Raw genomic sequence first — 57671 nt, 5'->3', positions numbered from 1 at the left:
TTGATATCCGCTCTTTCATAAATACCATGTTCTAATTCTATTTCTTCAAAACCATATTTTTTATACAAATGAATAGCGGGTATTAAGCGTCTATTTGAATATAAAATTAGTTTGGATATGTTATTTTCCTTGGCATAAGTCAAACAATATTCGATAAGTTTTTTTCCAATACCCAATCCTTGAATTTTCTCTGTAATTGCCATTTTACTTAATTCGAAACAATCGTTAGTAACCTTTAATAAAGAAATAGTTCCTATAATTTGATTCTTGTATTTGGCATAAAATATAAAGCCTCCTTTATCAATTATTTCAGCTTTTGGGTTTGATAACACAATTTCATCATTGGGTTCTACTTTAAAATATTTATTCAGCCATTCTAAATTAAGGGTTTTGATAGCGTCTTTTTCTTCTATAGTAAAAGGGATAATTTCTAAATTATTTTCAGAATTCATAATAGAATTTACTAATTTAAAGTTAGAGAGCGTTTTCCATCTTCAAGTATAGAAATCGATATCGTAGAGTGTGCTTCAGGAATTAAATTTGGAATCTTTTCTGCCCATTCGATAAAGCACCAATTTCCAGAATACAGATAATCATCAATTCCCATATCTAAAGCTTCTGTTTCTTGATTGAGTCTGTAAAAATCAAAATGATAAACTAATTGATTATTAGTAGCTTCATATTCATTAACTAAAGAAAAGGTTGGACTACTAGTTGCAGATTTAACACCTAGAACTTTACATAATTGTTTGATCAAAGTTGTTTTTCCAACGCCCATTTCTCCATGAAAAAGGATTACTTTATTGGGATTAGCACTAATTATTTTTTGAGCAACCACTTCTAGTTGATCTATTAAAAATTCAATTTCCATAGTTGTATTATTTCAATATTTCCTGTTGCAAAAATAAAATTAAATCTCCTAAAATCTTTATCAACCTAATGAAAATTCAATTTAGGAGATTTACTATTTCTATTTATTTTGGACTAAAAATCAAGCAAGGAATAATCATTTCCTCTAATGAAATTCCTCCGTGTTGGTAGGTGTTTTTATAATAACTTACATAATGATTGTAATTATTAACATACGCTAAAAACAAATCATTTTTTGCAAAAATATAGGAACTGCTCATATTTATGGCTGGCAAACCAATGTTTTTTGGTTCTTTTACGGCATAAACATCTTTATATTCATAAGTAAGACTTCGACCGGTTTTATAACGCAGGTTTAAACTGGTATTTTTATCTCCTATTACTTTTGATGGATTCTTTACATTTATAGTACCGTGATCTGTTGTTAAAATTAATTTAAATCCTAATTTTTGAGCTTGTTGAATGATTTCTAACAAAGGCGAATTCTTAAACCAGCTTAACGTTAGAGAGCGATAGGCCTTATCATCAGAAGCTAATTCTTTGACCACATCCATTTCGGTTTTAGCATGAGAAAGCATATCGACAAAATTATAAACAACGGTAACAAGATCATTGTTTTTTAAAGCTTTAAAACCTTCTACAAGTTTTTTACCACCGGCAAGATTGGTTATCTTAAAATAATCTTCCTTGATATTTAATCCTAATCGTTTTAATTGTGCTGATAAAAATTCTGCTTCATATAAGTTTTTTCCACCTTCTTCTGGATCATTTTTCCAATATTGAGGAAACTGTTTCTCCATATCTATCGGCAATAGTCCAGAGAAAATAGCATTTCTAGCATATTGTGTAGCGGTTGGTAAAATAGAGTAGTAGGGAACTTCTTTTTCGAGTTTGTAATAATTAGCAACTACGCTTTCAAAAGTCTTCCATTGATCGTATCTTAAATTATCAATTACGACAAATAAAATAGGTTTGTCTTTTTTCTTAAGTTCAGGAACAACCAATTCTTTAAATAAAGTATGCGATTGAATGGGTTTATCTGCTTTTGGAGCAAACCAATCTTCATAATTGCGTTCGATAAATTTACCAAATTGCGAATTGGCTTCTGCTTTTTGTGATTCTAGAATTTCAATCATGCCATGATCGTCTATGTTCTCTAATTCCAACTCCCAAAAAATCAATTTTTTGTACATTTCAACCCAATCTTCATAGGAGTTGACTTGCGCCATTTCCATGGTGATTTTTCTAAATTCTTTCTGGTAATCTAAAGTTGTTTTTTGAGAAATCAATTTCGAGTGGTCTAAGTTTTTCTTTAAACTCAGCAAAATCTGATTTGGATTTACGGGTTTGATTAGATAATCAGCAATTTTAGAACCTATGGCTTCTTCCATAATATATTCTTCCTCACTTTTGGTAATCATTATCATTGGTATAGAAGATTTTTTCTCCTTCATCTCTGATAGGGTTTCTAAACCGCTCATTCCAGGCATATTTTCATCAAGAAAAACAACATCGAAGTTGTCTTCTTCAAAAATTGTAATCGCATCAAGACCGTTATTACAAGTAGTTACTTCGTAATTTTTCTTTTCTAGAAATAATATATGTGGTTTTAAAAGGTCGATTTCATCATCTACCCAAAGTATTTTTATTTTATCCATAAGTTGTCTAACAAGTGTTGTAATGACTAAATCAAAGTGCCAAATTACATTTTTTTGTAGCTTCTATCTGCTAATATTATTATAATTTTTTGAGGATTTCTAATTGTTCACCATCATTTAGGAACCACTTTTAATTTTGTAAAATTTGATTTCATACACTTCGGTACTTGCAGTTTTATTATCTCAAATAACTAATCTTGTTTTTTTAAAAAACTGCAACATAAAAAAAACCACTACTTTTGAAAGTAGTGGTTTCTAATTTTTGAATCAATAATATTAAAAAGTAGTTTATTGCCAACCACCACCAAGAGCTCTATACAGTTGAATTATGGCTTTATATTGTTGGTATTTATTGTCTATCAAACTCAATTCAGCATTCAGCGCATTGTCTTTTACAGTCAATACTTCTAAATAATTGGCTAAGCCATAAGTTAACAATTCATCAGAAAAACCAGTGGCTTTGTTTAATGCCTCCACTTGCTTTTCTCTAACGGTCAATTTATAAGTCTCATTATTATATTGTGCTAACGCATCCGAAACTTCTTTTCCAGCTGTTAACAACGATTGTTCAAATTGAATATAAGCTTTTTCCTGATTGGCTTTAGCAATTTCGAACTTAGTTTTAATTTGTCTCTGGTTAAAAATTGGTTGAGTCAAACCCGTAATTACATTCGCAAAAAGTGAATTGGCACTAAACCATTCTTTCAAATCTATACTTTGCAATCCACCTGAAGCAGTCACTTTTAACGTTGGATAAAAATTACTTTTAGCAATATTAGTTTGCTCAAAATTAGAAATCAAATTGTACTCTGCAGCGATAACATCCGGCCTATTTCTTAATAAAGTTGCTGGAACTCCTAGCGTAATAGTTGGTTGCATTAATTGATTTTCAAAAGTGCTTCTTTCAATTTTAGATCCACTTTCGCCTAAAAGAATGCTCATGCTATTTTCTAAAATAATAATACTGTTTTTTAAATCAGCGATAATAATTTCAGTGGCATATTTCTGCGCTTCTGTTTGTTTTACGCCAACTTCAGTCACATTACCAGCATCCTTTAATGCAACAATAGCTTCGATACTTTGGTTTCTATTAATCAAAGTTTTCTCTGCTAATTCGATTTGAGCATCAACAGAAAGCAATTGGTAATAAGTAGCGGCAATGTTAGCTATTAATTGCGTTTTTACAGCTTGTTTTACCGCAGTTGTTTGAAGAAAACTTGCATTTGCAGCACGTTTGTTACTTCTTATTTTACCCCAAATATCTGCTTCCCAAGAAAGATTTCCTGTTAATTGATATTGTTCCGTGCTTCGGTTCTGCAATAAAGCACCAAACTGACTGTTTTTGGAAAGTTCTTGATGTGTCCAATCAGCTCCTGCGGAAAGAGTAGGGAAGTATCCTGCTTTTCCTTGTTTCATAGTAGCTTCGGCAGCTACAATGTTTTGAATTGCGATTTTGACATCTAAGTTATTAACTAATCCTTTTTGTATATATCCTTGCAAAAGCGGATCCGTAAACACTTTATCCCAAGCCACATTGGCAAAGGATAAAGTATCATTAGAAACGACTTCGTTACGGTATAAATTTTCTGTTTTTAATTCTGGACGCTTGTAGTCTTTGGCAACAAAACACGATTGCATTATTGTTGCTGCGAGAACAACAAGTCCTATTTTATGGAACTTATTTTTCATTTTCTTCGTTTAAAAGTATAGTATCAGATTCGGTAGTCACAACAGGTTTTCCTGAAATTTTTTCTTGTAAGCTTTGGAATATGATGAACAAAATAGGAACTACAAATACTCCTAAAATGGTTCCAACTAACATTCCACCTACAGCTCCCATACCAATCGAACGGTTACCCACGGCACCAACTCCAGAAGCAAAAGCCAAAGGCAATAATCCGAAGATAAAAGCTAGAGAAGTCATTAAAATAGGACGTAAACGTGCTTTTGCACCTTCGATGGCAGCTTGCGCTAAATCCATTCCGTGTCGGCGTCTTTGTATGGCAAATTCGACTATCAAAATGGCATTTTTCGCTAATAGTCCTATCAGCATTATCAGTGCAACTTGGAAATAAATGTTGTTTTCCAATCCTGCAAATTTCACAAAAGCAATCGCTCCAGCAATACCAACAGGTAATGAAAGTAGTACAGATAGTGGAACTAAATAACTTTCGTACTGTGCACTTAATAAGAAATAAACAAATATCAAACTTAGTAAGAACACGCCAATTGCTTGATTTCCTGCTAGAATTTCTTCACGAGTCATTCCTGAAAATTCGTAGCTATACGTTTTAGGTAAATGCTGCGCCGCAACTTCTTGAATTGCTTTGATCGCATCACCAGAACTATAGCCCGGTTTTGCTTTTCCGTTTACATTTACTGCTTTTAACATATTGAAACGGGCCACTGCTTCAGGACCATAAATTCTTTTTAAATTTATAAACTGACTGATCGCCACTTGTTGACCTGCAGCATTCTTTACATAAATGTTGTTTATCGAAGCTTCGTTAGCTCTATCAGACGGTTTAGCCTGAATCATCACGCGGTATTGCTTACCAAATTTATTAAAATCTGTAGTGTACAATCCTCCATAATAGCCTTGCATCGTGTTGAAAATATCAGAAACTGATACTCCAGCATCTTTCGCTCTTTCGACATTAATATCCATTTGGAATTGTGGAAACGATGCATTAAAATTGGTTTGAGCATATTGAATTTCAGGTCTTTTTATTAATTCGCCTAAAAACTCATTGCTCACTTTGCTTACGGTAGCCCATTCATCATCGCCTTTATCTTGAATTTTTAATTCGAAACCATCGGCTGAACCAAAACCTTGCACACTTGGAGGCGTGAAAAATAAAGCTCTTGCATCTTTAAAATGGGCTGTTTTTCCAAATAACTCTTTTACCACAGCATCAACGGATTGATTAGCTTCTTTACGGTGTTTCCAATCTTTTAATTTAATGATTGTAAAAGCATAAGAACCTCCATTTACACTGTTCAGTAAACTGAAACCTACAACACTCATTCTAGATTCAACAATATCCATTGAACCTATAATAGTATCCAATTCTTTAACTGCTTTTTCAGTTTTTTCTAATGTTGTTCCTGGAGGCAATGTTAAATCGGCCATGATTATTCCACGGTCTTCATTAGGAATAAATCCAGAAGGTGTCGTTTGGAATAAAAGGAATGTAATTCCTGAGAAAACAACTAAACCAATAACGGTAATCCATTTTTTTCTTGCCAAAAACCCTAATGATTTCACATATTTGTTATTCATTCTATCAAAACTAGAATTGAAAGCAATGAAAAAACGATCTTTAAAATTGGCATCGTGATGATCCGAATCTTTGTGAGGTTTTAAGAATAAAGCACATAATGCAGGACTTAAAGTCAAAGCATTAACTGCTGAAATCAAAATTGCAATTGCCAAAGTAATCGCAAACTGTTGGTAAAACACACCTGATGGACCACTCAAGAAAGACACAGGAATAAATACTGCTGCCATTACCATTGTGATCGAAATAATAGCTCCTGTAATTTCGCTCATTGCTGAGATAGTTGCTTCTTTTCCTGATTTTGCTCCTTCATCCAGTTTAGCATGCACTGCCTCGACGACGACAATGGCATCATCGACGACAATTCCAATGGCTAGAATCATAGCAAATAAAGTCAACATATTGATCGAGAATCCAAATATTTGGAGGAAGAAAAAAGTACCCACGATAGCTACAGGAACTGCAATTGCAGGAATTAAAGTCGAACGAAAATCTTGCAAGAAGATATATACCACAATAAATACCAATATAAAAGCTTCGAGCAAAGTGGTTAATACTTTGTCAATTGAAGCATCAAGAAATGTTTTTGTGTTTAATGGAATCACGTAATCAACTCCTTTTGGGAAGTCTGGTTTTGTATCTTCTAAGATTTTCATTACTTCGGTAATAATATCTTGCGCATTAGAACCAGAAGTTTGGAAAACCCCTACAGCAACCCCTTGTTTACCCATTGCAATATTCTTAGTTCCATAATTGAAACCTCCTAATTCAACAGTGGCAACATCTTTTAAGTGCAAGAAATTTCCATTTCCTGTAGAACGAATAACAATATTTTCGTAATCTGCAATTTCAGAAAGTCTTCCTTTATATTTAATTACATATTCATAAACACCTTCGGCATTTTCACCAAATTTCCCTGGTGCAGCTTCAACATTTTGTTCTTGCAATGCGGCTTGAATTTCTTTTGGAGAAACATTATACGCAGCCATTTTTGCAGGATCAATCCAGATTCTCATCGAATAATCTTTGGATCCAAAAACGTTTACTTGACCAACACCTTTTACACGTTGTAATTTTGGAACTAAATTAATTTTAGCATAATTCTGAATATACGTTTCATCAAAATTTTTGTTTTTTGAATATAAAGCAAAGAACATCAAAGCACTCGTTTGACTTTTTAGCGTTGTAACTCCAGTTTGAACAACCGCTTGAGGCAGTTTACTAGTAGCACGCGATACTCTATTTTGAACGTTTACCGCCGCAATATCTGGATCTACACCTAATTCGAAATATACAGAGATTTTAGCAGAACCATCATTGGCAGCAGAGGAAGTCATATAAGTCATTCCTTCTACACCGTTGATTTCTTCTTCTAAAGGAATAACAACACTATTTAATACGGTTTCTGCATTGGCACCGGTATAATTGGCATTAACCTGAACGGTTGGCGGTGCAATTTCAGGGTATTGTTCGACTGGTAATGCCATCAATCCTAAAACCCCTAAAATGGTTATTAAGATAGAGATTACAGTCGATAGGACAGGTCTTTCTATAAAAGTTTTTAACATTTTAAATATTATTTTTTAGCTGCAGCAGCATTTGTTTTTACTATTTCTTTATCCGTTGGAGCTACAGTTTCTGAATTCGTTTTATCAATTTGTTGTGGAATAATTTCTGTATCATTTTTCAATTTTGAGGCACCTTCAACAACTATTACGTCACCTTCAGAAAGTCCATCGGTAACAATAAAGTTCAAGTCTGAGGTTCCGTTTGTTGTAATAATTTTTGATTGTACTTTATTTCCTTGACCTACAACAAAAATCATTTGTTTTCCTTGTACTTCAAAAACAGCATTTTGGGGTACTACTACAACATCTTTCTGGATTATTGGCAAACGAATGATTCCACTATTTCCACTTCTTAAAAGACCTTCAGGATTTTTGAATTCAGCTCTAAATTGAGTGGTTCCCGTTGTTGGGTTTACTAAGCCGTTCATAGTGACAACTTTACCTTTTTGGTCGTATTCTGAATTGTCCACTAATAGTAAAGAAACTTCTGGAACTGATTTTAGTTTTTCAGCAGTTGTGGCCCCTTTAAAAGTTTTATTGAAGAAAAGTAATTGCTTTTCATTCATTGAAAAGTAAGCACGTATCATTTTGGTATCAGACACTGTAGTTAATGGCATTTCACTAGTTGAATTCACCAAACTTCCTTCACGGAAAGGCAAACTACCAATTACTCCATTCACAGGAGAAACGATTGTTCCAAAACCAATATTTGAAGCAATACTACCATAAGTACTTTTTGCTTGAGCCAATTTTGCTTTAGCCGTTTCCAATTGAACATTACTGATAATTTTGCGATCTACTAGAGGTTTTAGTCTATCAACTTCAACCTGAGCGGCTTGTACCATTGCTTTAGCGGCAGAAGCATCTTGGTTTAACGTTTGTGTTTCTAGTTTGAAGAGTAGTTGTCCTTTTCGTACTACTTGTCCTTCATCAACATATATTTTTTGAATAAATCCAGTTACTTTAGGACGGATTTCTACGTTTTGTTGGCCTTCAAGATTTGCGGTATATTCTTGGTAAACAACAGCATCTTGCTTTGTAATTGTTTGAACTGGAAAAGGCGCAGCTGTTGGAGCTGGCATTTGCTGCTCTTCTTTTTTACCGCAAGAGGCTAAAATTAGTACTATAAATAGAGTAAATATTGAATTTTTTTTCATTTTTATTCTTGAGTTTGGGATTTATATTTAGTGATTATTCTTTTCTATTATTTTAAATTTTTCAATGGTTTTTATCAAAAGTTCTTCTACCTCACAAACGTGTGTTTTGTAAGCTTTGATGTCTTCCATATTGTATTGTTCTTCTGAACACGAAATGGTTTGCTCACGATAATGAATGAGTCGATCTAAAATGGTCTTTTCAAAATCTACTAATTTGATGTAATTTGCTAATCTTTCACTGAAGGGTGAAGGCTTAAAATATTTTTTTCGATCACCTGAAACTGTGTAGTAGGTAATTTTTCCCATTTTTGATAGCAAATTCAAATTTGTAGAAACAGAACTTTTACTAGCTTTCATTTTTGCCACTATTTCCTCAAATGTTAAACCTGTTTTACATCCATCAATTATTAATAATCCTAGAATTCTAGAACCTAGAGGTGGTAAATTATATAATAATTCAAAATGATTTCCGAACATTTCGATCAGTTCTTCACGTTCTTTTTGTATTGTTTCCATAATTTTTTTTTGCAAAAGTAGAGTTAGTTCGTATATTTGCGAACTAAACGAACTTAAATTTGTGTTAATTTTTTAACATTTTATTTTTGTTCTATAGATTGAGTTGAAATTAAAAATTATAAAACTGCTCTAATCAAGTGAGTATGGTTTAAAATACATTTGTAATTTTAAACTCAAAATAGGGTTCATTTGGATTTCTTATTTAAGATCTAAATTTCCGTATATTTGTTGACCTAAAAAATAACTTATAGTGAGTCAAATCAATAAGCTTAAAATATTTAATGATCCTATTTATGGTTTTATTACCATTCCCAATGCTTTAATTTACGATTTAATTCAGCATCCTTATTTTCAGCGTTTGCGTCGTATATCACAAATGGGATTGTCATACTTAGTCTATCCAGGAGCTAATCATACTCGTTTTCATCACGCTTTAGGCTGTATGCATTTGATGCAAAAATCGGTTGATGTACTTCGATTTAAAGGAGTTGTTATTTCAAATGAAGAGGAAAACGCTTTATACATTGCTATTTTACTGCACGACATTGGTCACGGACCTTTTTCTCATGCTATGGAAAAAAGTATTGTAGAAGAGGTACATCATGAAGAAATATCATTGTTATTTATGAACCAATTAAACGTTGAGTTTAATGGTAAGCTAGATTTGGCTATTCAAGTATTTAAAGGAGAGTATGATCGTAAATTTATGCTTCAGTTGATTTCGAGTCAACTCGACATGGATCGAATGGATTATTTGAAACGCGATAGCTATTATTCGGGTGTTGCGGAAGGAAATGTGAATTCAGAACGATTAATTCAGATGATGAATGTTGTTGATGACTATTTAGTTATCGAAGAAAAGGGAATCTATTCGGTAGAGAAGTTTTTAATGTCACGACGTTTAATGTATTGGCAAGCGTATTTGCATAAAACGAGTTTAGTGGCCGAATTAATTTTGATGAGAATACTAAAGCGAGCCAAAGAATTAACATTAAAAGGAGTTCCATTACCCTGCAGCGAACCTCTATTATTTTTTATGCAAAATAAAGTTACAATAGAAACTTTTGATGCTGAAAAATTAGATTTATTTGCTCAATTAGACGATTTTGATATTATTGGAGCTTTAAAATCTTGGCAAAAAAATGATGATTTTATTTTAGCCACCTTGAGTAAAATGATTGTTAATAGAGATTTATTAAAAATTAAATTAACAAGTGAAAAAGTAGCAATTGAAGATTTACAGCCATTGAAAGAGCGTTTTGCGTTACAGAATAATATTTCTGTCGCAGATGCTAATTATTTTATCTTTAAAGGAAAAATAAAAAATCAAGCTTACAGTAAAGAAGCAGATCCGATACGTATTTTGAAAAAAGATAATACTGTTGAGGATGTAATTGAATCTTCCGATCAGCTGAATTTAAAATCATTATCTAAATCGGTGACCAAATATTACATCTGTTTTCCAAAACAACTGTTATAAAAACACCATTTAAAATCTATTTTTTATATTTTTGTCGCAATGAAATTTACAGCAGAACAAATAGCAGGGATTTTAGAAGGAGAAGTTATTGGGAATCCAATGGCCGAAGTTTTTAGATTGTCAAAAATCGAAGATGGAGCAGAGGGATCACTGACTTTTTTGTCAAATCCTAAATATCTTCATTATATATACTCTACAAAAGCCTCAGTAACAATTGTTAATGATAGCTTTGTTCCAGAGGCAAATTTAGATACAACATTGATAAAAGTACCAGATGCGTATGCTGCTTTTTCTAAATTATTAGAATTTTATAATGAAGTAAAGCAAAATAAAAACGGTATAGAACAACATTCCTTTCTTTCTTCGAGTGTAATACATGGAGAAAACCTATATTTGGGCAGTTTTAGTTATGTAGGAGAAAATGTTATTATAGGTACCAACGTAAAAATATATCCCAATTGTTTTATAGGCGATAATGTTGTTATAGGCGATAATGTAAAATTATTTGCTGGCGCAAAAATTTATTCTGAAACTAATATAGGTAACAATTGTACAATTCATTCCGGAGCTATTATAGGTTCGGATGGTTTTGGTTTTGCACCAAATCCTGATGGAACTTATACCACGATTCCTCAAATAGGAAATGTAATAATAGAAGATAATGTAGATATTGGTTCTTGTACGACGATTGACAGAGCGACAATGGGATCTACTATCATTAGAAAAGGAGTAAAATTGGATAATCAAATTCAAATTGCTCATAATGTAGAAATAGGGGAGAATACTGTAATTGCTGCACAAACTGGTGTTGCAGGTTCTACTAAAATTGGAAAGAACGGAATGATTGGTGGGCAAGTTGGAATTTCAGGACATTTACACATTGGTGATAATGTTAGAATTCAGGCCCAATCTGGTGTTGGAAGAAACATAAAAGACAACGAAATTTTGCAAGGAAGCCCTGCATTTGGATACAATGATTTTAGTAAATCGTATGTTCATTTTAAGAACTTACCTAAAATTGTTGCAGAAATAAAAGAATTAAAGAAACAAATATTAAACCAAAAAAATGGAAACAATGGTTAAACAGAAGACCATCAAAACAGAAATCTCATTAACAGGAGTTGGACTGCATACCGGTAAAGAAGTAAAAATGACTTTTAAACCTGCTCCCGTGAATAATGGTTTTACTTTTGTTCGAGTAGATCTGGAAGGACATCCTATTATTGAGGCAGATGCAAATTATGTTGTAAACACTGAAAGAGGGACAAATTTAGAAAAACGTGGAGTGAAAATTCAAACTCCAGAACATGTTTTGGCAGCTTTAGTTGGTTGCGATTTAGACAATGTTATTATCGAATTGAATGCTTCAGAACTTCCTATTATGGATGGTTCTTCAAAATATTTTGTAGAAGCTATAGAAACTGCTGGAGTAGAAGAGCAAAATTCAAAAAGAAATGTATACGTAGTAAAAGAAGTTATTTCTTTTACAGATGAAGAATCTGGAAGTGAGATTTTGGTTATGCCAAGTGATCATTATTGCGTAACAGCTATGGTAGATTTTGGGACTAAAATTTTAGGTACTCAAAATGCAAACATGAAAAGCATTGCAGATTTCAAAACAGAAATTTCTCAATCAAGAACCTTTAGTTTTCTACATGAATTAGAATCTTTATTAGAAAAAGGGCTTATTAAAGGTGGGGATTTAAATAATGCCATTGTTTATGTTGACAAGGATATTTCTGCTTCAACTATGGAAAACTTGAAAGTTGCTTTTGGAAAAGAGGAATTGACAGTTAAGCCTAATGGAATTTTAGACAACCTTACTTTGCACTATCCAAATGAGGCAGCAAGACATAAATTACTAGATGTAGTTGGAGATTTAGCTCTAATTGGTACAAAAATTCAAGGTAAAGTTATTGCCAATAAGCCAGGACATTTTGTAAACACACAGTTTGCTAAAAAAATGGCTAAAATCATAAAAATCGAACAAAGAAATTATGTTCCTGTTTATGATTTAAATTTAGAACCATTGATGGACATTCATAAAATTATGGCTGTTCTTCCTCACAGACCTCCATTTTTATTAATTGATAGAATTATAGAAATGTCTGAAAGTCATGTTGTAGGTATGAAAAATGTTACGATGAATGAAAATTTCTTTGTTGGTCATTTTCCAGAGGCTCCAGTGATGCCAGGTGTTTTAATTGTTGAAGCTATGGCTCAAACAGGAGGAATTCTAGTTTTAAGTACGGTTCCAGATCCTGAAAATTATTTAACATATTTCATGAAAATTGATAATGTTAAATTCAAACAAAAAGTATTACCTGGTGATACTTTGATATTTAAGTGCGATTTGATAACACCGATTCGAAGAGGAATTTGCCACATGCAAGCAAATGCTTATGCCAATGGTAAATTAGTTGCTGAAGCAGAATTAATGGCACAAATTGCTAAAAAACAATAGATTTGGAGAAAATTACTTTTAATTTTATTAAAAATGAAAGGTAGCTTTAACCTAGTAAAAAATTAAAAAATAGCTGATGAATCAACCACTAGCCTATGTTCATCCAGGCGCAAAAATAGCCAAAAATGTAGTTATTGAGCCGTTTACAACCATTCATAATAATGTAGTTATTGGAGATGGAACTTGGATCGGATCAAATGTTACTATAATGGAAGGAGCGAGAATTGGAAAAAATTGCAATATATTCCCAGGTGCGGTTATTTCAGCAGTTCCTCAGGATTTAAAATTTGGAGGCGAGGATTCCTTAGCAATTATTGGTGATAATTGCACTATTAGAGAATGTGTAACCATCAATAGAGGAACAATTGCATCGGGTCAAACTACAATAGGTGATAATTGTCTTATAATGGCAACAGCTCATATTGCTCATGACTGTCATATTGGTCACAATGTTATAATTGTAAACGGAGTACTTTTAGGAGGACATGTAACCGTAGGGAATCACGCTATTATTGGTGGATTATCTGCAGTGCATCAGTTTATTAGCATAGGTGATCATGCCATGATTTCTGGAGGATCACTTTTAAGAAAAGATGTGCCACCTTACACTAAAGCCGCAAAAGAACCTTTGTCTTACGTAGGTATTAATTCAGTAGGATTAAGAAGACGTGGTTTTTCTTCTGAGAAAATTAGAGAAATTCAAGGTATATACAGGATTTTATATCAAAAAAATTACAATACCACTCAAGCTTTAGGAATTATCGAAGCGGAGATGGAAGCAACACCAGAAAGAGATGAAATTATTGATTTCATTAGAAATTCATCTCGAGGCGTGATGAAAGGGTATTCTGGAAATTACTAAAAAAACTCTTGACTATTAGCAATTTGGTAATAGTCGGAAAAATAAATAAAATATAAATCGCTAATAGCTAAAAGTAAAATATAAATGGCATCTACATCAGATATTAAAAACGGATTGTGCATTAAATTCAATAATGACATCTATAAAATAGTTGAATTTCTTCATGTAAAACCAGGTAAAGGACCTGCTTTTGTTAGAACAAAACTAAGAAGTTTAACTAACGGAAGAGTATTAGATAATACTTTTTCTGCTGGACATAAAATTGATGAAGTACGAGTTGAAAATCATAAATTTCAGTTTTTATATCCAGAAGGTGATGAATTTCATTTCATGAATACTGAAACTTTTGAGCAAATTACATTAAATAAAAATATTTTAGATTCTCCAGGTTTATTAAAAGAAGGAGAAAATGTAATGATTAGCATTAATACGGAAACTGATTTACCGCTTTCAGTAGATATGCCAGCTTCTGTTATACTTGAAGTTACGTATGCTGAGCCTGGAATTAAAGGAAATACAGCAACAAACGCTACTAAATCAGCAACTGTTGAAACAGGAGCGCTAGTAAATGTTCCTTTGTTTATCAATGAAGGGGATAAAATTAAAATAGACACTACTTCTGGTTCTTACATGGAACGCGTAAAAGAGTAAGTAATTTGATAATAGAAAATGTGAAAATTAGATAAATTTCACATTTTCTATTTTTTTTTTAATTTTCTAATAAAAATTATGAAATTTCCAAAAGTTTACTCTTTAGAAGAAATAGCTACTATTATCGGTTGTGAATATGTTGGTGATACCAATTTCCCTGTAACTGGAATGAACGAAATTCATGTAGTTGGCAGCGGTGATATAGTATTTGTAGATCATCCAAAATATTATGATAAGGCTTTAAATTCGGCTGCTACAATTATTTTAATTAATAAAAATGTTGACTGCCCTGAAGGGAAAGCGTTATTAATTTCAGAAGATCCGTTCAGAGATTTTAATAAATTGACAAATTATTTCAAGCCTTTTCAGTTTTCAAATGTCTCAATAGCTACTTCTGCAACTGTAGGAGAAGGAACTATTATTCAGCCAAATACGTTTGTAGGTAATCATGTAGTTATTGGTAAAAACTGTTTAATCCATTCTAATGTTTCTATTTATGACCATACTGTAATTGGTGATAATGTAATCATTCATGCAGGAACAGTTTTAGGTGCAGATGCTTTTTATTATAAAAAAAGAGCCGAAGGATTTGATCAGTTGCTTTCTGGAGGAAGAGTTGTAATTCAAGATAATGTAGGTATTGGAGCTCTTTGCACCATTGATAAAGGAGTAACAGGAGATACAACTATTGGTGAAGGAACAAAAATTGACAATCAAGTGCATGTAGGACATGATACTGTGATAGGAAAAAAATGTTTAATAGCTTCTCAAACCGGAATTGCAGGCTGTGTTATTATTGAAGATGAAGTGACAATTTGGGGACAAGTAGGAACCACTAGCGGAATTACGATAGGAGCAAAGGCTGTTATCATGGGACAAACTGGAGTAACTAAATCAGTTGAAGGTGGAAAATCTTATTTTGGTACTCCAATAGAAGAGTCAAGAGAGAAATTGAAACAGTTGGCTAATATTAAAAAAATTCCAGAAATTTTAAAAAAAATAAAGTAATATGTCTTCAAAAGAAATTGTTGAGAAATTTTACAAATCGGATGCTTTAATTGATAGTGAAGTTATAAAAGATTTTTTACATCCCGATATTATAGTCGAGTGGAACAGTAGCAAAGGTTTTATTGAGCTAAATTATGAAGCATTATTAAATTTATCTAACGATTTAAGTAAAGCTTACGTTCGATCTAAGGTTCGCATCAATCAGATTATTGCCGAAAATGATTTGGTTTCAGTGCGTTATTCTCATTTTGTAAAAACAATTGAGAACCCTAGAGAAGAAATGTTACTGGCACATTTTATTGTGATTTGGCAAATTAAAGACAATAAATTATATCGAGGGTATCAAATGAGCCAATTATCCTAATTTAGTGGTAAAAAACTGAATATGGGATACCCGTTTAGTGCTTACAATTTTATACTTTTGCATAACCATTTTAAAAACTACATAAAATAATATATCATGAGTGTTTTAGTTAATAAAGATTCCAAAATAATTGTTCAAGGTTTTACAGGAAGTGAAGGGACTTTCCATGCTTCTCAAATGATTGAGTACGGAACTAATGTTGTTGGTGGTGTAACTCCAGGAAAAGGAGGAACATCTCATTTAGACAGACCTGTTTTTAATACTGTAAAAGATGCTGTTGAACAAGCAGGAGCTGACACAACTATCATTTTCGTTCCACCAGCTTTTGCAGCTGATGCGATTATGGAAGCTGCAGATGCAGGTATTAAAGTAATTATTGCAATTACAGAAGGAATTCCTGTTGCTGACATGATAAAAGCAAACAGTTACGTTAAAGAAAGAAATGCAAGATTAATAGGTCCAAACTGTCCAGGAATTATTACTCCAGGTGAAGCTAAAGTTGGTATTATGCCAGGTTTTGTTTTCAAAAAAGGAACTATTGGTATTGTTTCTAAATCAGGAACTTTAACTTACGAAGCGGCTGACCAAGTAGTAAAACAAGGTTTAGGAATCACAACTGCTATCGGAATTGGTGGAGATCCAATCATTGGAACTACAACAAAAGAAGCAGTAGAATTATTGATGAATGACCCAGAAACAGAATGTATCGTAATGATCGGTGAAATCGGTGGACAATTAGAAGCGGATGCTGCTCATTGGATTAAAGCTGACGGAAACCGTAAACCAGTTGTAGGTTTCATCGCAGGAGTAACTGCTCCAGCAGGACGTACAATGGGACATGCAGGTGCAATTGTTGGTGGATCTGATGATACGGCTGAAGCTAAAAAACAAATTATGAGAGAATGTGGTATTCACGTAGTAGATTCTCCAGCTGAAATTGGTAAAAAAGTAAAAGAAGTTTTAGGATAATCTTTTATATTTATAAAAAAAAATTAAAAGCCTCACATTTTGTGGGGCTTTTTTATTATTGAATGGAATTAAAGAATACCTTTGCACTTTATTAAAAATAGTGTTTAATAGATTTATTTTTGATAAATAAAAAATGTAAACGAATGGTTTAGATAACTTTTCCGATTTTTGTGAGTTTTATCTAGGAAGACCATTTCAAATAAAAATATAATATATGTACAAGGAGTTAGAAAAATTCAAAGTTACCAATCAGTTTTCATTTACAGCAGAAGATAGTTTAGCAGAAGTTTGCAATGCATCTGAAGGATCTGGTGTGTTTTTGGTTTATGCAGTTGGTGAAGTAAAAGAGTTAATTATGGTTGGTTCTACTGGAACTGTTCAAAATGACGGAACTTTGAAAATTAAAAATGGTGGTTTGAATGACAAAATAGTCGAAGGACACCAATTCGCTAAAACAGGAAGAAAATATTCTTGGCCAGCACAAATGAAAAAAGAAGATATTAGCACACTTGAAGTAGTTTGGTATGAGACTTTTAATGATAATTCTAAAGTAATTCCAACATTTGTAGAAGCACAAGTTTTACAAAATTTCTTAGATGAAAATGGAAAATTGCCAAAATGGAATGTAGCTTTTTAAGTTATTTCTATACTAATACAATTGAAAGACTTTACTTCGGTAAGGTCTTTTTTTTTGTTTTAAATTCATAAATAGTATTTTTTATTTGTTTATATAAAAAAATAAGTACTATTTTTGCTCCCGTTATCACGAATCTCTTAATAGAGATAGCAACCTGCAACAACGAGCAAGGTGCTAAAACGATAAGCCAAATCCTTTGGAAAAAATGTTGTTTTTTTATTCCTGTTTTGCTTTTTTGTTTTTCGTCATAGCCCTTTAATTTAAAAAATGATTATGACTAAACAAGGTGAAAATAATGGTAATCCATTCGCATTAATTCCTTTATTTATTTTTATTGCTACTTTTTTAGGAGTTGGTATTTGGCTAGATGATTTTTATGCTTTCCCGTCTCCAATTGCTGTTTTAATTGGAATAATTGCGGCTTTCCTACTTTTTAAATCTTCTACAGAAGATAAAGTGAATACGCTAATTGCTGGTTGTGGTGAAAGTAAAATAATGACGATGTGTCTTATTTATTTACTTGCTGGTGCTTTTGCTGTAGTGAGTAAAGCTACTGGTGGAGTAGATGCTGTTGTAAATTTGGGAATAAACAATATTGATGTTGCTTATTTTCCTTTAGGTATTTTTTTGATTGCCGCATTTTTATCTACTGCAACTGGTACGTCTGTTGGGGCAATTGTTGCAATTGGTCCTATAGCAGTGAGTTTAGCGGATAAAAGTGGTGCTTCATTACCTTTGATTTCGGGTGCATTATTGGGTGGTTCTATGTTAGGAGACAATCTCTCTATGATTTCGGATACTACTATTGCGGCAACACAATCTTTAGGTTGTAAACTCAAAGACAAGTTTAAAATTAATTTATTTATTGCTTTTCCAGCTGCTATAATTACAATTGCAGTATTTTTCTATTTGGGTTTAAACTCAGAAATTGTTTCTGTTGCCATCCCTAAAACTGATTTTAATTGGATTGCTATCATACCCTATATACTCGTTATTGTATTAGCAGTTTCTGGAATTAATGTATTTTCTACCTTAATTATAGGAACATTGTTAGCGGGAATTATAGGTTATTTTGGTGGTAATTTTACGCTTATGGTTTTTACCCAAAAAATATATGAAGGTTTTACCAGTATGACAGAAATATTCTTACTTTCTATGCTTTCAGGTGGTTTAGCTGCGATGGTTGATAAAGCGGGCGGAATTGATTACGTTTTATATCAAGTTAAAAAGCGAATAAAGAGTAAGAAATCGGCGCAGACAGGAATTGGTGTTTTAGTTGGATTAACCAATTTAGCAATCGCTAATAACACCGTTTCTATTGTGATTACAGGAAGTATTGCAAAAGAAATTAATGATGAATACAATTTGAGTGCAAAGAAAACCGCGACCATACTTGATATTTTTTCTTGTGTTATTCAAGGAATATTACCTTATGGAGCTCAAGTACTTTTGATATTAAGCTTTGCAGATGGAAAGCTGAACTTTTTAGATTTGATTAGTAATGCTTGGTATCACTTGTTCTTATTTGTTTTTACATTAATAGCTATTTATGCTAATTTTTGGGATAAATGGGTGAATCGAATTATTAAAATTTAAAAGCTAGTATTTTTATTAATGTATATGGTTTTGTATTTTTTTTAAAAAAGTAAATATTCTATATTTGACAGATATAAGATAGCCCTGATAGAAGTGGAAATCCTTTTATTTTTTGTTTAAAAAAATAAAAGATTGTAGCGGATAGCAGGAATAGCTTAAAATAAAAATTAAAATAAGTTTTGAATATGAAATTACTAGAAGGAAAAGTAGCTATAATTACAGGCGCAAGTCGTGGAATAGGTAAAGGAATTGCAGAAGTTTTTGCAAAACACGGAGCAAATATTGCTTTTACTTACAGTTCATCTGTAGAATCAGCTATGGCATTAGAAAATGAATTGAATGCACTTGGAATTAAAGCGAAAGGGTATCAATCTAACGCAGCTGATTTTAATGAAGCGCAAACGCTTGTTGATGCGGTTAATGCTGAGTTTGGAACAGTAGATATTTTGATTAACAACGCCGGAATTACCAAAGATAATTTGTTAATGCGTATGTCTGAACAAGATTTTGACCAAGTAATGGATGTAAACTTGAAATCAGTTTTCAACATGACAAAAGCAATTCAGAAAACTTTTCTTAAAAAACGTGCGGGATCTATCATTAATATGAGTTCTGTAGTTGGAGTAAAAGGAAATGCCGGACAAACAAATTATGCTGCTTCTAAAGCGGGAGTTATTGGTTTTTCTAAATCGGTAGCGTTAGAATTAGGATCGCGCAACATTCGTTGTAATGTAATTGCACCAGGTTTTATTGAAACTGAAATGACTGCAAAATTAAACGAAGATGTAGTAAAAGGTTGGAGAGATGGAATTCCGTTAAAACGTGGCGGAACAACTGAAGATGTAGCTAATGCTTGTCTGTTCTTCGCTTCAGACATGAGCGGTTACGTAACGGGTCAAGTTATGAACGTTTGTGGAGGAATGCTTACTTAATAAAAAGTGATTCATTTTTAGTTTTTTGTAATCAAAACTGAAAACGAATTTCTATATACTATAAAATATGACAACAACTGCAATACTATTATTACTGGTTTCTTTATTAATAGCTAGCGGTTTATCCTATTTTCAATATATCTACAAAGCCAAAAACAAATCTAAAGTCAATTTGTTTTTGGCTTTTTTACGTTTTTTAACCATTTTTTCTATTTTTTTATTGCTTATTAATCCAATAATAACCAAAAATAGATTAGATATTGTAAAAACACCTTTACCTGTCGTGATTGATAATTCTAGTTCCATTTCATTTTTGAATGTGAATAAAGAAGTTGAACAATTATATAAAAAAATCATTTCGAATAAGGATATTCAAGAAAAATTTGAGGTTCAATCCTATCAGTTTTCAGAAGATTTTGAGCCATCAGATAAATTTACTTTTAAAGGAACGCAGACAAACATTGATGTTGTTGCCAAAAACCTTAAAAGCATTTATAAAAACACCAATTATCCGACGATTTTAATCAGTGATGGAAATCAAACTTCAGGTAATGATTATGTGTATAGTTTTGGTACTGAAAATAAAGTGTACCCAATAATTGTAGGTGATACAACGACATTTTTAGATATTAAAATCAATCAATTAAATGTTAATAAATATGCCTTTCATAAAAATAAATTTCCTGTTGAAGCATTTTTAAGTTATTCAGGAACAAAAAACATTACTGCTGATTTTGTAATTTCACAAGGAAACTTAATACTCAGTAAGCAGCGAATTTCATTTACAACTTATAAAAAAACGGCTACTGTTAGTGTTCTTTTACCGGCTGACAAAATAGGAATTCAAGTTTTTAAAGCTACTATTACATCTTTAGAAAAAGAAAAAAATACGTATAATAACACCAAAAATTTTGCGGTTGAAGTTATTGACCAAAAAACGAATATCGCAATTGTTTCAGCAATTAGTCATCCAGATTTAGGAGCATTAAAAAGAGCAATCGAAACTAATGCACAACGTAAAGTAACAATACTTAAACCTAACGATATTAAATCATTACAAGATTATAATGTTTTAATTTTATACCAACCCAATACAGAATTTAAAGCCTTATTTGAGAATAACAAAGTAGCTGGAATAAATACCTTTATTATTACTGGAAATAGTACGGATTTTAATTTTCTGAATCAGCAACAAAACAATCTAAACTTTAAAATGAGTGGCCAAAAAGAGGATTATTTATCGGTCTTTAACCCACAGTTTAATTTATTTGCAATTGATAATATTGGATTTGAAAATTTACCTCCTTTGCAAAATGCTTTTGGATCCGTTACCGTAAACGGATCATTATCTGTTCTTCTTTCGTCTAAAATTAGAACTATTGATACGAATAGTCCTTTATTAGCTTTTGCTGAAAACCAGAGCAAGAGAAGCGCTTATCTTCTTGGCGAAAACAGCTGGAAATGGCGTTTGCAATCCCACATCAACAATCAATCATTCGAAAAATATGATGTTTTTATTGATAAAATAATACAGTTTTTAGCAACAAGTACGGGCAAAAAATCATTAGTTGTTGAACATGAGCGATTTTATAATTTTGGCGAAGCTATTGAAATTACAGCTCAGTATTTTAATAAAAATTATGAGTTTGACGAAAAAGCTCGATTGACCATTGCGGTTACTAATACAAAAACCAAACAAACCAAAAGCTTTGATTTACTAAAAAGTAATAATTATTACAAAGTGAATCTTGACGGTCTTAAAGCGGGTAACTATAGTTTTAATGTAAAAGAATTGAATTCTAATAGTACTTATTCTAGTAATTTTGAAATTCTTGATTTTGATATCGAAAAGCAATTTGTAAATCCCGATATTGAAAAAATGTCGCAACTAGCGCTACAAACCCAAGCAAATGAATACTATCCAGATCAAGTAGATACTTTAATAAAAGTGCTTTTAGAGAATAAAGAATATAAAGCCATCCAAAAAAATAATAGTACAAAAACGCAATTGATTGACTGGGTTTGGCTGTTAATTTTCATATTGATTCTATTGATCACAGAATGGTTTACTCGTAAATATAATGGTTTACTTTGATAAAACTAAAGTAGTAGATTATGGATTTTAGACTAAAAGTTTTTTATATCGTTGCGAGTCGTTTGAGTTTTACAAAAGCGGCAACCGAATTATTTATAACTCAACCTGCAGTTTCTAAACACATACAGGAATTAGAAGAACAATATAAAATTAAACTTTTTGAAAGAAATGGTTCTAAAATTTCATTAACAAGTGCTGGCGAAGTATTGCTAAACCACACCAAGAATATTTTTGAAATTTATCGAGAAATAGATTTTGATATGAGTTCGCTTATTAATGAACGTAATGGATTATTGCGAATAGGAGCAAGTACTACAATTTCACAATATATTATACCGCCACTTTTAGCCCGTTTCCATCAAAAAATGGAAAATATTAAAGTCAATTTACGCAATGGAAATACGGAACAAATAGAAAGCGCTTTATTAAAAAAAGAAATTGAAATAGGCATTGTTGAAGGACAATCTAAAAATAAGTCTATAAAATATACGCAGTTTTTAAAAGACGAATTAGTCTTAGTTTGCAAAAGTTCTCATTCTCTTATAAAAAAAGACGAATTGATTCAAGAAGATCTTAAGAAAATGAATTTTCTAATTCGGGAGCAAGGTTCTGGAACACTTGAAGTTATTGAATATGCTTTGAAAACCATACAACTTAAATTTTCTGATTTGAATGTTGAAATGCAATTGGGAAGTACTGAAAGTATAAAGTCCTATTTATTGAACTCTGATTGTGTTGCTTTTTTATCCATTCACGCTATTGAAAAAGAGTTAAAAAATAACGAACTGACCATTTTAGATGTAAAAAATCTAAGTATAGAACGCTATTTTTATATCATTACTCTTCAAGGAAAAAATGATTCTCTTTCTGATTTATTTATAAAAATAATTTCCAGTTACTATAACCTGGAGTTATACTAGATTGTTATTTGTGATTATTGAATGTTGTTTAAACTTCTGACCTTTGTAGCGTAATAATTAAAAAACTTCATTGTGAAAAATCATAATATAATACCTAAAAAAGATACTACTGCTTTTCTAAAAGTTAGCCCAATTTTTCAAAAAATAATTTTCGGACTATTAACTCTTTTATGTCTTTCCGGTTTTATTTCTCCACCCGTTGCTCTATTGATGGGATTAGTTGTAGCCAATCTTTCAGGACATCCTTTTTTAGAATTAAATCATAAAGCGACCAGTATTTTATTGCAAGTTTCAGTTGTAGGACTTGGTTTCGGAATGAATGTTAATAGTGCTTTATCGGCTGGTAAAGAAGGATTTATTTTTACAGTTGCATCAATATTTTGTACTTTAATTTTAGGTTTCTTTATCGGAAAATGGTTGAATATCGAAAAGAAAACCTCTCACCTAATTTCTTGTGGAACTGCTATTTGTGGTGGAAGTGCCATTGCTGCGATTGCTCCCGTAATTAAGTCGGATGAGAAACAAACTTCCGTTGCATTAGGAGTAATTTTTATACTGAATTCAATTGCTTTGTTTTTATTTCCAGCAATTGGACATTGGTTAGATCTTAGCCAACAAGAGTTTGGTTTGTGGTGTGCCATAGCCATTCACGACACTAGTTCAGTTGTAGGAGCGGCAAATAAATACGGAGCAGAAGCCTTGCAAATTGCAACTACGGTAAAATTAGCTAGAGCATTATGGATTATTCCTGTTGCTTTATTAACATCGGTTTTATTCAAAAATAAATCGAGTAAAATAAAAATCCCGTATTTTATTGGACTGTTTATTGTTGCAATGCTATTGAATACTTATGTACCGCAAACAGCTCTTGTAGCACCTTATTTAGTAAATATTGCTAAAATTGGATTAACAATAACTTTGTTTTTAATTGGAGCAGGTCTTAACTTTAGTGTTCTAAAATCGGTTGGTGTAAAACCATTAATTCAGGGTGTTTTGTTGTGGATTTTTATTGCAACTGCTGCTTTAGTTTCAATTATGTATTTCAGTTAATTTTATGTCGCAATGTTTTACGTTTAATAACATGAAACTGCATTCTGATATAATCATATAAAAGAGCTATCAAAAGGAATACAACAGCTATGAGAAGTGTTTTTAATTGCAATACATTATATAAAAAACCACCAGAAACGCATCCAATAAAAAAACAAATAATTATAGATAATCTAAGAAAAATACTTGTTTTTAGTTTTTTATTTTCTTCTGGCTTTTTATAAAAAAATAATTGAGATAATTCTATTCCAAGATCAGTAAAAAGTCCTGTAAGGTGAGTAGTTCTAACGGTAGATTGCGAAATTTTTGTAACCATAGCATTTTGAATTCCCATAGCAAATAGCATCAAAAAGGCTATCCATTTTCCTTCATTATTTGATAATTGAGATTGCGATCCAAAAAATGCGATACTTAATAAAATGATCATTTCGAGAGAAATTGGAATTACATGTGACAAATGAGAATTTTTCTTAGCGATTAATTCAGATAAAAAGTTAGAAGTAAAGGCTCCAAATAAAAAAAATAAAGTGAGTACCAAAAATGTAAATGCAGCATTATAATCCTGCTTCATTATTTCTTCTGCAAAGTAGGCAAAATGACCAGTAACATTGGTAGTTAAAGTGTGTATTGATAAAACCCCGGTAATATTTACAAGACCAGCGACAAAGGATAATAATACGGCTAAACGAAGATTATGAATAAAAGTTCTGTTTTTTCCTTGATGTCGAAACATATTTGTGGTTTTCCTTTAGTATTAACAGAATCTTAAATGGCAATTTTATAAAATAACAATTTAAAGAAATACATTTGTAATTCTAAAAACTAAATTTAATGAAAAATTTTAAAATTAAGCCTACGCTTATCACTTTATCTACTCTTGTAGTTGCTTTTTTAGTAATTTCATGGGGAGTTATCGGTCACGAACGAATTAATAGAGCCGCAGTTTTAGCGCTTCCTGCTCCATTGCAGACTTTTTTCTATAATCATATCGATTATATCACTCAAGAATCTACTGTTCCAGATTTGAGAAGAAATGTTTTAAATGATAAAATGGAACCTTCTCGTCATTATTTTGATATGGAAAATTTTGGTGATGTTGCTACTTTTCCAAAGACCATGGAAGAAGCTAAGAAGAAATATGATGATAAATTTTTAGACAAAAATGGTATATTACCTTGGCATATTCAAGATATGATGACCAAATTAACTAAGGCTTTCAAAGATAAAAGAAAGAACGAAATTTTGTTTATTGCTGCTGATTTGGGTCATTATATTGCAGATGCACACATGCCTTTGCACACTTCTGACAATCATGACGGACAAAATACAAATCAAAAAGGAATACACTCTTTGTGGGAAAGTCGTTTACCAGAATTATTTGTAAAAGATTATAAATTAAATGTTCCACAAGGAAAATATCTTGAAAACGTAGATGTTGCAATTTGGGAATTAATGGCCGATACACATAGTTTGGTTGAGCCTCTTTTAGCAGCCGATAAAAAACTAAGAACAGCTACTCCCGAAAATAAAATGTATGTTACGGATTCCGATGGAGCAGTTGTAAAAAACAAATACGGAGGTATGTTGTATTCGGATGAATATGCAGGGAGATTTCATCAAGAATTAAACGGAATGGTAGAAAATCAAATGAAAAAAGCAATTACAGTAACTGCTAGTTTTTGGTACACTGCTTGGGTAAATGCTGGAAAACCAGATTTGAGTAAACTAGACACAAAAGAGCTTACTAAACGCAATCATAAATTCTTGAAAAAAGATTTAAAAACTTTCGAACAAGGTAAACTTTTTGGTTTAGTCTACGATAAAGAATAAAATAAGCATATTACATAAAAAAAACGGCTGAGAATCAAATCTCAGCCGTTTTTTTTGCTTAAAAATTTTCTGGAACTGATCTTGTTTTTTGCTAAAAAACTCTAAAAGAAAGCATTATTCCGTGCCGTTTAATTGAGTACAAGTATATATTTATCTACTAATTTATTGGTGTGAATTTGTCCAATTTGTGTTTATGTTTTTAGAAATTCAAACCAATAATAATATAAAGTTATATCAGATTGAATATAAAACAAAACGGGTGACAATATTATCTCACCCGTTTTTTATGCTAATTAATTTTTTGATATTTCTTATTTTTTAAAATATCCGAAGCAGTTTGATAATAGGAAATGGTTTCATTTACTAAATCTGTTCTTTCTGTTTTCATTGGTACCTGATCATAGAAAATCTGGAACTCTGGCGCTACTTTTTGATTTGGTTTTAAAGTCAATTGAAACTGTTTGACTGTTTGTTTTGGCGAAATAATTGTCAGAACATTATCTTTAATTAATCCCAGATCTTGATAGGTAGCAATCAACGCTCTTGGCTTATAATCTGATTTTAAAACATCTTGTCCGTAAAACTTACTTTGATAATTAAAATTTAATAATCCTAAAACCGTTGGCATTATATCAATTTGTGACATTATATTATTGTAATGTTGAGGCTCTACAAAGCCAGGACTATAAATCATCGCTGGAATTCTATATTTGTCAGCAGGAAGTTCTGTTTTACCTGCACTAGAGGCACAGTGATCCGCAACAATAACAAATACCGTATTGTTGAACCATGGTTGTTTCTTGGCCATTTCAAAGAATTTCTTCATCGCATAATCCGTATATTTTACACCTCCATCACGCGATTTTGCATCTCCAGGAATATCAATTTTCCCATTAGGATACGTAAACGGTCTGTGATTACTTACGGTCATGATATGATTAAAAAAGGGTTTTCCAGATTTTGCTTCTTTGTCCATAATTTTAATGGCTTTGTTGTACATGTCTTCGTCGCAAACTCCCCAAATATTGGCAAAGGTAATCTCGCTAGGTGCAAATGTTTTTTTATCTACAATATCGTATCCATTTCCTCCAAAAAAGTCTTCCATATTGTCAAAAAAGGCATCACCACCATACATATATTTCACATCATAGCCTTTTTCTTTAAAAATTGCTCCAGTGGAGAATTTATCTTTATTGTCTTTTCTTTTTACTACACTTTCACCAGCAGTTGGAGGAAAACATAAAGTAACGGCTTCTAGACCACGAACAGTTCTATTTCCTACCGCATAAAGGTTAGAAAAAACTAAACTTTTTGTTGCCAAACTATCTAAGAAAGGAGTTATATTTTGTTCATTACCATACATTTTCATAAATTCAGCACTATAACTTTCAATAGTTATTAGCACTACATTTTTGCGATTTTCAGCTGCTTCACCTTTTATTTCTCTTAAAGTGGTCTCGCCGGAAATTGCTGGTAATTGTTGTTTTAATTCGGCATAAGCTTCACTATTTGGAACTGTTTTATAAAATTTAAAATAATCCAATTCGCTGTTCATGAAAGCCAAATAGAATTTGTAAATTCCGTTAGCTTGTAATTCATTTGCAAAAATATTCTGTGCATTTTCTCTACTCGCTAATGCCGGAATGGCAAACAAAGACAAGGCAAAAAGCACCATATAAATTCCGGATATTTTTAATTTTTCTATAAAAGTTGGAATACTTTCGATATATACTTTTGATTTTTTTACAATAAAATAAGTAACTAAACCTGCAATGATAAACAATCCTGAAAATATTGGAATTACAGGATACGATTCCATAATATTACCAATAACTTCGTTGGTATAAATCAAGTAGTTTACCGCTATAAAATTGTATTTGACACCAAATTCATTCCAAAAGAAATACTCGCTAATTGCATTTTGTAGAATTAAAACCACATAAAGGAAAATTACAAAAGAGAACAACCAAAAACGTATTTGATTTCTGTATTTTGGTAAAAAAAGAAGTAATCCAAATAGGAAGGTTTTTAAACCTACAAAGATTAGCCCAATTTTTGGTAAAGCGCCACCATACTCATTTAGTACTGATTTTCCAGAAAGAATATAAAGGAATAATGCTATAAATAATCCGAAAATAATATATCCATACGGTTTGTAATATTTACTATTGGATATAAAAATAAGATAGAGCCACAAAAAGCCACTAATTAATACAAAAATGAAAAAATCGGATAAAAAACCAAATAGAAAAACTGAAAACGTATCAATAAACGTAAAGCTGGTTTGAGTTATAGGATGAAAAAAAAGAATTATTCTTGAAATAAAGCTAACTACAACATAAAAGAGTAGCAAATAATAAAACGGAGAAACTTTTTTAGATAAATTCATATAATTGTATTTTGGGCAAAAGTATAACTAATTTTTAAACATATTTTTTTAGGACTCAATTTATCTATTAATAAAAATTAATATTCGCTTAAGATAGAATTGGATTGACTTTAACTTAGAATAAAATGAATAATTTTATTCCATACTAAAAAACAAATGCGATGAAAAAAATAATAATTTTATTGTTACTTTTCACAGGAACAATAGAATACTCTCAAAATTGGAATTCTAGTTTTGTTGAAGCTCAGAAAAAAGCAGTGACTGAAAATAGAAATATTTTGCTTGTTTTCTCTGGCTCTGATTGGTGTGCACCTTGCATAAAATTAGACAAAACCATTTGGAAATCAGAAGAATTTAAAAAGGAAGCAACTGAAAACTGGATCTTGTACAAAGCTGATTTCCCAAAGAAAAAAGCTAATTTATTGTCATTAGAATTAACTGCTGAGAATAAAAAAATAGCAGAACGATATAACAAAGAAGGAAATTTCCCGCTTGTTTTACTTTTAGATCCTTCCGGAAAAGTATTGGGAATTACGGGCTATAAAAATGTTACACCTCAAGAGTATATTCAAATCCTTCACTCTTTCGAAAAAAAATGAAAAATATAGTTTTCTTCGGTTTATTCTTGTTCTCCTTATCGGCTTTTTCGCAAATAGCCCATAAGCGAAAATTATGGATGTTAGGAAGCCCATTTGAGGTTACTGCTGTTGCAAAAGATACTCTTGCTGCTAACCTATATATTGATATGGCTGTGGCCGAAACAAAACGAATAGAAAATTTAATTTCAGATTGGATTCCGACAACGCCAATTTCAGAAGTAAACAGAAATGCTGGAATAAAACCAGTCAAAGTAAATTCTGAAGTTTTTGATTTGGTAGCAAGAGCTCTTAAAATTTCAGAAATTACAGATGGTGCTTTTGATATATCCTACGCATCAATGGATAAAATATGGAAGTTTGACGGAACCATGAAAAACATGCCAACTAAAGAAGCCATAAAAAAGTCTGTTGAAAAAATTGGATACAGAAATGTAATTCTAGATAAAAAAGAGCAAACGATCTTCCTTAAAATAGCTGGAATGAAATTAGGTTTAGGCGGAATAGGTCAGGGATATATCGCTGATAAAGTCAAAGACTTATTATTTTCTAAGGGGTGTACTTCTGGAATTATAAATGTTTCTGGAGATATTAATGCTTGGGGAAAACAACCCGATGGTAAATTATGGACCATTGGAATTGTAAATCCTTTAAATAAAAATAAAATTTTTGCTACTTTTCCTTTACAGGACAGCGCCGTAGAAACTTCGGGTAGTTATGAAAAGTATGTCATTTTTGATGGCATTCGGTATTCACATATTATAGATCCTAGAACTGGTTATCCTGCAAAAGGAGTGGTTAGCGTTTCTGTTTTTGCTAAGCAAACCGAAATTGCTGATGCTTTGGCTACAGGCATATTTGTAATGGGTGTAGATGTAGGTCTGGATTTAGTAAATCAAATTAAAGGGATAGAATGTATTATTGTTGATGATCAGGGCAAAATTCATGCTTCGAAAGGAATTGATGTTCAAAAATATAATTAAATAAAATTATTTAAAATGATAAAGAAAATAACCTTTGGAGTTTTTGCACTTTTTCTTTTACAAGCTTGCAGCACTGTAAAAGAGTACGAAAAAGAAAAAATAAATGATCCTGATATGAAACTCACTGCCCGAACGGCAGAACGATATGAAACTTCTTTTCAGGTTTATCGAGAAGGAGCGGCTGGTGCCAACGGAGGAAAATCAGGCGGTGGTTGCGGTTGCAACTAAATTTTAACCATTAATTCGGATTATTAATTTCAATTCTTTAGAATATGAAAATAAAAATAGTAGCTCTTTTTATCCTATTGTCGGGAACAGTTTTTTCGCAAGAAAAAACCACTTCGACTACTTTTAAAAAGAGAGTTTTAGAAAGTACTGAAGTAGATTTTTTAGCTAGTTATTACAATCAAGACGGATCAAGATCAGCTGTATCTGGCGGATTAGGATCTGAAAAATTGACCGATATTGCTTCTAATATAGTTATCGCAATGCCCTTAAATGATGATGATATTTTAACGATTGATTTGGGATTGTCTGCTTATACATCGGCTTCCTCAAGTAATATAAATCCTTATGATTCGGGAGCTAAACCTACACCTTGGCAAGCTTCATCGGGAGCATCAAAAAGTGACCAATTAGTATCTGCGGTTGCCAGTTACAGCCATAGTAATGATTCACGAAATTTTATCTGGAATGCAGACGCATCATTTTCAAATGAATATGATTATACTTCGGTGGGTTTTGGAGGTGGAATTGCAAGACTTTTTAATGAAAAAAATACCGAATTAAGCTTAAAAGTTAATGCCTATTTAGACCAATGGAGACCAATCTATCCAAAAGAGTTAGAAGAATATTCAAAATACGGTTCTAACTTTACCAATCAAGGTTATCTAGGCGGAATAACTGTTTTAGACCAAAACGGACAAGCAACTAATGGTTATTCTCCATCAGCATTCAAAACGATAAGTGCTGTCAGTAGAAATTCGTTTTCTGCTTCTTTTGGATTTTCTCAAGTTGTGACCAAGAAATTACAATTTTCAGTATTCTTTGATGTTTTACAGCAACAGGGATTATTATCAACACCGTATCATCGTATGTACTTTGCGGATAAAGCCAATTTTTATATAGGACAAGCACAATCTATTAGTAATTATGAAAATGCAAGCAATACTGGAGTATATAAATTAGCTGATGACATCGAAAGATTACCAGATTCTCGTTTTAAACTTCCCATTGGTGCTCGATTGAATTATTACATCAATGAACGCTTTATTGTAAGAACCTATTACCGTTTTTATTCTGACAATTGGAACATTCAATCGCATACAGCTAGTATTGAACTTCCTGTAAAATTGTCTGATAAATTTACAATTTTCCCAATGTATCGTTATTACAAACAAACCGCATCAAAATATTATGCTCCGTACGAAACCCATTTATCTACCGAAACTTTTTATACATCAGATGCTGATTTAGCAGCTTTTTTTGCGAATCAATATGGTTTTGGGGTTAATTATACTGATATTTTTACTGCTGCAAAATTATGGCGATTTGGTCTAAAGAATATTGATTTTAGGTTTAACCATTATCAACGAAGTGATAAACTAAATGCTAATATTGCTACAGTTGCTTTCAAGTTTATAATGCAATAAAGCTTAGATTTACAAAAAAACTTACACTATGCACCTATTAATAGTAGAAGATGAAGCCGGTATTGTTCAATTCCTTAAACAAGGATTAGAAGAAGAAGGGTATCAAGTTACTAGCGTTTCAGATGGTTTAAAAGGTTTTGAAATTACTCAAAAAGTACATTTCGATTTAATTTTATTAGACTGGATGCTGCCAAAAATGACTGGTTTAGAATTGTGTAAAGCGATTCGATTAAAAAATGAAAAAACTCCAATTTTATTCTTGACAGCTAAAGATACCGTTCAGGAAACCATTGAAGGACTTAAAGCGGGTGCTAATGACTATATCAAGAAACCGTTTAGTTTTGATGAGTTGCTAGAACGAATCAAAATTCATTTTAGAAATCAAAAAGAAGATGAAATTCTAAAACTTGGAACGATAGAGATTGACAATGCTAAACATCGAGTGTCAGTTAATCAAAATGAAGTTGCCTTGACACAACGCGAATTTGAGTTACTCTCTTATTTGGTTAAAAATAAAGGTAAAGTATGTACCAGAGCGCAAATCATCGAGGATGTTTGGGATATTCATTTTGAATACGACACCGGCGTTATTGACGTTTTCATGAATGGAATACGCAAAAAATTAAATTTAAAAATAGAAGAAGACTACATCAAAACTGTTCGTGGCGTAGGCTATATTGCTAATGACTAAATAAAATGCAGCAACTTTCCTTTAAAAATAGAATCGCCTCTCATTACATAATTACTACAGCACTATTGATTTTTGTAGTTTTTTTTGTGATCTATTCGATTGTTAAATTAAGTGTTTACAATCATCTTAACACTGATATTTCAAAAGAAGTCAAGAATCATTTGAATGAAATTGAAGTCAAAAACAATACGTTTTATCTCATGCACATGCAGGAATGGGAGGAAAGGGAACACAATACGGTTGATGTAAACCCCGTTTTTATTCAGTTTTTGGATAAAAATGGAGCTATTATTGAAAAGTCTCCTAACTTAAAAAATGAGTTTCTGTTTTTTGATAAGAAAAGGAACGATAATGAGTTATTTGACACCAAAATTTTAGGCAATAAAATTCGCCAAATTCAAGTTCCAATTTATGATGGCGCTAATATTGTGGGTTATGTAATGATCGCTATGTCATTAGAAGGAGCTTTGATGGTTTTGCAAAATTTAGCAGAAATCTTAAGTATTGCGTATCCTTTAATTTTGATTTTGCTTTTCTTTATTGCTCGTTTTATTGCGGGAAGAAGTATTAAACCCATTAACTCTATTATTAAAACCTCTAATACTATTACAAAGGATAATTTAACTTCTCGAATTCCAATTCCTCAAAACAAAGATGAATTGTTTGTTTTATCCAATACGATTAATAGTCTGTTAGACCGAATCGAAACTGCTATTGAGAGAGAAAAGCAATTCACTTCGGATGCATCGCATGAATTAAGAACACCTTTAACGGTAATTAAAGGAACTTTAGAAGTCTTGATACGCAAGCCTCGAGAAGCCGCCGAATACGAAGAAAAAATTAATTTTTGTGTAAATGAAGTAGACCGCCTAAACCACTTGGTAGATCAATTATTGCTCTTGGCTCGATTTGAAAACCAAAAACAAACTTTAAAACTAGAAAAAGTATATTTGAATGCGATTTTTTTAGATACTATTGCACGCTATTCTTCAACTATACAATCCAAAAAAATAGCGGTATCTACTGATTTTGCTAAAGATTATTACACAGAAACAGATAGTTATTTGTTCTCTATTATCATAAACAATCTCATTTCAAATGCATTAAAATATTCCGATTGTAATGGTATTTTATCGGTCAAGATAATGAATAATAGATCCAAAATAGAATGTCATATTATTGATTCTGGCATTGGGATTCCCAAAGAAGATTTAGAACGTATTTTTAATCCTTTCTATCGTTCAAAATCAACTGATCACCCAGAAATAAAAGGAACTGGTTTAGGATTATCTATAGTAAAAAGATTATCTTCATTGTTATCTATAGAAATAGCAATTACCAGCGAAGAGAGTAGGGGAACAAAAGTAATTTTAAGTTTATTTGAAGCATAACTTAAGTAGTTCTTAAGGATAACCTTATCTTTTAATAGTACTTTTGAAGTATAAATAAGATAAAAAAATGCTCGAAAAAATAATTGCTTTCAGTTTAAAAAACAAACTTATTGTTTTGCTTTTCACCCTTGGCGTTTTTGGATACGGTATGTTATCTGTATTTCAAATTTCGATTGGTGCTGTTCCAGATGTTACTAATAATCAGGTTCAAGTAATTACCACTTCTGGAAATCTTTCTACTCAAGATATCGAACAGTATATTACGTATCCTGTTGAGATTGAAATGGCAAATTTACCCGGTGTAAAAGAAATTAGGTCCATATCTAAATTTGGCTTATCTGTTGTTACCATCGTTTTTGAAGAAAGTTTAGGAACCTATTTACCAAGACAACTTATCGCCGAAAAAATTAAAGCAGCTTCTGAGAAAATTCCGCAAGGTTTTGGAACACCAGAAATGGGGCCTATTACGACAGGTCTTGGCGAAATTTATCAATATACTTTAGAAGTTAAACCAGAATTTAAGAACAATTATACCGTTACTGATTTACGAACCATTCAGGATTGGATAGTAAAACGTCAGTTATCAGGCATAAAAGGAGTGGTTGAAATTAATACCTGGGGCGGTTATTTAAAACAATATGAAATTGCAATTAATCCTTCGAGTTTAAAAGCAATGCATATCACGACAACCGATGTCTTTACTGCGCTTGAAAAAAATAACAGTATTGCCGGTGGTGCTTATATTGAAAAAGTTAATCAAAGTTATTTTATTCGCGGAGAAGGTAAAGTAAAATCTATAGAAGATATTGGTAATATTGTAGTTAAAAACAGCAATGGTTTACCTATTTATATTAAAAATGTAGCAGATGTTCGTTTTGGTCACGCCAACCGTTTTGGAGCTATTACCGGAAATGGAGAAGGCGAAAAAGTATTGGGTCAAGTGATGATGCTTAAAGGAGCGAATTCTAAACAAGTCATAGATGATGTAAAACATAGAGTGACAGAAATCGAGAAATCCTTGCCTGAAGGCGTTTATATTAATGGATTTTTAGAACGAAGCGAATTAGTAGGTAAAACAACTTTTACAGTTGCGGAAAACTTAATTTTAGGCTGTTTAATCGTAATTTTTGTAGTGATTTTATTGTTAGGAAATTGGCGTTCTGGATTAGTTGTAGCGTCAGTAATTCCGTTGTGTTTACTATTTGCTATTTCCTTTATGAATATTTTTGGTATTGATGCCAATTTAATGAGTCTTGGTGCTATAGATTTTGGAATTATAATTGACGGAGCAGTTATTATAGTAGAGTTTATTGCTTTTCAGATAGCCAGTAAATCAGCTCATTTAGTTGGTCTTGAAAAAGAAGAGCGTCAGTTAGAAATTGACCAAATCACGTATAAAAGCGCTTCAAAAATGATGAATTCGGCTATTTTTGGTCAGTTGATTATTTTGATAGTTTTTATCCCAATACTATCATTATCCGGAATCGAAGGTAAAATGTTTAGACCAATGGCGATGACTTTTAGTTTCGCTTTACTCGGCGCTATGATATTCTGTTTTACTTATGTTCCGGTGGTTTCTTCGTTATTTTTAAAACCAAAACCAGAGAATCCAAATTCTATATCGAGCAAATTAATTCGTAAACTGAACTCTTGGTATTTACCAATAATTACTTGGTCAATTGGTAATACAAAAAAAGTATTGTACGGAGCTTTAGGATTGTTATTGCTAGCTGTCGGATTATTCGCAACAATGGGCGGGGAGTTTATCCCAACTTTAGATGAAGGTGATTTTGTAATCCAACCCGTTTTAAAAACAGGAACATCATTAACTAAAACTATTGCCATAACTACTAAAATTGAGAAAATAATTCTTAAAAATTTCCCAGAAGTAACCCAAGTAGTCAGCAGAATTGGCGCTGCCGAAGTTCCTACTGATCCTATGTCAATGGAGGAAAGTGATGTTATTGTAAAATTAAAACCGAAATCACAATGGACGTCAGCGAAGAGTAAAGATGAATTAGCCGATAAAATTAAATCAGCGATTGAAAAAGAAATTCCAAACATGGAAATTGAATTTACTCAGCCAATTGAAATGCGTTTTAATGAATTAATTTCTGGTACTCGATCTGATGTAGCGGTAAAAGTTTTTGGTGAAGATTTAAATGTTTTAGCCAAAAAAGCACATGAAATCAAAAAAGCGATTGCTAAAGTAGAAGGTGCTTCGGATATAATTATTGAAAAAACGGAAGGTTTGCCTCAAATGTCGGTAGTTTATGATCGCTCTAAAATTGCACGATATGGACTTAATATTTCAGATTTAAACGAAATGATTGCTCTTGGCTTTGCCGGAAAAACAGTTGGAAATGTCTTTGAAGGCGAAAAACGTTTTGATATGGTTATTCGTTTGGATCAAGAAAATCGTCACGATATTGAGGATTTACGTAATTTATACGTTTCCACGCCAAATGGTGAACAAATTCCTTTACAAGAATTAGCTTCAATAGAATATACAGAAGGTCCTGCGAAGATTTCGAGAGACAATACCAATCGAAGAATTGTAGTAGGAATCAACGTTAGAAACCGCGATTTACAAAGTGTAGTAATGGATATTCAGAAAGTCGTTGATAATGACATTAAACTGCCTGCCGGTTATTATGTAAAATATGGTGGACAGTTTGAAAACTTACAAAGTGCTAAAGCCCGTTTAATGATTGCTGTTCCAATTGCCTTATTTTTGATATTTGTTCTATTATATTTTGCTTTTGGTTCTGTAAAAGAAGCCTTAATGGTCTATTCCGCTATTCCTTTATCGGCAGTTGGTGGTGTTCTATTTTTATGGATTCGCGACTTACCTTTCAGTATTTCAGCAGGAGTTGGGTTTATAGCACTTTTCGGAATTGCAGTTCTAAACGGAATTGTATTAATTGAACATTTTAAAGAACTCAAACACCAAGGTATGAAAGATATCGATGCATTAATTTTGAAAGGAACCACAGATCGATTGCGTCCTGTTTTATTAACAGCTGCTGCGGCTGCATTAGGATTTTTACCCATGGCAATTTCGTCATCAGCTGGTGCAGAAGTTCAGCGTCCTCTAGCAACTGTGGTAATTGGTGGCTTATTTACAGCAACAATCTTAACAATGATTGTACTACCTATTTTGTACAAGGTTTTTGATAGTAAAGAATTTAAAAAACCTAAGTTTAAAAAACATCAAAGTGGGACATATATTATTTTATTTTTATTATTTTCTTCATTTGCTTTTTCCCAGAATTCAAATCCAGAATTAGAGGGTTTATTATCAAAAGCAATTCAGAATAACAAAGGAATAAAAGCGGCACAGTTACAAGTTGATAAAACACAAGCCAATATTAAAACGGCTTATACCTTTGATAAAACAAATGTATATTATAGTTATGATCAGAATAATTTAGCGATTAATGATCAGCCTTTAAAAGTTTTTGGAGTGCAACAACGCTTTTCTTTTCCAACCGTTTACGGCGCACAGAAAAAAGTGTATTCTTCTGAATATGAAAAAGAAAAAGCCAATTTCGAAATTCAGAAAAATAAACTTTCATTAGCCGTTTCAAAATCGTATCAGCATATTGTATATCTACAACATCAGGAAAAATTGTATCAGTATTTAGACAGTTTATATCAAAATTTTTCTAAAGCAAGTGATAGACGCTTTGAATTAGGAGAGACTAATTATCTGGAAAAAATTACTGCTCAAGCTAAATTTAGACAAATAAAAACTAAGCTTTCTCAAATCGATAAAGATAAAAAAGCACAGTATGACGTATTGCATTCTTTAGTACAAAATGATGAAATAACGGTAATAAATAATAGTGAAATAACAGTTTTAAATAATTTAAGCGATAGTACAAGTAAATCATTTTATACTACTTATTTAGAGAGTATTACAAAAAATTATAAAACTCAAATAGATTTACATAAGCAATCGTGGTTACCCGATATTAATTTAGACTTTTTTCAAGGTAAAAATAGCGGTATATCACAATCTTTATACGGTTTTCATGTTGGTATTGGTATTCCCTTATTGTTTTCGGGAAATGTTTCTAAAGCTAAAGTTGCACAATTAGAACTGCAAAGTTGGGAACAGCAAAAACAAAATGAGGATTCAAAAATAGAACAATACATGAATCAAAAAACCAATGAATTAGCCAAATATCAAGAAGCTATTAACTACTACAATTTGTACGGTAAAAAATTATCAGATGAGATTATAAAAGTAGCAAACAGTAGTTTTAAACATGGCGAAATCGATTTTTTTCAATACATACAAAGTTTAGAAAACGCGACAACCATTCAAGTTGATTATTTAGATACAATTTTACAATTCAACCAAACGCAATTAGATTTACAATACTTAAATTTTTAATACCATTACAATGAAAAAAATACTATATATAGCCACTTTAGCAGTTGTTTTATTCTCTTGCAAAGAATCCAAAACCGAAGAAGTAGCTCCCAAGGATGATGATTTAACGACTGTAACCAAGGCTCAATTTCAATCTTCAGCAATGGAAATTGGTACTCCAACAGAACAAGATTTTGATGTAACAGTGAAAACTGCTGGAAAAATTGATGTTCCTCCACAAAATCGTGCAAAAGTGACCACTTTTATGGGCGGATATGTAAAATCGACTACACTTTTAGTGGGTGATAAAGTTAAAAAAGGACAGGCTTTATTAGTCTTACAAAGCACAGAGTTTTTAGATATTCAAAAAGATTATATGGAAGTAGCAGAACAACTTACATATTTAAAATCAGAATATGACCGTCAAAAAACATTATTCGACGAAAAAATAACGTCTCAAAAAAACTATTTAAAAGCCGATAGTGATTATAAAAGAGCAAAAGCCATGCACCAAAGCTTACGTGCCAAATTAATGCTTTTGAACATCAATCCTAAAAGTGTAGAACAAGGTAACTTAACTTCGACAATTACTATTTTTTCTCCTATATCCGGTGATATTGTGATAATGAATGCTAACGTAGGAATGTATGTCGCACCATCAGATGTAATTCTTGAAATTGTTGATACAGATCACTTGCATTTAGAATTAGCCGTTTTTGAAAAAGACATTTTGAAAGTTAAGATTGGTCAAAAAATCACTTTTAAAGTTCCAGAAGCTTCAAAAGACCTTTTTAATGCAGAAGTACATTTAGTTGGAAAATCAATCGAAGGTAATGATAGAACCATAAATATACATGCACATTTAGACGATGCTATTAAGCAAAAACTACTAACAGGAATGTTTGTTGAAGCTCAAATTATTGTGGACTCTAAAAAAGGATTAGCCATTCCTTCGGATGCATTAATAACCGAGAACAATAAAAATTTCGTACTTTTATTACAGAATCAAAAAGACGGTTATTCTTTCAAAAAAGTAAGCGTTACGATAGGGGAGAAATCGGAAAAATTTGTTGAAATAATACCAAATTCAGCAATCAATGCCGAATCAAAAATTTTGACAAAAGGTGTTTTTGATTTGACTAACTAATTTATAGTAAACAACATGGATTTAAATAAACTAAAAGGTCAATTACAGACAGAAGTGGATACTGCATTTTTATACGATAGCATTGCTGCTATTCAATCTGACGATAATCTGACTAGAGTTTTACAAAGTTTATCCCAAATCGAGAAAGGGCATGCCCAAAATATGCTTGATAAAGTTTTGACCATTGATTCTAAGTATCAAATGCCAATGCCTTCTTCAAGAGCAAAACTACAATTGAAGCTAGGTAAAATTTTTGGCTATAGTTCGATAATTAGTAGTCTGTCTAGTGTTGAAAAGCAATTTGCAGTAAATGCAGTAAAAAATAAAATTGAAAATGGTGAAAAGCCAACGGGTTTTGAACACAATCACCTCAAAATCATAGAAGCTGTAAATAATAATGCTGCACTAAATGTTTCAGGAGGTTTTTTATCAAAATTTGAAAGTCGTCATAAATCAGTTGGAGGAAATGCACTTCGAGCAGCAGTTTTAGGTTCCAATGATGGCTTAGTTTCTAATATGAGTTTGGTAATGGGAGTTGCTGGTGCTGCAGTTTCTAATAATACCATTTTGTTAACGGGTATTGCTGGACTTTTGGCAGGAGCGATTTCGATGGCTTTGGGTGAATGGCTTTCTGTGCAAAGCTCAAGAGAATTAAACCAAAGACAAATTGACTTAGAAACTGAAGAACTATTAGCATCTCCAGAAGAAGAAAAAAAGGAATTGGTTTTACTGTACCAAGCCAAAGGAATGAATATTCTTGAAGCACAAAAATTAGCAGATAAAGCTTTTGAAAGTCATGAAACAGCTATTGATGCTATTATAACAGAAGAGTTAGGTATTGATAAAGAAGAATTAGGCGGTTCAGCATGGGAAGCTGCCATTGCTTCTTTTGTACTTTTTTCTATTGGCGCTATTATTCCTTTATATCCATTTATGATTTTAGAAGGCAAGAATGCTATTTTATTGAGTATTGGTAGTAGTGTTATTGGACTTTTTGGAATTGGAGCAGCCATCACATTACTAACCGGAAAAAGCGTTATGTTCTCCGGATTACGACAAGTAGGTTTTGGCTTAGCTGCTGCAGCAATAACCTATGGAATCGGTTCTTTGATAGGTGTTTCGTTGGCAGGATAAAAACTTTTATACAATAGAGTTTTCTAAAATAAAAATTAATTATAAACCTTAAATTACAATAATATGAATGATGCACATTGGCACTTAGTAGTAAATCATTTTCCAATCATTGGGACGATTTTAGCACTTGGAATTTTAATAGCTGGGCTATTTTTAAAAAATAATTCTGTAAAAAATACAGCTTATGTCTTATTTATTGTAGCTGCTATTTTTGCCGCATTTAGTATGGCGACAGGCGAAGGAGCCGAAGAAATGGTCGAAGATATGCCAACCATTGGAAAGCGTATTATTCACGAACATGAGGAAATAGCAGAAAAGTTAGCGATAGTATTGTATTTATTGGGAGGAATTTCAGTTTTAGGAATTATTTTAAATTTAAAAAATCATGCAAAAGCAAAGTTTATTTCTATCGTAGCCGTAATAGTGGGTATTGGAGCTGTTTATGTAGCACAATTAGTGGGCACTTCTGGTGGAGAAATTCGTCATACTGAAATCAGAGCTACAAATGAAAATAATGCTTTAGTTCCTGAAAAATCAACACCTTTAAAGGATGAATAAAATAAATGAAATTATTTTATCAATTTTATTTGCTTTATAAATTTATTATCTTTTATATTTGCAAATCAATTCTAATTAAAGAATAAAAAAATGTTTACCAATCAATTGCATCATCATCATTTTCATTATTGCTCTCAAGCGATGTGTTAATGGTATGCATGTAAATCATCATATTTCAGAACCCGTTTGAGTACATCAAACGGGTTTTTTATTACTCTCTACTGTACTCAAACTATTAATTTAAAAATAATTAAAAAATGAGTACTTTAAAAATTGCAATTCAAAAATCAGGACGTTTAAACGAAGACAGCATTCAAATCCTTAAAGATGCTGGTATATCTATCGATAACGGAATAGACCAACTTAAGGCCGAAGCTTCTAACTTTCCTTTAGAAGTTTTATATTTAAGAAATTCAGATATTCCACAATACCTTATCGACGGCGTAGTAGATATAGCAATTGTTGGCGACAATTTATTAGTGGAAAAAGGCGGAGAAATAGAAGTAATTCAAAAATTAGGATTCTCAAAATGCAAAGTGTCAGTAGCAGTTCCTAAAACTTTTGATTATAATTCCGTTCAGGACTTAAACGGAATGCGTATTGCAACCTCATATCCTAAAACAGTTCTTGATTTTTTCAATTCGAAAGGCGTAACAGTAGATATTCACCAAATATCAGGTTCAGTAGAAATAGCGCCAAATATTGGTCTTGCTGATGCAATCGTTGATATTGTTTCTAGCGGAAGTACTTTATTTAAAAACAACCTCAAAGAGGTAGAAGTTATCTTTAAAAGTGAAGCAGTATTAGCGGTTTCTCCAAAAGTAACTCCAGAATCTCAAAAAATTATCGATACTTTAAAATTCAGAATAGAAGCTGTTTTAAGAGCTAGAAAATCAAAATATATTTTGATGAACGTTCCTAATGATAAAATTGAAGCGATTGGTAAAATACTGCCTGTTTTAAGAAGTTTAACTGTTTTACCTTTAGCACAAGAAGGTTGGAGTAGTGTGCACTCTGTAATTGATAAAGATACTTTTTGGGATGTTATTGATCAATTAAAAGAAGCTGGAGCCGAAGGGATTTTAGTTTGTCCAATTGAGAAAATGGTTCTTTAGCATTATAAAATAGAAATTATGAGTTTCAATAACTCAGTTAATATATACTTTAGCAAACTTTGCGAAAACCTATGCAAACTTTGCGGTTAAACCACAAAAAGATGAACAAAATATACAATCCAGAACCAGCATCTTGGTCTACTATTTTAGAAAGACCAACAAAAACGATAGATGATATTGAAGCTACTGTCAAAGAAATTTTTAGGGAAGTTCAGAAAAAAGGGGACACTGCCGTTGCAAAATATACTTCTCTTTTTGATGGTGTTGCAGTGGCAAATATTGAAGTCTCTAAAGTAGAGATTGAGGAAGCAATCGTAACTATTTCCCCTGAATTAAAAGACGCAATTCAATTAGCAAAATCAAATATTGAAAAATTTCATGCTGCTCAAAAAACAAATATCGTAAGTGTAGAAACGGTAGAAGGAGTTAACTGTTGGCAAGAAAAACGACCTATTCAAAAAATAGGTTTGTATATTCCTGGCGGAACAGCACCCTTATTCTCAACGGTATTAATGCTTGCTGTTCCTGCTAAAATTGCCGGTTGTAATGAAGTAGTTTTATGTTCGCCACCAGATAAAAACGGAAAAATAAATCCTGCTATTTTGTATGCTGCTTCTTTATGCGGGGTAACTAAAATTCTAAAAGTGGGAGGAATACAAGCAATTGCAGGACTAACTTTTGGTACGGAAATCATTCCTAAAGTGTATAAAATCTTTGGCCCTGGAAATCAATTTGTAACGGTAGCCAAACAATTAGCAACACAATTTGGCGTAGCAATCGATATGCCGGCAGGTCCATCAGAATTATTAGTTGTTGCTGATGATACTGCTGTTCCTGCTTTTGTTGCCTCCGATTTATTATCCCAAGCAGAACACGGAACTGATAGTCAGGTGATTTTAGTTTCTACATCAAAAAAACTAATTGATGCGGTTGAAAAGGAAATCCAATTACAACTCGAGATACTTCCAAGAAAAAATATTGCCGAAAAAGCCATTGCAAATTCTAAATTGATATTTGTAGAAAATGATACAATTGCATTAGAATTAATTAATGAATATGGTCCGGAGCACTTTATCATCTGTTCTGAATTTGATGATTTTTATAGCAATGGTGTCCAGAATGCTGGTTCGGTATTTATTGGCAATTATACTCCAGAAAGTGCAGGAGATTATGCTTCTGGAACAAATCATACTTTACCAACAAATGGTTATGCTAAGAATTATAGCGGTGTAAATTTAGATAGTTTTACCAAAGCGATGACTTTCCAGAAAATATCAAAACAAGGAATTTTGAATATTGGAAAAGCAATAGAAATAATGGCAGAAGCCGAAGGATTGCAAGCGCATAAAAACGCAGTTACTTTACGATTAAAAGCGATTGAAAATGAAAAATAATTTTGACATAAATACTATTGTAAGAGCAAATGTAAAGGTATTAAAACCCTATTCTTCTGCTCGCGATGAATTTGAAGATTTTAACACTGCTGATATGACTTTCTTGGATGCCAATGAAAATCCATTTGAAAATGGAGTAAATCGATATCCTGATCCGCAACAAAAGAGTGTGAAAGCAATTTTAGCAAAACAGAAAAATGTAAAATTGAACCAAATTTTATTGGGAAATGGAAGTGACGAAGTATTGGACTTGTTATTCCGAGCTTTCTGCGAACCTAATAAGGATAATGTAATCACATTACCGCCAACTTACGGCATGTATGGAGTTTTAGCCAACATTAATGCGGTAGAAAATAAGGAAGTGTTACTTTCAGAGGATTTTCAGCCTCAAATTGAAAAAATAATGGCTGCGGTTAACGAAAATACTAAAATTATCTTTTTGTGTTCGCCTAATAATCCAACAGGAAACTCTTTTTCTGATGAAAGTATTGCCTATCTTTTACAAAATTTTAAAGGATTAATCGTAATTGATGAAGCCTATATTGATTTTTCTCAAAAAGAAAGTTGGATCAATGAGTTGGATGAATATCCCAATTTAATAATTACGCAAACGCTATCAAAAGCGTATGGTTTAGCAGGAATCCGATTGGGTATTTGTTATGGTTCAACTGAAGTTATTTCAGTTTTGAACAAAATAAAACCGCCTTACAATGTTAATGAATTAAGCCAAAAAAGAGCTTTAGAAAGATTGGATTATTCTGAAAAAATAAAAAATGAAATTACTTCTATTGTAGAGCAAAGAGAAAATTTACTTAAAGTATTACTTAATATAAATTTTGTCGATAAAATCTATCCAACAGAGGCTAATTTTATTTTAATAAAAGTGGATGATGCCAATAAAAGATACAATGATTTAATTAATAAAGGGATCGTAATCCGGAACCGAACTACACAGCCTTTATGCGACAATTGTTTGCGTCTAACTGTTGGAACTGAAGTAGAAAACAACAAATTGATAGAGGCTTTAAAAGAAATTTAAATAGAGATTTGATGGATTCCTAGAATTATTAGGAATTCTTGGTTTTGAAATAATTTAAAATTCAAATTATTTTAAACTTTAGAATCTGACTTAAAAAATAAAATAATGAAAAAAATACTTTTTATAGATCGTGATGGAACAATGGTTTTAGAACCAAATGATTATCAGTTAGACAGTTTTGAAAAACTAGAGTTTTATCCGTATGCTTTTCAATATTTAGGTAAAATTGCCAAAGAATTTGATTTCGAATTGGTGATGGTTACCAATCAAGATGGTTTGGGAACTGATTCTCATCCTGAAGCCAACTTTTGGCCAGTTCATAATTTAGTAATGAAAGCTTTTGAAAATGAAGGAGTTGTTTTTAGTTCAGTGTTGATCGATAAAACATTTCCTCACGAAAATATTCCAACACGCAAACCAGGCATTGGAATGTTGACAAAATACATCAATAATCCAGATTATGATTTAGTTAATTCGTTCGTAATTGGTGATCGAATTACGGATGTGGAATTAGCAAAAAACTTAGGTTCAAAAGCCATTTTTATTAATACTGATGAAGCATTAGGAAGTGCTGAAATCGCTTCGAAAAGAGAAGAATTAGATTCGGTTATCGCTTTGCAAACTACGCAATGGAAAGCTATTTATGAATTTTTAAAATTAGAGGAACGTTCTGCTTTTATTGAAAGAAAAACCAATGAAACAGATATTTTTATCAAATTGAACTTAGACGGAACAGGAAAAAGCAAAATCGAAACTGGAATAGCTTTTTTTGATCATATGCTAGATCAAATTGCGCGACATGGTCAAATGGACTTAGAAATTCTTGTAAAAGGCGATTTAGAAGTCGATGAGCACCACACGATCGAAGACACTGCAATTGCGCTGGGAGAAGTTTTTGCAAAAGCTTTAGGAAATAAATTAGGCATTGAGCGTTACGGTTTTTGTTTGCCAATGGACGATTGTTTAGCGCAAGTAGCCATTGATTTTGGAGGTAGAAATTGGCTAGTTTGGGAAACAGAATTCAAACGAGAAATGGTGGGTAAAATGCCAACAGAAATGTTTTTACACTTTTTTAAATCCTTCTCAGATGGTGCTAAAGCAAACATCAACATCAAAGCGGAAGGAATTAATGAGCATCATAAAATAGAAGCCATTTTTAAAGCTTTCGCTAAAGCGATAAAAGTAGCTGTAAAACGCGATACCGAAAAAATGATTTTGCCAAGTACAAAAGGCATGTTGTAAATACTAGTCCTGCAAGGTTTTTTTTAACCTTGTAGGTATTCATGAATAGATGTATAAGTTCTTGAGAAACTTTTTAGTATTCATAAATAGTCCTGCAAGCTTTTTTTTAACCTTGTAGGTATTCATAACTAAACCTACAAGGTTTTAAAAACCTTGCAGGAATAAAAGAAGAAGAATGAAAATAGTTATCATAAATTACGGAGCAGGAAATATACAAAGCATTATGTTTGCTATCGAAAGATTAGGATATAAAGCTGTTTTGAGCAGTAATTCAGAAGAAATAAAAGCGGCAGACAAAGTAATTTTCCCGGGTGTTGGTGAAGCAAGTTCAGCCATGAAAAAGCTAATTGAAAGCGGATTGGATACTTTGATTCCAACCTTAAAACAACCTGTTTTAGGAATTTGTTTGGGAATGCAATTAATGTGTAAATCATCTGAAGAAGGAAATACAAAAGGTTTAAGCATTTTTGATGTTGATGTGGTGAAATTCTCTAATAAAGTAAAAGTGCCACAGATGGGTTGGAACCAAATTTATCATTTGAAATCCCCATTATTTGACGGAATCAGCGAAAAGGAATACATGTATTTAGTTCATAGTTTTTATGCTCCGCTTTGCAATGAAGCAATAGCGACTACTAATTATGAATTAGAATATGCTTCCGCTTTACAAAAAAACAATTTTTACGGAACACAATTTCACCCTGAGAAAAGCGGTGCAATAGGAGAACAAATTTTAGCTAATTTTTTGAAGTTGTAACTTTAAGAATTTAGACTTTCAAACTTTAAGATTAATTATAAATGAGAATAATACCCGCAATAGACATAATAGATGGTAAATGTGTTCGACTGTCCAAAGGAGATTACAATACTAAGATAATATACAATGAAAATCCACTTGAAGTAGCCAAAGAATTTGAGTCGCACGGCATAGAATATTTGCATTTAGTAGATCTTGATGGAGCAAAATCAAGCCAAATTGTAAACTATAAAATCTTAGAGCAAATTGCCACAAAAACAAAACTAAAAATTGATTTTGGTGGTGGATTAAAATCGGATTCCGACTTGAAAATCGCTTTTGAAAGTGGCGCAAACCAAATTACTGGTGGAAGCATCGCCGTAAAAAACAGAGCAATTTTCGAAAAATGGATTGCTGAATATGGAGCTGATAAAATCATTTTAGGAGCCGATGCAAATAATGAGAAAGTAGCTGTTTCTGGCTGGTTAGAAGATTCTAACGAAGATTTGATTCCGTTTATTCAAGAGTATCAAAACAAAGGAATTCAGTATGTGATTTGCACTGATATTGCCAAAGACGGAATGCTTGAAGGTCCTAGTTTTGATTTATACGCTAAAATTTTGGATCAATGTAATGTCAAATCGAGCGGAGTCGAGATTAAATTAATCGCTTCTGGTGGAATTTCTACTTTTGACGAATTACCTAAGCTAGCTGAATTAGGTTGTGAAGGAACCATAATCGGTAAAGCCATATATGAAGGTCGAATTTCTATGAAACAATTGGAGCAATACATACTAAGTAGATAAGCAAATTAGAAATGCAATAATGAGTTTATTATCGCACTTACTAATTTTCTAATTAACACATAAACAAATATGTTAACAAAAAGAATAATTCCTTGTCTAGATATTAAAAATGGACGAACGGTAAAAGGAGTAAATTTTGTAGATTTACGAGATGCAGGTGATCCTGTAGAATTAGCTAAAATCTATTCTGATGAAGGAGCAGATGAATTGGTTTTTTTAGATATTTCGGCAACGGAAGAAAGAAGAAAAACTTTAGTTGATTTGGTTCGGAAAGTTGCTTCCACAATCAATATCCCTTTTACTGTGGGTGGTGGAATTTCCTCTGTTGAAGATGTTGAAATTTTGCTTCAAAATGGAGCAGATAAAGTTTCTATCAATTCATCTGCGGTAAAAAGCCCTCAATTGATTAATGATTTAGCACAAAAATTTGGGAGTCAATGTATTGTTGTCGCCATTGATGCTAAACAAATTGATGGAGAATGGGTTGTGCATTTAGTTGGTGGAAAAGTACCTACAGAACGAAGTTTATTTGATTGGGCTAAAGAGGTCGAACAAAGAGGAGCGGGAGAAATTCTATTTACTTCAATGGATAATGATGGCACCAAGAATGGATTTGCTAATGAAGCTTTGGCCAAATTATCTAAATTAGTCAATATTCCTATAATTGCTTCTGGAGGTGCAGGAAATATACAACACTTCGTAGATGCTTTTCAAGAAGGAAAGGCAGATGCCGCTTTGGCAGCAAGCGTATTTCATTTCAAAGAAATTGAAATAAAAACGTTAAAAAAAGAACTTAAAAATAACAATATCGAGGTTAGAATATAGTCTTAAACAATAAGATTTTCTACTTTACAACTTTATACATAAAACATGAATATAGATTTTTCAAAAAATACAGATGGTTTAATTCCAGTAATTATTCAAGATAGTGAAACTAAAACCGTTTTGATGCTGGGTTATATGAACGCTGAAGCCTATCAAAAAACAGTTGATACTAAAAAAGTAACTTTTTACAGTCGTAGCAAGCAAAGACTTTGGACAAAAGGAGAGGAAAGTGGAAACTTTTTGAATCTTATTGATATCAAAAATGACTGTGATAATGATACGCTGTTAATTCAAGTAAAACCAGAAGGACCAACTTGTCACAAAGGAACTGATACCTGTTGGGATCAAAAAAATGAAATCGCTTATGGATTTATTTCTGATCTAGAAAGTACCATTAATACGCGTAGACAAAATGCAGACTCTGAAAAAAGCTATGTAGCTTCGTTGTTTAAACTTGGAATTAATAAAATAGCTCAAAAGGTAGGAGAGGAAGCGATTGAAGTAGTTATTGAAGCCAAAGACGAAAACGATGATTTATTCCTTAGTGAAAGTGCCGATTTGCTTTTTCATTATCTTATTTTATTACAAGCCAAAGGATTTCAATTAAATGACGTGGTTGATGTTTTAAAAAGTCGTCAAAAGTAAAAAAATAGATTTTAAAGTACTTAATGTTGAATCAACTCCTTAAAAATCTTTTTTAAATAAGATCAAATCGGTTTCTTAATTCGATAAGAGTTTTAACGCTTTTAGAAAATTAATTGTAGGAGTTATTGTTCTTAAATTATAAAGTTTATTTTTGTTGAAAACCATTAAAACATGAAAAAATATTTAAACATTCTTTTTTTTACATTACTCGTTTTTAATGTAAGTAAGGCACAAGGCCTTTTGAACAAGAAAGAAATTACATTTACAAGACAAGATTCATTAAGAGGAAGTATAACAAAAGAAAGAGTATGGTGGGATGTTTTAAACTACCATTTAGACATAAAAGTAAATCCTGTAGATAGCACAATTACAGGGTCTAATACTATTGGATATAAAGTTTTACAGGAATACAATGTCATGCAATTAGATTTGCAAAATCCAATGGAAATTTACAAAGTAATTCAGGATGGAAAAGAATTAAAACACAAAAGAGAAGGCAATGCTTTCTTTATAAATCTTTTGGCTAATCAAACAGTAGGAGCCAAAAAAGAACTGACCGTTTTTTATGGTGGTAAACCTAGAATAGCAGTCAATGCGCCTTGGGATGGAGGAATATCATGGAAAAAAGACAGAAATGGCAAGTGGTTTATTGGCTCTTCTTGTCAGGGATTAGGTGCTAGTGTTTGGTGGCCGAACAAGGATCATATGTATGATGAAGTTGAGAATATGTTAATTAGTGTAAATGCTCCAAAAAACTTGATGGCTGTCTCAAATGGTCGTTTGCAGAGTGTAAAAGAGTTAAAAGACGGAACCAAAACATTTAATTGGTATGTATCTAATCCGATTAATAATTATGGTGTAAACATAAATATTGGTGATTACGTTTCATTTTCAGAAAAATTTAAAGGCGAAAAAGGAGATTTAGATTGCACTTATTATGTATTAAAAGATAATTTGGCCAAAGCCAAAAAACAATTTCAAGATGCACCAAGAATGTTAAAAGCATTCGAACATTGGTTTGGACCTTATCCTTTTTATGAAGATAGTTATAAATTAGTAGAAGCTCCTTATTTAGGAATGGAACATCAAAGTTCTGTTACCTACGGAAACGGATTTGAAAATGGTTATTTAGGCAGAGATTTAAGTGGTACTGGTTGGGGACTTAAATTTGATTTTATAATTATTCATGAATCAGGACACGAATGGTTTGCTAATAATATTACCTACAAAGATATTGCTGACATGTGGATTCATGAAAGTTTTACCAATTACTCAGAAAGTTTATTTGTTGAATATTATTATGGAAAACAAGCGGGTTATGAATATGTAAAAGGATTAAGAAAAAGTATTCAAAATGATAAACCCATAATAGGAAACTATGATGTAAATAATGAAGGTTCTGGCGATATGTATTATAAAGGAGCCAATATGCTTCATACGTTGCGCCAAAACGTGAATGATGACCAAAAATGGAGAACTATTTTAAGAGGTTTAAACAAAACATTTTATCATCAAACAGTAACTACTAAGCAAATTGAAGATTATTTAAGTACTGCAACCGGAATTAACTTAAATACCTTTTTCAATCAATATTTAAGAGATACTAGAATTCCAACATTAGAGTATTTTTTCAAAGACAATAAAGTAAGCTTTAGATGGGCCAATTGCGTTACAGGATTTGATATGCCTATAAGAATAACATTAAACGGTGTAGAACAAGTCATAAAGCCTAAAACACAGTGGCAAAATACAAACACTAAAACGGATAAAACGGTATTAGAAATAAATTCTAATTATTATGTAGCTAGTTTCAATATTACGGATTAGTACATGAAAATTGAACTAAACGGATTGAAATTTTAAAAAAAAACTAATTTTTAGAATAAAGAAAACTGATGACTTGTAAAAATTGTAATACAGAAGTAAATTTAAAATTTTGTCCAGAATGCGGACAACCAGCAAATCTAAAAAGAATTGACGGTCATTATATTTTACATGAAATTGAACATGTTTTGCATTTTGAAAGAGGTATCTTGTACACTATTAGAGAGCTTCTAACAAAACCTGGACAAAACATTAGAAACTATCTTACAGAGAACAGAAGTAGACTTATAAAACCAATCATTTTTATAATTTTAACCTCTCTAATTTATACATTAGTAAGTCATTTTTTCCATATAGAAGAGGAGTATGTACAGCATAATGCTTTAGGAAATTCCTCTATTGGCACGATTTTAAATTGGATGCAGAATAATTATGGATACGCAAGTATTTTAATGGGAATATTTATTGCAATTTGGCTAAAAGTATTTTTCAAAAAATATGGATATAACTTTTATGAATTGCTCATAATGTTATGTTTTGTGCAAGGTATTTCGATGCTGATTTATGCTTTTTTTGGAATTCTAGAAGGGATTTTTACCATAAAGTTATTTAGTGTAGCGGGTATTCTAGGATTAGTTTATACGACTTGGGCGTGCGGTAATTTTTTTGAAAAAAGAAAAATAGGAAATTACTTGAAATCACTACTTTCTATACTTTTAGGGTTAATAACATTTAACTTGATTATAATTATACTAGGTTTACTATTTGATAGGCTAACAAAATAGTAGAAATAAAAATAAAGATTTTTTAAAATAAAGCTTTAGAATTCATTCAAAATTTTAAACACAAAAAAAGACCAATATCTCATTGGTCTTTTTTTGTGTTTTATTATAAAAAAAATTAAAAATCGAAGGCTTAAAATTACTTTTCAAAAAGCTGTATTTGACTCTTCAAGCGCTCAGTAAGCATAGTCATCATTCTTTTGTTTACATCAGAAGTATTTTTGGCATAAAAGTCATATTCAGCAGTGGTAAATAAACCAACTACAATTCCTCTCATTGTATTTCTAAACTTTACATCTTTTTGAATTCCATTATCAATTACTGCTAATTTTGCTTCCAATGTTTTTGACGAAAAATCGACTTTGTTGTTTTCAATATAATTGATGAAAGAAGCTACAAATAAATCATTTTGTAATTTTAAAATAGGCCGAAGCACTTCATTTTGAAAAGATTCTTCGGTTGTAGATTGAGCAGTTACAGAACCAATAGTTTGTCCTCTAAATTGACTTAAAAAAGTATCGCGTGTATTCATCTTTTTTTCTTTAAAATTAAAAAAAAATAAACCTAGAACAGTTTATTTTAACTCTTTATAAGGAAAAATAATCTAAAATATTTTAAAAAAAAACAAATTCCAGACAAATAAGTAACTTCTATAGCTTTCAAAATCAATTCATAAGCCTTTTATTTTAAGGTAAATGAGAGTCTTTTTCACTCGATAATTCAAAAATTTCTAAATCGAAATAACCAACTGAAGCAATAATGTGATCAAATATATCGGACATCAGGTATTCATAATTGGCAAAACTCTTGTCCTCAGAAAATGCATACACCTCTAGCGGAACTCCGTGTGAGGTAGATTGCAATTGCCTGCAAAGCATTAACATATTCTTATTTAATCCCGGATAATTATATAAATATTCGGTAATATATTTTCTGAATAAACCCAAATTTGTCAAATTTCTTCCATTAATCGGTAATGATTTATCAATTCTATTGGAAATATTATAAGTATCAATTTCTGTTTTTCTAGAATCTATATAATCTGAAATTAGGTGAATTTGCTTTAAATTATTCAATTCTTTTTCTTCTAAAAAGCGAATACTACTGGCTTTAATAAGAATGTGTCTCTTTATTCTCCTTCCGTCCGAGTTTAGCATTCCGCGCCAATTCTGGAACGAATCGGAACTCAAACTATACGTTGGAATTGTGGTCGTAGTATTGTCAAAATTTCGAACTTTTACCGTTGCTAGATTGATTTCGATCACATCTCCATCTGCTCCAAAACGATCCATTGTAATCCAGTCGCCAATACGCACCATATCATTAATAGACACCTGTACGCTAGATACAAATCCCAATATTGTATCTCTAAAAATCAAGATTATAACTGCCGAAACAGCTCCTAAAATAGTTAAAAGTTCTTTTTGATTAATATCAAATAATTTAGAAAAAATAACTGCGATACCTACAGCCCACAGGACAATCATAATTACCTGAATAAAACTATCAATTGGCTTGTCGCTGTAACGCGGTTTTAATTTTAAATAATCTCGTAAAGCATTAAATACCGTTCTAATAATCCACAAAATTAAAAGTACGATGTAGATTCCGACGAATTTACCAAAAACACCTTCCCAATATTCATAACGTTCTAATATAATGGGAACCGATTTGTAGATAAATAAAAATGGGATTAAATGCGCAATGTACTTGGCTGTTTTATTAGTAACCAATAAATCATCAAACTTGGTTTTTGTTTTTTGGGCAATTAAAACCATTACCGTAACAAGAATAAGTCTAAATATTACATAGATTGCATAAGCTAATACGCACAATAAAGCAATATTAAGGAACAAACTGAGATAGGAAGCAAAACCACTTCCTAACCCAATTTTCCTAAATAAGGGATATAAAAAATTAAATAATTTCTCTAAAATGTTATGCATTTTTCAAATATTTTCTTTCGATATAAAAAGTTCCAAAAGGAGGTATCGACGCAATACAAATTATAAAGTATTTTTTTAAGTCCCATTTTTCACTAAACTTTAAAATTGTAGCTAAAACGATGTAAATCGTAAATAATACGCCGTGTGCCATACCGATATGTTTTACATAATAGGGATCATTAAAAAAATATTTCATTGGCATAGCATAAAAAAATAATAGTAAAGCGGATATTCCTTCTACAAGTGCTGTAACCTTAAAAATCTTAAGCATTTTATGTTTTTTATTGATGATCGACAAAAATAAGTATTAACATTGATTTTTAGGGTATTGATTGCTAAAGTAATTTACTTTTGTACTCTTAAACTTTGATAATGAGCAAGCGCGATTTAAAAAAATATCTATCAGAATTAAATAAAGAACAATTAGAGGAACAAATCATCGAATTGTATGAGAAATTCAGTCCTGTAAAAGTCTATTACAACTTTGTTTTCAATCCAAAAGAAGAAACACTTTTGCAAGAATGTAAACTTAAAATTGCCAATGAATATTTTCCTGTAAAAAAAGCGGGCAGAAGAAGCAAACCCAAAATGAGACGCTCTGTTGCTCAGAAATACATTAAGCATTTTATTGTTTTAGGAGTAGATCCGTTTGTCATTGCAGATGTAATGTTATACAATATTGAAATCGCACAAACTTTTTCCTCAGAAAACGCAATCAAACAAGAGCTTTTTTATAAAAGTATGTTCAATTCCTTTGAGCAAGCCGTTGTGTTTTTGATCGCAAACGGAATACTTACTGATTTTAAAAATAGAATAATTGCCATACACAATCAAACTATTAGTCAAAAATGGCACAACGAACCAGAATTCAATGCCATCATTGAACGTTTTGAATACTAAGAATTTTAGATCTTTATCACTTTTGTAATTAAATAATTAGCGCTAGTCTAAAATACTCTAAAAAAAAAATATTTCTATAATTTACAAGATCTACGGCTTTACTAAAATTAAAAATTTCGCACAAAATGGTAACAAGTTTTCAGGCTCTAAATTCAAATTTATTTAAGCCTTACACTTTTTTTTTAATTAAAAATTACAATTAAACTGTTTTTTAGGCGTATTTTTGCAAAAATCCAATAAGAAGCAATGTCGGAAAATACTGTAGAAATTGAAATCGAAGACAAAAAAGAACTATATGCCTACCAGAAAGGAGATATAGATTCTATTTTTGAGCGTATCGATAATGGACCTCGTCAACATCATTTGTTATATCAGCTGCCTACAGGTGGAGGGAAAACAGTAGTTTTCTCTGAAATCGTACGCCGTTATTTATCCAAACACGATAAAAAAGTAGTTGTTTTAACACACAGAATCGAACTATGTAAACAAACTTCAAAAATGTTGAAGGGCTTTGATGTAAAAAACAAAATCATCAACAGTAAAGTTAAGGAACTTCCAGATCAGAACGATTATTCATGTTTTGTGGCGATGGTCGAGACTTTAAAAAACCGAATCAATGATGAAAAATTACATTTAGACAACATTGGTCTAGTAATTATTGATGAGGCGCATTACAACTCTTTTAGAAAATTATTAAGCTCATTCAAAAATGCCTTTATATTAGGAGTTACGGCAACACCGCTAAGTTCTAACGTAAAGTTACCAATGCACGAAAGTTACGATGAATTAATTGTAGGTGATACCATCAGTTCGTTAATAGACAAAGGATTTTTGGCCAAAGCCGTTACCTATAGTTATGACGTGGGTTTGACTTCATTAAAAGTAGGGATCAACGGAGATTATACCGTAAAATCTTCGGATGATTTATACACCAATATGGCCATGCAAGAAAAATTATTGCATGCCTACACCGAAAAATCGATTGGAAAAAAAACCTTGATTTTCAATAACGGAATCAATACTTCTTTGTATGTTTATGAAACCTTTAGAGAAGCTGGTTATGAAATCCGTCATTTAGATAACACTAGCAGTACCGAGGAACGTAAAGAAATTTTACATTGGTTCAAGCATACTCCAGATGCCATTTTAACGTCAGTAGGAATTCTTACTACTGGTTTTGATGAGCCAACTGTTGAAACAATTATCCTAAATAGAGCCACAAAATCATTGACTTTGTATTACCAAATGATTGGTCGTGGTTCCCGTAAATTACCTAATAAAGACAGTTTTAGTGTGATCGATTTAGGAAACAACGCAGCCCGATTCGGATTGTGGAGTGAGCCGGTAAACTGGCAACACATCTTTAAATCTCCTGAGTTTTACCTAGAAAATTTACGTGATGACACGGAAATCGAATTGTATTTTAAATACAGTATGCCTCCCGATTTACGTGCAAAATTTAGCAAAACTGAAGTCGTAACTTTTGATGTCGATGAAGAACACAAACTCATCATCAAACAAAATTTACGTTCAAAGGAAGTTTTAGATAAATCACTAGAGCAACATGCCGCCATGTGTGTAGATAATTCGGATACTTTACAGGAAGCCAAAGCTTTAGGTAAATTACTAGAAGACGATATCGATTGCCGTATCAAGCGCTATTCAAAATGTTTAAGTCAATGCAGTAAAAATTACCGTGAATGGCTTGTTGACGATTACAAATTAAAACTAGTATTGTTAACCGGAAAAAAATACCGTGAAAAAATTATGAACGAACCTGATGAAGATTAATTCTTTTCAGGAGCTGTTTCCCGCTTTCCATTGCAATCTTTTATTTCTCTAAAGAACGAGAAATAAAAGGATTTTCATTACAATCGGGGCTAACGTTTACGATTACAAACAACTATTTTTTATAAATTATAAAATCCAAAAAAATGTCAAAACAATTCGCTGATTTAGGAATTTCTAAACCAATATTGAATGCACTTTCTGATTTGAATATTGTTACTCCGACAGAAATTCAGCAAAAAACAATTCCATTACTTTTAGAAAACAAGACCGATTTAGTAGGACTTGCCAAAACAGGTACTGGAAAAACAGCTGCTTTTGGATTGCCTATTTTACAATTAATAGATACTGATTCACCACTCGTTCAAGCGGTAATATTAGCGCCAACAAGAGAATTAGGTCAACAAATATTCAAAAATCTAGAGTCGTTTGCGGCTTTCTTGCCTCAAGTTTCTATCACAGCAACTTGCGGTGGAATTCCTATCAAACCTCAAATCGAACGTTTAGCATCGCCAACGCATATTGTGGTAGCAACGCCAGGACGTTTAATTGATTTAATTCAGCGTAAAGCGATCAATCTTAAAGAAACTAAATTTCTGGTGCTGGATGAAGCAGATGAAATGGTTTCTATCTTAAAAGAAAGCTTAGACGAAATAATAGCCGAATTACCTAAAGAGCACAAAACCTTTTTGTTTTCAGCAACGATGCCGGGAACCATCAAACAATTGGTTCAGAATTACCTAAATAAAAACGTAGTTCAGGTAAGTGCTAACATGGAAACAGTAGGAAATCAAGGAATCGATCACGAATATATTGTGGTAGATCCCATTGAAAAACTAGATGTTTTGATGCATTTCTTGAATTCAAAAGAAGGCGAGCGCGGAATTATCTTTTGTAAAACAAAAGCTGCGGTGAATAAACTAGCTAAGAATTTAGCAATCAATCGTTTTTCATCAGGTGCTTTACACGGAAGTTTATCACAAGGAATTAGAGATCGTATCATGGAGCAATTCCGTGAAGGGCATATCAATATATTAGTGGCTACAGATCTTGCAGCAAGAGGAATTGACGTAAAGGAAATTTCATATGTAGTTAATTACCATTTACCAGATGCTTATGAAGCTTATGTTCACCGTAGCGGAAGAACGGCAAGAGCAGGAGCAAAGGGACTTTCGTTAACGGTATTGCAACCAGAAGAAGTTGGCGAAATTGCCGATTTCGAAAAAGAATTAGGAATTAAATTCACCGAATTCAAAAAGCCAAGTTCACTAAGCATAGAAGAAAACAACACCCTTTTATGGGCGAAACAAATATTCAAAACCAAACCCAACCATGAAGTGGACCCGGAATTGAAAACAAAAATAAAAACCATTTTCCATCATTTAACTAAAGACGAACTGATCGAAAAATTATTGGCTAATTATTTGTTGCAAAACAAAAATGAACCAACCGAAAAACCCGTTAAAAGGCAAAAAATGAAATAGATTTTTTTCTGTTATAAGAAATTAAGAAACCATTGTAATGCTTGAAGAAAGTTTTGCAATGGTTTTTTTTGTATTTGATAATTGCTTTTTCAATTGCTTTAAAATTTGTAAAATTAAAATCACATTAATATTAGAAAACGGCTGATCTCAATTTTTAAAAAGTACAAGCTACTCTCTAAGAACTATTGTTAACAGAAATTAAAAAGTTAATTTCCTCTAATTATAATTTAATTATATTTGGGATATTATACTACAAGCAGTAAACTTTTAAAAATAATAAGTTGCTTATAAAATGAAAGAGCTCATACAACTTCC

51 protein-coding genes and 1 riboswitch (2 of these 52 running past the window's edge) are annotated in these 57671 nt (G+C 31.8%); of the genes, 39 read left to right on the top strand and 12 right to left on the bottom strand.

Annotation, left to right across the window (positions count from 1 at the left end; all coding sequences use genetic code 11):
• From H2650_RS11860 to H2650_RS11830, 7 genes are all read right to left on the bottom strand, one after another.
• Positions 1-452: the 5' portion of a GNAT family N-acetyltransferase gene (locus H2650_RS11860; RefSeq protein WP_188051026.1), read on the bottom strand. Its footprint begins 22 nt before the window's first position; 452 of the gene's 474 nt are visible here — the first part of the coding sequence; its start codon is at positions 450-452; its stop codon lies beyond the left edge, outside the window.
• An 11-nt stretch (positions 453-463) separates the two neighbouring features.
• A complete protein-coding gene (tsaE, locus tag H2650_RS11855; RefSeq protein ID WP_188051025.1) occupies positions 464-871 on the bottom strand; it encodes a tRNA (adenosine(37)-N6)-threonylcarbamoyltransferase complex ATPase subunit type 1 TsaE in 408 nt (135 codons plus the stop codon).
• Between the two features lie 103 nt (positions 872-974).
• A complete protein-coding gene (locus H2650_RS11850; protein WP_188051024.1) occupies positions 975-2528 on the bottom strand; it encodes a response regulator in 1554 nt (517 codons plus the stop codon).
• Between the two features lie 288 nt (positions 2529-2816).
• The gene (locus H2650_RS11845; RefSeq protein ID WP_188051023.1) at positions 2817-4217 is read right to left on the bottom strand and encodes an efflux transporter outer membrane subunit; all 1401 of its coding nucleotides are present in this window, start codon (positions 4215-4217) and stop codon (positions 2817-2819) included.
• Positions 4207-7377 carry an efflux RND transporter permease subunit gene (locus tag H2650_RS11840; RefSeq protein WP_188051022.1) on the bottom strand — a complete coding sequence of 1057 codons (3171 nt, stop codon included), beginning with the start codon at positions 7375-7377 and terminating at the stop codon, positions 4207-4209. The genes H2650_RS11845 and H2650_RS11840 overlap by 11 nt, the downstream gene beginning before the upstream one ends.
• 8 nt (positions 7378-7385) lie before the next feature.
• Entirely contained in the window at positions 7386-8534 is a 1149-nt protein-coding gene (locus tag H2650_RS11835; protein WP_188051021.1) for an efflux RND transporter periplasmic adaptor subunit, read from the bottom strand.
• A gap of 27 nt (positions 8535-8561) precedes the next feature.
• The gene (locus tag H2650_RS11830; protein WP_188051020.1) at positions 8562-9050 is read right to left on the bottom strand and encodes a GbsR/MarR family transcriptional regulator; all 489 of its coding nucleotides are present in this window, start codon (positions 9048-9050) and stop codon (positions 8562-8564) included.
• Between the two features lie 250 nt (positions 9051-9300).
• On the opposite strand from H2650_RS11830, the gene H2650_RS11825 reads away from it, so the two are divergent.
• From H2650_RS11825 to H2650_RS11760, 14 genes are all read left to right on the top strand, one after another.
• A complete protein-coding gene (locus H2650_RS11825; RefSeq protein WP_188051019.1) occupies positions 9301-10530 on the top strand; it encodes an HD domain-containing protein in 1230 nt (409 codons plus the stop codon).
• A 39-nt stretch (positions 10531-10569) separates the two neighbouring features.
• Positions 10570-11613: a UDP-3-O-(3-hydroxymyristoyl)glucosamine N-acyltransferase gene (lpxD, locus tag H2650_RS11820; RefSeq protein WP_188051018.1), complete on the top strand. Its 1044-nt coding sequence runs from the start codon at positions 10570-10572 to the stop codon at positions 11611-11613.
• Positions 11606-12994: a bifunctional UDP-3-O-[3-hydroxymyristoyl] N-acetylglucosamine deacetylase/3-hydroxyacyl-ACP dehydratase gene (locus H2650_RS11815; protein WP_188051080.1), complete on the top strand. Its 1389-nt coding sequence runs from the start codon at positions 11606-11608 to the stop codon at positions 12992-12994. The genes lpxD and H2650_RS11815 overlap by 8 nt, the downstream gene beginning before the upstream one ends.
• A gap of 76 nt (positions 12995-13070) precedes the next feature.
• Positions 13071-13856: an acyl-ACP--UDP-N-acetylglucosamine O-acyltransferase gene (gene lpxA, locus H2650_RS11810; protein WP_188051017.1), complete on the top strand. Its 786-nt coding sequence runs from the start codon at positions 13071-13073 to the stop codon at positions 13854-13856.
• An 84-nt stretch (positions 13857-13940) separates the two neighbouring features.
• Complete coding sequence (gene efp / locus H2650_RS11805) at positions 13941-14507, top strand: elongation factor P (protein WP_188051016.1); 567 nt, start codon at positions 13941-13943, stop codon at positions 14505-14507.
• Between the two features lie 78 nt (positions 14508-14585).
• Positions 14586-15515 (top strand): UDP-3-O-(3-hydroxymyristoyl)glucosamine N-acyltransferase, encoded by a 930-nt coding sequence (locus H2650_RS11800; protein WP_188051015.1) that lies wholly within the window; start codon positions 14586-14588, stop codon positions 15513-15515.
• A gap of 1 nt (position 15516) precedes the next feature.
• Positions 15517-15879: a nuclear transport factor 2 family protein gene (locus H2650_RS11795; RefSeq protein WP_188051014.1), complete on the top strand. Its 363-nt coding sequence runs from the start codon at positions 15517-15519 to the stop codon at positions 15877-15879.
• 96 nt (positions 15880-15975) lie between these two features.
• Complete coding sequence (gene sucD / locus H2650_RS11790) at positions 15976-16848, top strand: succinate--CoA ligase subunit alpha (protein WP_188051013.1); 873 nt, start codon at positions 15976-15978, stop codon at positions 16846-16848.
• A 214-nt stretch (positions 16849-17062) separates the two neighbouring features.
• Positions 17063-17485, top strand: coding sequence for a hypothetical protein (locus H2650_RS11785; protein ID WP_188051012.1), 423 nt, complete (start codon positions 17063-17065; stop codon positions 17483-17485).
• 118 nt (positions 17486-17603) lie between these two features.
• A riboswitch (SAM-I-IV-variant riboswitch) is annotated at positions 17604-17701 on the top strand.
• Between the two features lie 57 nt (positions 17702-17758).
• Positions 17759-19081, top strand: coding sequence for a Na+/H+ antiporter NhaC family protein (locus H2650_RS11780; RefSeq protein ID WP_188051011.1), 1323 nt, complete (start codon positions 17759-17761; stop codon positions 19079-19081).
• A 185-nt stretch (positions 19082-19266) separates the two neighbouring features.
• Positions 19267-20013, top strand: a complete 747-nt coding sequence (fabG, locus tag H2650_RS11775) for a 3-oxoacyl-[acyl-carrier-protein] reductase (protein ID WP_188051010.1) — start codon at positions 19267-19269, stop codon at positions 20011-20013.
• Positions 20014-20080: 67 nt separating this feature from the next.
• Positions 20081-22108 (top strand): hypothetical protein, encoded by a 2028-nt coding sequence (locus H2650_RS11770; protein WP_188051009.1) that lies wholly within the window; start codon positions 20081-20083, stop codon positions 22106-22108.
• Between the two features lie 20 nt (positions 22109-22128).
• A complete protein-coding gene (locus tag H2650_RS11765) occupies positions 22129-23028 on the top strand; it encodes a LysR family transcriptional regulator (protein WP_188051008.1) in 900 nt (299 codons plus the stop codon).
• A 132-nt stretch (positions 23029-23160) separates the two neighbouring features.
• Entirely contained in the window at positions 23161-24078 is a 918-nt protein-coding gene (locus H2650_RS11760; RefSeq protein WP_248428917.1) for a putative sulfate exporter family transporter, read from the top strand.
• Here H2650_RS11760 and H2650_RS11755 read toward each other — a convergent pair.
• Positions 24071-24811 (bottom strand): YoaK family protein, encoded by a 741-nt coding sequence (locus H2650_RS11755; RefSeq protein WP_188051007.1) that lies wholly within the window; start codon positions 24809-24811, stop codon positions 24071-24073. The genes H2650_RS11760 and H2650_RS11755 overlap by 8 nt on opposite strands.
• A gap of 98 nt (positions 24812-24909) precedes the next feature.
• On the opposite strand from H2650_RS11755, the gene H2650_RS11750 reads away from it, so the two are divergent.
• Positions 24910-25908, top strand: a complete 999-nt coding sequence (locus H2650_RS11750; RefSeq protein ID WP_188051006.1) for a zinc dependent phospholipase C family protein — start codon at positions 24910-24912, stop codon at positions 25906-25908.
• A 289-nt stretch (positions 25909-26197) separates the two neighbouring features.
• On the opposite strand, the gene H2650_RS11745 is transcribed toward H2650_RS11750, so the two are convergent.
• Entirely contained in the window at positions 26198-28297 is a 2100-nt protein-coding gene (locus tag H2650_RS11745) for an LTA synthase family protein (protein ID WP_188051005.1), read from the bottom strand.
• A 161-nt stretch (positions 28298-28458) separates the two neighbouring features.
• Between H2650_RS11745 and H2650_RS11740 the strand changes: the two genes are divergently transcribed.
• The 20 genes from H2650_RS11740 (at position 28459) to H2650_RS11645 (ending at position 51241) form a co-directional block, all read left to right on the top strand.
• Positions 28459-28896, top strand: a complete 438-nt coding sequence (locus H2650_RS11740; RefSeq protein WP_188051004.1) for a thioredoxin family protein — start codon at positions 28459-28461, stop codon at positions 28894-28896.
• Positions 28893-29876 carry an FAD:protein FMN transferase gene (locus H2650_RS11735; protein WP_188051003.1) on the top strand — a complete coding sequence of 328 codons (984 nt, stop codon included), beginning with the start codon at positions 28893-28895 and terminating at the stop codon, positions 29874-29876. The genes H2650_RS11740 and H2650_RS11735 overlap by 4 nt, the downstream gene beginning before the upstream one ends.
• Positions 29877-29891: 15 nt before the next feature.
• Entirely contained in the window at positions 29892-30104 is a 213-nt protein-coding gene (locus tag H2650_RS11730) for a DUF4266 domain-containing protein (protein WP_188051002.1), read from the top strand.
• Between the two features lie 44 nt (positions 30105-30148).
• Positions 30149-31528, top strand: coding sequence for a DUF3570 domain-containing protein (locus tag H2650_RS11725; protein ID WP_188051001.1), 1380 nt, complete (start codon positions 30149-30151; stop codon positions 31526-31528).
• A gap of 28 nt (positions 31529-31556) precedes the next feature.
• The gene (locus H2650_RS11720; RefSeq protein WP_188051000.1) at positions 31557-32219 is read left to right on the top strand and encodes a response regulator transcription factor; all 663 of its coding nucleotides are present in this window, start codon (positions 31557-31559) and stop codon (positions 32217-32219) included.
• A 5-nt stretch (positions 32220-32224) separates the two neighbouring features.
• Positions 32225-33610, top strand: coding sequence for a HAMP domain-containing sensor histidine kinase (locus H2650_RS11715; RefSeq protein WP_188050999.1), 1386 nt, complete (start codon positions 32225-32227; stop codon positions 33608-33610).
• Positions 33611-33677: 67 nt separating this feature from the next.
• Positions 33678-38012: a CusA/CzcA family heavy metal efflux RND transporter gene (locus tag H2650_RS11710; RefSeq protein ID WP_188050998.1), complete on the top strand. Its 4335-nt coding sequence runs from the start codon at positions 33678-33680 to the stop codon at positions 38010-38012.
• A gap of 10 nt (positions 38013-38022) precedes the next feature.
• Positions 38023-39138 (top strand): efflux RND transporter periplasmic adaptor subunit, encoded by a 1116-nt coding sequence (locus tag H2650_RS11705; RefSeq protein ID WP_188050997.1) that lies wholly within the window; start codon positions 38023-38025, stop codon positions 39136-39138.
• A gap of 15 nt (positions 39139-39153) precedes the next feature.
• Positions 39154-40272, top strand: coding sequence for a VIT1/CCC1 transporter family protein (locus H2650_RS11700; protein WP_188050996.1), 1119 nt, complete (start codon positions 39154-39156; stop codon positions 40270-40272).
• A gap of 63 nt (positions 40273-40335) precedes the next feature.
• Positions 40336-40830: a hypothetical protein gene (locus H2650_RS11695; protein WP_188050995.1), complete on the top strand. Its 495-nt coding sequence runs from the start codon at positions 40336-40338 to the stop codon at positions 40828-40830.
• Between the two features lie 257 nt (positions 40831-41087).
• On the top strand, positions 41088-41945 hold the full coding sequence (gene hisG / locus H2650_RS11690; RefSeq protein ID WP_188050994.1) for an ATP phosphoribosyltransferase: 858 nt from the start codon (positions 41088-41090) through the stop codon (positions 41943-41945).
• Positions 41946-42046: 101 nt separating this feature from the next.
• Positions 42047-43339: a histidinol dehydrogenase gene (gene hisD / locus H2650_RS11685; RefSeq protein WP_188050993.1), complete on the top strand. Its 1293-nt coding sequence runs from the start codon at positions 42047-42049 to the stop codon at positions 43337-43339.
• A complete protein-coding gene (gene hisC / locus H2650_RS11680; RefSeq protein WP_188050992.1) occupies positions 43329-44378 on the top strand; it encodes a histidinol-phosphate transaminase in 1050 nt (349 codons plus the stop codon). Before hisD ends, hisC begins: the two co-directional genes overlap by 11 nt.
• 105 nt (positions 44379-44483) lie before the next feature.
• Positions 44484-45620: a bifunctional histidinol-phosphatase/imidazoleglycerol-phosphate dehydratase HisB gene (gene hisB, locus H2650_RS11675; protein ID WP_188050991.1), complete on the top strand. Its 1137-nt coding sequence runs from the start codon at positions 44484-44486 to the stop codon at positions 45618-45620.
• A gap of 175 nt (positions 45621-45795) precedes the next feature.
• Positions 45796-46377: an imidazole glycerol phosphate synthase subunit HisH gene (hisH, locus tag H2650_RS11670; protein ID WP_188050990.1), complete on the top strand. Its 582-nt coding sequence runs from the start codon at positions 45796-45798 to the stop codon at positions 46375-46377.
• 41 nt (positions 46378-46418) lie between these two features.
• A complete protein-coding gene (gene hisA, locus H2650_RS11665; protein WP_188050989.1) occupies positions 46419-47162 on the top strand; it encodes a 1-(5-phosphoribosyl)-5-[(5-phosphoribosylamino)methylideneamino]imidazole-4-carboxamide isomerase in 744 nt (247 codons plus the stop codon).
• 69 nt (positions 47163-47231) lie between these two features.
• Positions 47232-47987 carry an imidazole glycerol phosphate synthase subunit HisF gene (gene hisF, locus H2650_RS11660; RefSeq protein WP_188050988.1) on the top strand — a complete coding sequence of 252 codons (756 nt, stop codon included), beginning with the start codon at positions 47232-47234 and terminating at the stop codon, positions 47985-47987.
• 45 nt (positions 47988-48032) lie between these two features.
• Entirely contained in the window at positions 48033-48632 is a 600-nt protein-coding gene (hisIE, locus tag H2650_RS11655; protein WP_188050987.1) for a bifunctional phosphoribosyl-AMP cyclohydrolase/phosphoribosyl-ATP diphosphatase HisIE, read from the top strand.
• A gap of 171 nt (positions 48633-48803) precedes the next feature.
• Positions 48804-50459: a M1 family metallopeptidase gene (locus H2650_RS11650; RefSeq protein ID WP_188050986.1), complete on the top strand. Its 1656-nt coding sequence runs from the start codon at positions 48804-48806 to the stop codon at positions 50457-50459.
• A gap of 68 nt (positions 50460-50527) precedes the next feature.
• Positions 50528-51241 (top strand): DUF3667 domain-containing protein, encoded by a 714-nt coding sequence (locus tag H2650_RS11645; RefSeq protein ID WP_188050985.1) that lies wholly within the window; start codon positions 50528-50530, stop codon positions 51239-51241.
• A 136-nt stretch (positions 51242-51377) separates the two neighbouring features.
• On the opposite strand, the gene H2650_RS11640 is transcribed toward H2650_RS11645, so the two are convergent.
• From H2650_RS11640 to H2650_RS11630, 3 genes are all read right to left on the bottom strand, one after another.
• The gene (locus H2650_RS11640; protein WP_188050984.1) at positions 51378-51770 is read right to left on the bottom strand and encodes a glyoxalase; all 393 of its coding nucleotides are present in this window, start codon (positions 51768-51770) and stop codon (positions 51378-51380) included.
• Positions 51771-51924: 154 nt separating this feature from the next.
• Positions 51925-53184, bottom strand: coding sequence for a mechanosensitive ion channel family protein (locus tag H2650_RS11635; RefSeq protein WP_188050983.1), 1260 nt, complete (start codon positions 53182-53184; stop codon positions 51925-51927).
• Positions 53177-53455, bottom strand: coding sequence for a DUF3817 domain-containing protein (locus tag H2650_RS11630; protein ID WP_188050982.1), 279 nt, complete (start codon positions 53453-53455; stop codon positions 53177-53179). The genes H2650_RS11635 and H2650_RS11630 overlap by 8 nt, the downstream gene beginning before the upstream one ends.
• Before the next feature lie 101 nt (positions 53456-53556).
• On the opposite strand from H2650_RS11630, the gene H2650_RS11625 reads away from it, so the two are divergent.
• The 4 genes from H2650_RS11625 to H2650_RS11610 all read left to right on the top strand — a co-directional run.
• On the top strand, positions 53557-54084 hold the full coding sequence (locus H2650_RS11625) for a DUF6155 family protein (protein ID WP_188050981.1): 528 nt from the start codon (positions 53557-53559) through the stop codon (positions 54082-54084).
• Positions 54085-54330: 246 nt separating this feature from the next.
• Positions 54331-55875, top strand: coding sequence for a DEAD/DEAH box helicase (locus tag H2650_RS11620; protein ID WP_188050980.1), 1545 nt, complete (start codon positions 54331-54333; stop codon positions 55873-55875).
• Positions 55876-56018: 143 nt separating this feature from the next.
• Positions 56019-57356 carry a DEAD/DEAH box helicase gene (locus tag H2650_RS11615; RefSeq protein WP_188050979.1) on the top strand — a complete coding sequence of 446 codons (1338 nt, stop codon included), beginning with the start codon at positions 56019-56021 and terminating at the stop codon, positions 57354-57356.
• Between the two features lie 292 nt (positions 57357-57648).
• On the top strand, positions 57649-57671 hold the 5' end (the start) of the coding sequence (locus tag H2650_RS11610) for a Crp/Fnr family transcriptional regulator (protein ID WP_188050978.1). The gene runs 484 nt beyond the window's last position; 23 of the gene's 507 nt are visible here — the first part of the coding sequence; it begins with the start codon at positions 57649-57651; the stop codon falls past the right edge of the window.

Origin of the sequence: Flavobacterium sp. GP15 (genome assembly GCF_014281985.1) — a bacterium.
In the GTDB taxonomy this organism is placed as follows: Bacteria; Bacteroidota; Bacteroidia; order Flavobacteriales; family Flavobacteriaceae; genus Flavobacterium; species Flavobacterium pygoscelis.
Note: the sequence above shows the minus strand (reverse complement) of the source record. Positions and strands in the feature narration are given on the sequence as shown.

Coding starts and splice junctions, on each gene's coding strand:
- H2650_RS11850 (WP_188051024.1), bottom strand. CDS start 2,528: ATGGATAAAATAAAAATACTTTGGGTAGATGATGAAATCGACCTTTTA.
- H2650_RS11695 (WP_188050995.1), top strand. CDS start 40,336: ATGAATGATGCACATTGGCACTTAGTAGTAAATCATTTTCCAATCATT.
- lpxA (WP_188051017.1), top strand. CDS start 13,071: ATGAATCAACCACTAGCCTATGTTCATCCAGGCGCAAAAATAGCCAAA.
- H2650_RS11630 (WP_188050982.1), bottom strand. CDS start 53,455: ATGCTTAAGATTTTTAAGGTTACAGCACTTGTAGAAGGAATATCCGCT.
- H2650_RS11785 (WP_188051012.1), top strand. CDS start 17,063: ATGTACAAGGAGTTAGAAAAATTCAAAGTTACCAATCAGTTTTCATTT.
- hisF (WP_188050988.1), top strand. CDS start 47,232: ATGTTAACAAAAAGAATAATTCCTTGTCTAGATATTAAAAATGGACGA.
- H2650_RS11645 (WP_188050985.1), top strand. CDS start 50,528: ATGACTTGTAAAAATTGTAATACAGAAGTAAATTTAAAATTTTGTCCA.
- H2650_RS11745 (WP_188051005.1), bottom strand. CDS start 28,297: ATGAATTTATCTAAAAAAGTTTCTCCGTTTTATTATTTGCTACTCTTT.
- hisIE (WP_188050987.1), top strand. CDS start 48,033: ATGAATATAGATTTTTCAAAAAATACAGATGGTTTAATTCCAGTAATT.
- H2650_RS11615 (WP_188050979.1), top strand. CDS start 56,019: ATGTCAAAACAATTCGCTGATTTAGGAATTTCTAAACCAATATTGAAT.
- H2650_RS11795 (WP_188051014.1), top strand. CDS start 15,517: ATGTCTTCAAAAGAAATTGTTGAGAAATTTTACAAATCGGATGCTTTA.
- H2650_RS11735 (WP_188051003.1), top strand. CDS start 28,893: ATGAAAAATATAGTTTTCTTCGGTTTATTCTTGTTCTCCTTATCGGCT.
- H2650_RS11730 (WP_188051002.1), top strand. CDS start 29,892: ATGATAAAGAAAATAACCTTTGGAGTTTTTGCACTTTTTCTTTTACAA.
- sucD (WP_188051013.1), top strand. CDS start 15,976: ATGAGTGTTTTAGTTAATAAAGATTCCAAAATAATTGTTCAAGGTTTT.
- H2650_RS11740 (WP_188051004.1), top strand. CDS start 28,459: ATGAAAAAAATAATAATTTTATTGTTACTTTTCACAGGAACAATAGAA.
- fabG (WP_188051010.1), top strand. CDS start 19,267: ATGAAATTACTAGAAGGAAAAGTAGCTATAATTACAGGCGCAAGTCGT.
- hisH (WP_188050990.1), top strand. CDS start 45,796: ATGAAAATAGTTATCATAAATTACGGAGCAGGAAATATACAAAGCATT.
- H2650_RS11650 (WP_188050986.1), top strand. CDS start 48,804: ATGAAAAAATATTTAAACATTCTTTTTTTTACATTACTCGTTTTTAAT.
- H2650_RS11625 (WP_188050981.1), top strand. CDS start 53,557: ATGAGCAAGCGCGATTTAAAAAAATATCTATCAGAATTAAATAAAGAA.
- H2650_RS11620 (WP_188050980.1), top strand. CDS start 54,331: ATGTCGGAAAATACTGTAGAAATTGAAATCGAAGACAAAAAAGAACTA.
- H2650_RS11815 (WP_188051080.1), top strand. CDS start 11,606: ATGGTTAAACAGAAGACCATCAAAACAGAAATCTCATTAACAGGAGTT.
- H2650_RS11725 (WP_188051001.1), top strand. CDS start 30,149: ATGAAAATAAAAATAGTAGCTCTTTTTATCCTATTGTCGGGAACAGTT.
- hisA (WP_188050989.1), top strand. CDS start 46,419: ATGAGAATAATACCCGCAATAGACATAATAGATGGTAAATGTGTTCGA.
- hisC (WP_188050992.1), top strand. CDS start 43,329: ATGAAAAATAATTTTGACATAAATACTATTGTAAGAGCAAATGTAAAG.
- H2650_RS11830 (WP_188051020.1), bottom strand. CDS start 9,050: ATGGAAACAATACAAAAAGAACGTGAAGAACTGATCGAAATGTTCGGA.
- H2650_RS11720 (WP_188051000.1), top strand. CDS start 31,557: ATGCACCTATTAATAGTAGAAGATGAAGCCGGTATTGTTCAATTCCTT.
- H2650_RS11635 (WP_188050983.1), bottom strand. CDS start 53,184: ATGCATAACATTTTAGAGAAATTATTTAATTTTTTATATCCCTTATTT.
- H2650_RS11800 (WP_188051015.1), top strand. CDS start 14,586: ATGAAATTTCCAAAAGTTTACTCTTTAGAAGAAATAGCTACTATTATC.
- efp (WP_188051016.1), top strand. CDS start 13,941: ATGGCATCTACATCAGATATTAAAAACGGATTGTGCATTAAATTCAAT.
- H2650_RS11840 (WP_188051022.1), bottom strand. CDS start 7,377: ATGTTAAAAACTTTTATAGAAAGACCTGTCCTATCGACTGTAATCTCT.
- H2650_RS11780 (WP_188051011.1), top strand. CDS start 17,759: ATGACTAAACAAGGTGAAAATAATGGTAATCCATTCGCATTAATTCCT.
- H2650_RS11640 (WP_188050984.1), bottom strand. CDS start 51,770: ATGAATACACGCGATACTTTTTTAAGTCAATTTAGAGGACAAACTATT.
- hisB (WP_188050991.1), top strand. CDS start 44,484: ATGAAAAAAATACTTTTTATAGATCGTGATGGAACAATGGTTTTAGAA.
- tsaE (WP_188051025.1), bottom strand. CDS start 871: ATGGAAATTGAATTTTTAATAGATCAACTAGAAGTGGTTGCTCAAAAA.
- hisD (WP_188050993.1), top strand. CDS start 42,047: ATGAACAAAATATACAATCCAGAACCAGCATCTTGGTCTACTATTTTA.
- H2650_RS11835 (WP_188051021.1), bottom strand. CDS start 8,534: ATGAAAAAAAATTCAATATTTACTCTATTTATAGTACTAATTTTAGCC.
- H2650_RS11755 (WP_188051007.1), bottom strand. CDS start 24,811: ATGTTTCGACATCAAGGAAAAAACAGAACTTTTATTCATAATCTTCGT.
- lpxD (WP_188051018.1), top strand. CDS start 10,570: ATGAAATTTACAGCAGAACAAATAGCAGGGATTTTAGAAGGAGAAGTT.
- hisG (WP_188050994.1), top strand. CDS start 41,088: ATGAGTACTTTAAAAATTGCAATTCAAAAATCAGGACGTTTAAACGAA.
- H2650_RS11705 (WP_188050997.1), top strand. CDS start 38,023: ATGAAAAAAATACTATATATAGCCACTTTAGCAGTTGTTTTATTCTCT.
- H2650_RS11750 (WP_188051006.1), top strand. CDS start 24,910: ATGAAAAATTTTAAAATTAAGCCTACGCTTATCACTTTATCTACTCTT.
- H2650_RS11770 (WP_188051009.1), top strand. CDS start 20,081: ATGACAACAACTGCAATACTATTATTACTGGTTTCTTTATTAATAGCT.
- H2650_RS11845 (WP_188051023.1), bottom strand. CDS start 4,217: ATGAAAAATAAGTTCCATAAAATAGGACTTGTTGTTCTCGCAGCAACA.
- H2650_RS11715 (WP_188050999.1), top strand. CDS start 32,225: ATGCAGCAACTTTCCTTTAAAAATAGAATCGCCTCTCATTACATAATT.
- H2650_RS11700 (WP_188050996.1), top strand. CDS start 39,154: ATGGATTTAAATAAACTAAAAGGTCAATTACAGACAGAAGTGGATACT.
- H2650_RS11765 (WP_188051008.1), top strand. CDS start 22,129: ATGGATTTTAGACTAAAAGTTTTTTATATCGTTGCGAGTCGTTTGAGT.
- H2650_RS11710 (WP_188050998.1), top strand. CDS start 33,678: ATGCTCGAAAAAATAATTGCTTTCAGTTTAAAAAACAAACTTATTGTT.